This is a genomic window from Moorena sp. SIO4A5 (assembly GCF_010672005.1).
GTDB lineage: Bacteria > Cyanobacteriota > Cyanobacteriia > Cyanobacteriales > Coleofasciculaceae > Moorena.
This window is the reverse complement of the sequence record NZ_JAAHHZ010000058.1, coordinates 1-42,611: the sequence shown is the minus strand read 5'-3', so window position 1 is coordinate 42,611 and position 42,611 is coordinate 1. Positions and strand designations below refer to the sequence as shown.

Sequence of the window (42,611 nt, the reverse complement as noted above, 5' to 3'; positions counted from 1 at the left end):
GTTGGTCGGTCGGTATCAAGGCTCGTCGCAAGGTCAAGGTTTGCCAACCCAACCAGCCTACCAACGATACACCCGCTATTTGACCGATTAAGACGCCGCCAGTAATGCGTCCAGCACAAATCCATAACACTAGAGCGTAGAATAATCCCACTCCACTCCAGATAAAGTCATATTTACGATGGACCTCTGGTAAAAAGAAGGCAGCTAGGTAAAAGACTAAGCTACCAAGAGCAATAACCAACGCCAAGAGGTATGCCAGCATTTTCGGAGTACTCCTTACGTGCTTCTTTACTCATCATGAAGCAAAATGTTGCCTCATATACAAATTATCTATCACTTAATCACTCATGTAAGCTTCACCACACTCACTTTACCCAGTATATTCTGGGGTTTGAGTACTCCTACTTTAAAGAATTGCGATTAGTACCGAATACGGGGGTCAATCAAAGCATTAACAATATCAATGGCAATACTTGCAATTACCACAATAGTGGCGAAGAATACCATAATCCCTTGCACCGTCGGGTAATCCCGTCCAGAAATTGCCTCATACAACCGATTCCCTAACCCTGGCCAAGAGAACGTCACCTCTGTCAACACTGCTCCACCTAATAAAGCAGCTAAGGTCAACCCGAGCACTGTAATCACAGGAATCATGGCATTTTTCAGGGCATGGGCAAAAACAATCCGCCTTTCGTGAATACCTCTAGCTCTGGCCGCTTCTACATAATCAGCCTTGAGAGTTTGCTTCAAGTTTACCCGCACAATCCGTTCAAAGATGCCACTCAACAGCAGCCCTAAGGTAATACTGGGTAAGGCTAAATAATAGATAGCAGTGAAAAACTGAACTAAATTACCACTAAAGAGACTATCTATTGTATATAGACCAGTAAATCCTTCTGGTGTTGCTAAGCTAATGGGATAGCGAGTACCGATGGGAAACCAACCCAGCTGAACAGAGAAAATTAACTGCACCACCATCCCCATCCAAAACAGAGGGATGGAGTAAGTAATAATGCCAAATAATCTACCCCCTACATCCCAAACTGTTCCGCTGCGGGATGCCGCTAAAGTACCTACTCCTATACCAACTAAGAATGCTATGGCCATGCCGCATACTGATAGTTCAACAGTGGCGGGGAAATGTTGTTGAATAATCTCCCAGACTTTTTGACCTTGGCTGGTGATTGAGGTACCTAGGTCTAAACGTAGCAAGGATCCTAAGTAGCGAATATACTGCAACCACAACGGGTCGGCTAATCCTAATTGTTGTCGGTATTCTTCCTTAACGCTATCTGGAGCACGATTCCCTAATACAGCATCCACGGGATCTCCTGGGGTAGCTCTGAGCAGAAGAAACACTAGGGTGGTAATGGTCCATAGCATCAGGGGCGCTAGGAGAAGACGGATTATTATGTAGTATTTTAGGGCTTTGGCACGGGACATAAGGAAACAGGAAACAGGGAATCGGGAATCGGGAATCGGGAATCGGGAATCGGGAATCGGGAATCGGGAACTTTGGATAAAGTAGTTTTCGATTAAGTTAGTCTATTTCAAGACATTTTTGATTAACAAAAAGCTGTTTTGATGAAAATTGCTTTTTTATTTATAATCCTTGTTTAACCAGGCTTGTATAGATGATTTGATGGTAATTTATCACAACTAATCTGGGATAGTCATAATTTTTTTATAAATTCTAAATTCTAAATTCTAAATTCTAAATTCTAAATTCTAAATTCTAAATTCTAAATTCTAAATTCTAAATTCTAAATTCTAAATTCTAAATCCCTTTCTTTCGCAAAATTGATGACTCTTGCAATAGATATAATTAACAATTATCCCAAGCAACGGTATAAATGTTCTTTCCATCGGGGTGCATCGATAGACCAGATTACAGTCATGTTTGGTGTTTGGTTGAGTACTCCCAGCTCATCCACTACAGTTTGACCACGGGTGAGTTCGCTTACTGTTTCTACCTCCACGTAGTATTTACCTTGCCTGGTTACGATGGCTGGGTCGAGAGCCACTGCCATCGCGACAGGATCAGCAAGGGTTAAGCCAGGGGAATCTTGAATCTTAACACTGGCTTCTAAGGCGCTAGTATTGCAGTCTACAGCAAAACGTGCTAAGTCTGTGCCTAAGTTTTTGATTTGTGCGATCTCAGCGGGGAGCAATGCTGCTTCACCACGGCTTAATTCCCAACCGACCATTTCCATGGGCATGCCACTGTGAAAGACAATTTTAGCGGCATCTGGGTCTACCCAAATGTTATATTCCGCAGCTGGGGTGACGTTGCCCACCACATTAGCGGCTCCACCCATGATTACGCAACGCTTTACTAGGTAGGCTATTTCTGGGGCACGAAGTAATGCGATCGCAATATTAGTCAGTGGTGCTAGAGTAACTAAGGTGATTTGCCCGGGATTGCTCTTAATAGTATCAATGATGACATCCACACCATGAGCTAGCTGGGGTTTAGCCTGGGGATCAGGGTAGTGCATGTTACCCATACCATCTTCACCATGGAATCGGTAAGCATATTTGCATGGGCGGAGCATCGGTTTAGGGCAGCCAAGGTAGACAGGGGTGGATGCGCCGCACATCTCGAGGGTATAGAGGGCGTTTTTTGCTCCCTGTTCCACAGGCACATTTCCACTAACTATAGTGATCGCTTCAACCTGGACATCCGGCCAACTATGTGCCATCAGGAGTGCAACCGCATCATCGGAAGCCGTATCCGTGTCAATCAGGAATTTCCGCATATCTGAATCTAGCATTTCTCAATGGTATTACTACCAGAACTCTTAATGTCTTCTTTAGGCAACAACCCAAAATATCGGGCTAACCTGGGAGTAAATCCACCCTAGACAACTACTACAGCAAAACTGGCGGAGATTTTTATGACACAACGGACCTTTGGGGTAATTGGTTTGGCTGTAATGGGGGAAAACCTCGCGCTTAATGTAGAAAGTCGTGGTTTCCCAATCGCAGTATACAATCGGACTGCTGCCAAAACCGAGAAATTTATGGCTGAGCGAGCTCAGGGCAAGGATGTGAAAGCCGCTTATTCCTTGGAAGAGTTTGTTCAAGCTCTAGAGCGACCCCGCAAAATCCTAGTGATGGTGAAAGCAGGGAAGCCAGTTGATGCAGTTATTGAGCAACTCAAACCTCTCCTAGAGCCAGGAGATATGATCATTGATGGTGGCAATTCTCTGTACCAAGATACCGAGCGGCGGACCAAGGATTTAGAAGCCACAGGATTGGGATTTGTTGGCATGGGCGTCAGTGGTGGTGAAGAAGGAGCGCTCAATGGTCCGAGTTTAATGCCTGGTGGTACTTCATCGGCATACCAGGATTTAGAACCAATTTTGACCAAAATTGCGGCTCAGGTTGATGATGGTCCCTGTGTGACCTACATTGGTCCGGGTGGTGCTGGTCACTACGTTAAGATGGCACACAATGGCATTGAGTATGGCGACATGCAACTAATTGCTGAAGCCTACGATGTACTGAAAAATGCTTTGGGATTAGATCACAAGCAGCTACATGAGGTATTTGCTGAATGGAACACCACTGATGAGCTAAATTCCTTTTTGATTGAAATTACAGCGGATATCTTCAAATACATTGATCCAGAAACGAATGGACCGTTAGTGGAGATGATTCTTGATGCTGCTGGACAAAAGGGCACTGGACGGTGGACTGTAGTTAGTTCCCTAGAACTAGGGGTGTCAATTCCTACCATCTACGCTGCAGTCAATGCTCGTGTCATTTCCTCTTTTAAGGATCAGCGGGTAGCAGCAGCTAAGGAAATCACTGGTCCTGTGGGCAAGTATGATGGCGATGTCAAAGCATTTATTACCAAAGTCCGCGATGCTCTCTATTGCTCTAAGATGTGTTCCTATGCTCAGGGCATGGCACTCTTGAGTCGGGCATCGGAAGAGTTTAACTATAATCTGAACTTGAGTGAAGTTGCCCGGATTTGGAAAGGAGGTTGTATCATTCGAGCTGGCTTCTTGGATAAGATTAAGAATGCCTTCAACCAAAATCCCCAACTCCCCAATCTGTTGTTAGCTCCTGAATTTAAGCAAACAATTTTGGATCGTCAGGATGGTTGGCGAGAAGTGCTAGCGGTATCAAACAAATTAGGGATTCCAGTCCCTGCTTTTAGTGCATCCCTAGATTATTTCGACAGTTACCGACGCGATCGCTTACCCCAAAACCTGACCCAAGCACAGCGCGACTACTTTGGTGCTCATACCTACGAGCGCCTGGATAAACCCAGGGGTGAGTTCTTCCACACCGATTGGATGGGATTGAGTTCATAAGGGTAGTATAGCGTTTTTAAGTTTTGTGAGGTACAGATTTCCTGGTTTTAGGGAACAGGGAAAAAATTCTGTGTAGCTCATTAGGCTAAAAACCGCTAAAAAACCTTATTAATGATTGAGGGGCAAAGCATTTGGGCGACCATGATTTCTTTTGATTTTATTAGATCATAGACCCGATGCTTTGCCCTTGCAACTAGAGGAAAGATAACAGGGAGCAGGGAACAGCGGATCATCGGAACAGGGAACAAAAATTATCACAATTCCTACAGAAATTTCTCTAATCAAAAAATAGTTTATTAGAGCAGTATTGATAGGGCGACATCGCTTCATTACTTTACTTTAATTTAAAAATACCATTACATCCATTCCAACAGAAAAAAAATATACAATTTTTCAATCTAATCTAATTTAGATCCGTTTACCCTGATTACCAATCATTAATCTATCCCTCTTCTGTCACTCTCCGGAATCAATGAGTAACAAATAAGCCATATTATCCAGAATACAAAAAGGTTTGACATTGATTAATTTCCCTAATGAGCTGATTTAATCCCAGCAATAACTTGGTATTAGGTAAAATATCTAACCATGGAAAAATGACCCATAACATCATAATTGGTTGAATTAGTAAACGCAAATTGTTTAAGACATTCTTCCATCCATCTTCATGATTCCATTGTTGATGATTACTAACCTCCACATCATCAGTGTCTGTGGCCTCATTTTCTACTTCTGGAGATTTATTTAAAGATAAAAAAGCTGGAGATTTTAGACTAATCATTGTATATACACAAAAGATTATTTCCCACCACTTCTGTATCTCTTTAAATTTAGTAAAGCGATAATCTGTCCATCCCAACTCCTGTTTGCACTGGCGAAAACCATATTCTACCCATGTTCTTAACCCATACAAATTCCCTAAAGTTTTCTTGAGATTACCGGTTAGGTTTGTCATCACAAAGGAAGTGGAATTTTCTGGCATTGTTTCTGGGTCTGTGGTTATTTCCCAGTAAGTTACTGCTCTCCTTTTTCCATAGACTATTTCCCTAATGTATCTAATTTCTGATTTTTGATTACTAAATGTTCTGGTAAATTTACACCACCTGTTCGCTCTAACCGTCTGTTCGGATGGCATCCAAACCCCATGATTACTCCTAATTGCTACTACATAAGACAGTCTACATTCCTCTAATTTCCTAATAAACTTACTACTCTCACCATACAAACTATCTGCTAATACTAGTTCAATATTTAATCCTTCATCTACTAGCTCTTCGATTATTTCTGAGGCTAAATCTATTTTGGTTTTGTACTTATCTTCTTGTTTTAGTGTTCCTCTTGGTTTAAAGATTTTAACGACTAAGGGAAACGTTATATTTTTATACAATCCGTAGGCATTCACTGATACTATGCCATTATCTATTTTCCCGACACTTCCTAAATATTGTCTGGCTACATAGTCGGTCTTATTGCCCTTTTTTCTATCTCCGGTTTCGTCAATTATTAATTTGATCGCTCCTCCCTTTAATTTACTTTTTATTTCCTTGATTCTTCGCTTTTTAAGTTCTTCTACTGACCAAGGAGAATTGGCGATAAAGTGATGTAGTGATTGGGCCGATTTCATCCCTACTACTTTGGCTATTTCTGGTAATGATTTTCTTTTTATTGGTGAGATTATTCCTAAGTGTAAATACTTGAAACACTCATAATTTCTTACTTCTTTAAATAAATCTTTGTAGGTCTGACAATAAGAGTCTATTACCGATACTGTCAGCTGGGGGTCTCTTGGTAAATGTTTGAGAACTTGTAGCTCTACATCCATTGCTGTGTCTACCTTGTACAGTTTGATTTTTTTCTTTCTCTATTCATTATACTCGGAAAGTGACAGAAGAGGACTATAGCAATTATCATAGCTATGAGGTACAAAATTTCTGGATTTTAGGGAACAGGGAACAGGGAACAGGGAACAGGGAAGAGAGAATAGGGAATAGGGAATAGGGAATAGCGATGCCCTGCATCAACACAGGGAATCAACGTCAAAGAAGACTGTACCTCATAACTGCGAGAAACGCTATATATTATTAACTAGCTATGTATCAACGTTTTCAAGGATATATAGAAAATATTTTTTTAGGGATTGTAGGTGGTCTTTTAACTACTGTTATTTTAGCTTTAGTAACTCACTATTTTGTGATCGATAAAATAGCAGTTAAGCAATATAAGGCTATTATCGAATTGTTTCTTTATTAATTAATTAGTGATTTTGTATTTATTTAATAAATTAAATATAAATTTGAAAGCAAGATCATTAATTAGCTTTATAGTGATAGTTATGCTGCTATAAGCAATTTTATTTTCTGTTATTCCAACCAAAGAAATAACGATAAATAGTTCTGGCCTTAATTATCTTAGCAAAGATTTTTTTAAAGGGGAAAAACTAAAAAATACTGATTACAATAAAGTTGGGATAGATGAATCAAAGGTTGGGTTTATAAAAAGCTCAGTGGATCTGAATGAATTACATATATTACTCAAAGACGTAAAATGGATAAAAAGGGAAAAAATAATAGGCTTGCAAAGAACTTATAGAGGTCGTATTTATTATCGTATTTATTATAAAATTAATTATATTAATAATCCTAATCAATCTTTAAAAAACTTTCAAAATGAAATAACAATGAATTCTGAAATCATCAGTTACTCATTTAAACCTGGACAGGGTATTCTATCTTTCATTATCGGATTTGTGGATACAGCCTATCTAATCAACGCAAAGGATGATTTTACCAGTGATATAGAAGAGATTGTTAGGAAGAATAAAATTGTAGAGCACATAGAGCAATTTAAAACGAAAATTATTCTATATTTTGAGCTTGATTCGCAAGAATCAAGCTAACTAGAAGCACTGGTATAAAAACGCAGGGCAAACTGCCAAAAGATCCCAGAAGCAAACAGCAATCCTAGGGCTAGAATACCGGAACCTACTACCCAAAAGGTATCACTGCGATTCAACATCACTTCTGCTGGGACTGTAGTCAGGAACGCCACTGGCACTACAAAGGTAAAGAAGAACCGATAGCTAGCCGGATAAGCTACAATGGGATACCGACCAGCTTCTAGCATACTGCGCAGAACAGCGGTGACATTGTAGATTTTGACAAACCAAATGCTCGTTGCTCCTAGCATAAACCAGATGCTGTAGAGGCTAGTCAACCCAAAACACAATGGCACTACACTTAACAGATAGTTGCTGATATCTAAGTCTAGGCGTGTACCAGCGTAGCCTATTACTATAATTGAGAAGATTAAGTCTGGTAACCCCCAAGGGCTGACACTTCGCCAAGACAGCCAGAACTGAGAACTAATGGGCTTGAGTAGGATAAAATCAAGGGTTCCTTGCTGGACGTGATCCACAATCCGATTGAGATTCGGAATCAGGAATGTGCCAGAAAATCCCTGCAGTAATGTGAATATGCCTAGTATGACCAGCGCTTCTTCCCAATTCCAGCCAGAAAAGGTGTAGCCAGTGCGGTAAAACAAGAATAGACCAAATAGGCTACCAGCCAGGTTTCCTAGGCTGCTCAAGGTAGCGATCGCAAAATTTAGCCGATATTCCAGTTCAGCAGTGAGGGCCGTACTCCAGAACAACTGGAGTACACTAACATATCGTTTCATGTATATCTTTTCATTTGGTTGGGCTGTCGATCAAACTTGGGCTACACCCAATAGTATCCCATGGGGCTAATGTACCAACTATGCCGTATAATTGGATTTTATTATAAGGTTCTGATAAGATATAAGTTTTAACAGTTAGGTTCAACAGGATAATAATGAATAAAATCTTGGTAATTGAGGACGAGATTTTTATTCGAGAAAATCTGATCGAACTCCTTGAAATTGAAGGGTTTGACGCTTTGGGTGCTGAAAATGGTGTTGAAGGTGTACAGTTGGTTCAAAAAGAACCGCCAGATTTGATTCTGTGTGATGTAATGATGCCTGAACTAGATGGATATGGGGTATTGGAGGCACTACGACAAGATCCAGCCACAGCCAAAATTCCTTTTATGTTTCTTACAGCTAGTGCAGATCGCAGCAATATTCAGAAGATCAGAGAACTAGGCATTCATGACTATATTCTGAAGCCATTTAATGTGGATAAATTCCTGGATGTGATCTCAAATCGGCTAGCGGAAAACAAGCAAACCTAGTGGTAATCATGGCAAGTAACAACAAACAGTTGACCACAGACCATTGACTAGCACGTTCTAATCAATAATTCTGTATAAAGTTTCCGGAAAGTCTTGGAAGTATCTGGTATAATTGCCCTAACAGCCATTCAAGCTATTGATTGGGAGTCTGTGATCAAGACTCCAGAAACAATAATTTAGCTTTGATGCATTGAAGTATCAAACAACGGTTAAGTTGTTCTGTAGTAAATGCCTTGGTTGTTAAGTAAAAGCGCTTTTAGGATTTTCCGTCAAAGCAAAGAGAGATACCTCCTCATCAATTAACAATTGGCGTGCCATACACGGCTGACCGCTATGGGGCGGAAATACTGGGTTAAATGTATCTGATGAGTTCTAAGCCATTAATCCAAGATTCAGAACCCTTGGAAAGTCGATTAAAAGAAATTCCCCTAGAACCAGGGATTTATTTAATGCGTGACCATAGCGCTAGTATTATTTACATCGGCAAATCCCGAAAATTGCGTACGCGAGTCCGTTCCTATTTCCGTGACTCCCAACCCTTGAGTCCTCGCATTGCAATGATGGTGGCACAGGTTACTGATATTGAATTCATCGTAACCGATACGGAAGCGGAAGCCCTAGCGCTGGAAGCGAATCTGATTAAGCAGCACCAACCTTACTACAACGTACTGCTCAAGGATGATAAGAAGTATCCCTATGTTGTCATTACTTGGTCAGAGGATTATCCCCGTATCTTCATTACCCGTAAGCGGCGCATGGGGAATAAACAGGATAAATACTATGGTCCCTATGTCGATGTCAAGTTATTGCGCAATACTTTAGCTCTGGTCAAACAGCTTTTCCCCATCCGGCAACGCCCTAAACCTCTGTTTAAAGACCGTCCTTGCCTTAACTATGATTTAGGTCGTTGTCCTGGTGTGTGTCAAAAACTAATCACACCGGAAGAGTACCGTCAAACCATCCAGAAAATCGCGATGGTTTTTCAAGGGCGTACTGGGGAACTAATTGAGATGCTGACGGCCAATATGGAACAAGCAGCAGAATCCCTTAACTTTGAGCTAGCAGCGCGGATTAGGGATCAGATTACTGGACTTAAGTCCCTGAGTACAGACCAAAAAGTAGCCTTACCTGACGATACTGTATCACGAGATGCGATCGCACTAGCGGCTGATCCCAAACATGCTTGCATCCAACTATTTCAGATCCGTGCTGGTCACTTAGTCGGGCGCTTGGGATTTTTTGCCGATGTAGCCCCTCAAGGGAATGGGCCAATAGAACTCGGAGCCATTTTACAACGGGTTTTAGAAGAGCATTACCAAACTGCTGATGCTGTAGAAATCCCTACAGAAATTTTGGTGCAACACCCGTTACCCGATGGGGAGATGTTGGCTGACTATTTGAGCGTGCGCAAAGGTCGAAATGTGACTATACTCACCCCCCAACGGCAAACCAAAGCTGAACTGATTGAAATGGTCAAGCGCAATGCTAACTATGAACTGGAACGCACCCAGCGATTGGTTGACCGCAACACCAAAGCCATGGAGGATTTAGCTAACATTCTTGACTTACCGGATTTACCACGGCGCATAGAAGGGTATGACATTTCCCACATCCAGGGCAGCAATGCAGTGGCTTCTCAGGTAGTATTTCTAGATGGCACACCAGCCAAGCAGCACTACCGTCACTACAAGATCAAAAATCCTAATATCACTGTCGGTCATTCCGATGATTTTGCTAGCCTTGCTGAGGTGATTCGCCGTCGCTTCAAAAAAAGTCAACTCGAACCAGAACTAGCAGATAGTATTAGCTCAACAATCAACAATCAACACTCAACAATTAACAATCAACAATCAACACTCAGAAAAGATTGGCCTGATTTGGTAATGATTGATGGCGGAAAAGGACAGCTGTCAGCAGTTGTAGCAGTATTGCAAGAGCTAAATTTACAAGAAGAAGTGCCTGTGGTAAGCTTAGCAAAACAGTACGAAGAACTATTTTTACCAGGAGAGCCATTGCCCCTAGCCACTGATCCCGAGCAACCAGGGGTGCAACTTTTGCGCAGGGTTAGAGATGAGGCTCATCGCTTTGCGGTTAATTTTCATCGGAAACAAAGAAGTAGTCAGTTACATCGTTCCCGTTTAGATGAGATTCCTGGATTAGGATTTCAGCGGCAAAAACAGCTATTGGCTCACTTTAACTCCATTGATTATATTCGCAACGCATCGGTTAAACAGCTTGCAGAAGTACCAGGCATTGGTTTGCGTTTATCTCAGGAAATTTATCACTACTTCCACCCATAAATAGACCAGACCTCTTGAGAAAGTCTATTTTATCACCACTGCTAGACTTTGAGAGGTCAGCAAACAGAGGAAAATGTTAGACAAAAACTGAGGCAACAACTCAAACAAAAACTGAAACAATCTAGTCTAATCTGTCAATTAGCCCGAAGATATAAACCTTGCGGTATCAATCTCTAAGTAGGTTGACTCTGTAATTAGTTTGAATCAAGGGACTTGCAGATTTTGCGTTCCCGTAGCGGCTCCAAGGGAGCACCGTTTTCTGTGGACTTTCTTTATGTGGGGATACTCTTAAACCGTCATTAATCGGGATAAACCCGTACAAAACGGTCAAGGTGCATTTTATTGTGGTCTAAGTGAGGAATGGTCATACAGCAATTGGAGTTAAGCCTGCCATTCATCTATTTAGACGTTCCTGGCATCCCGACCAGGAGTTGCTTGAAAGCCTGAGCAAAGCTCATGTTTGGAGTCAAGCCAACCAAGCTCAACTGCATCTAGCAGACTCAGCCCCATTCCTTCCAAGAAACGCGCGGTACGGCGCAACAATACTGCCTGCACCTCGGTCTTGTTCATGTACCGGGTTATTTCCTTATCCGTACCTCTGTTAAGGATATTTTTGGCAGCATTGTGGTCAGACTGTAACACGACCCCATTAAACCTGGTGAAATTGTCCCCGTTTCTTTTGCCCAATAGGGTTCCAGTCACGGAGTCAACTTGCGACGTGTAACTAGGCTGAACTTCTGTTACAACCGACCCAGTCCAATTAGCCCATTTTTCTAAGGAGTCCCGCATTTGACCCTTCATCCAGCTATTAAGCTTGCGAGACATGGCTTTTGACTGGCGTTTATTTCGGATTGGTTGTGTTAAATCTTCTGCAAAGACTTTTAGTGCTTCTCCCTTGAAAAGAGACTTTGAAGCCGCTCCTATAATTGCCGTTAGTTCTGATTGATTTTTTCTGTAACGGCGATTTTCTGTTTTTCTGGTTAGGTTATTTTTGAATATTCGAGCCGACTTAGCTGGGTCTAATTTTTCTAGTTTTCTATGGAGCGCCCAAAGCTTGCCCCTGTTCCGGTTCTTTGCACATATACGATCAGATTTTTTAGTGGTTACTTTTCCTAGTTCTTTTCCGTGAGCCTGACCGTCTGAGTCATAGAAAGCTTCAGTATATCCCTTGTCTACCCCAATGGCTCGGCGGTCGGGAGGAATCTCTACAGTCCCATAGTCTACTAGGAAATAAATCTCAATTTTTTTCAGAATTTGATTGTATATCAGTCTAATCTGGCCTTTTATTTTCCGATTAGATCTAACAACTATTTTGTTCCTTTTTCCTCTTTTTAAACCAGCTAACTCCAATTGATAGGTATTGCGGGAGAGCCTTTTGCATTTATATCCTCCCTGTTGATAAATTATCTGATTTTTGACCCAAGAATGTCCCCGCTGAAACTCTTTTCTGATCAGTCGGTGAAGGAGTGGACTGTCCAGGAAGGCTAAGGTCTTAAGCTGTTTACAAAGTTCTTTTCTGGTCTTTTGGTTTTCTTTCCCGGGAAACCTTTTGTAAATCTTTTTGACTACCGCCTCAGTACAGGCCGCTTGGCTCGCTGTAATGGCCTTAGCTACATCGCTGACAGCCCATTCCATTAATTTAGAAGGTAGTCCTAAGGATTCAGGAGTCCTAAAACTCCTAACTTCTGGGTAAGCTTTTTTCCAATCAAGTCCCCAATGACTGATACTGCCTAGCTTATTGTAGGATTCAGACCTGACGATGCCCAATTTCTTCATCGTGGACAACAACTCAAGTTCAACCGACTCAGTCATCCCCACTACAGGAACAATCTGGGTTGATATTTTCTTGGTCACTCCTACTTTTTTGGGCATCGTCAAATCTGAGTCAATTACTTTAAGGATACTCTAGCGCTAGCAAAATGTCAATGTCCATTTTATGATATTAAATACCGATTTATACCTATTTTTAGGGGTTTAATTGCTGGGCTGAATCGGTGACTAAATTATCTGATTATCTATTATACATCTTATTTTATTAAAAATCAAACATGGATAGACAGTATCAGCTCAGGTCCTAATACTTTTTTAGTTAACAATTTTTAAGTTATATTAAGAATGAAGCCACAAAAATTATCCTTCTGCAACAAAACTACCCAACACTACCAGTAACAGGGGAATAACCATGACCCGAAACACTTTAGATGAACACAGATCTCAGCGGAATGGCTCTGGCACTATCACTGAGCCTAATCACCAACAGAGATCTCAGCGGAATGGCTCTGGCACTATCAGTCAGCCAGATCAGCAACCTAATCACCAAGCTAATCACCAACAGGAGGATTCAGCCTCATCATTACCCAGATCCGGGACTAGTCAATCCCAAAACTCCTTGACATTAGGAGCAGGTACTTTAGTGATGGCCATGGGTATAGGCATTATGCTGACCTTGCTAGGAATGCGATTGATCGGGACAGCTCCAAAGGTTCAAAAAACCGATTCCCCTGCTGAAACTGTTCAAACCCCTGGGGCTGTCCCCTCTGCTGAAACCCCTGGGGCTGTCCCCTCTGCTGTACCTGCTCAAACTGTTACGGTGGCAGACGTAAAAACCACCACAGTTAACCGTACCCTAGAAGTTATTGGTAGTGTTGCTGCTTTTGAGGAGATTAGGGTCAAGTCCCAAGCAACGGGTTTACAGATTAAACAGGTACTGGTTAGAGAAGGGGAATTTGTCAAGGCCGGACAAGTAATGGTAAGGCTAGATAATGCTGTGCTTCAGGCACAGTTAGCTCAAGCTCAGGCAGCAGTTGCCCAAGCTGAAGCCCGTTTAGCAGAACTGAAGGCGGGGTCACGCTCAGAAGAAAAATCCCAAGCTAGAGCTCGTCTAGACCAAGCTAGAGCTCGTCTAAGGCAGGCCGAAGCTAGTATTCCTAGACAGATTGACCAAGCAAAAGCCCAAGTGGCATCTGCTGAAGCCCAGTTGAGTCTAGCTAAACGTCGCTTCGAGAGCCAGAAAAAATTGATTGCCGAGGGAGCCATCTCCCAAGACCGCTATAATGAGGTGGAAAGTCAATATTTCAGTGCTCAAGCGAATTTATCTGAAGCCCAACAACGCCTTGAGCAAGCACGAAACACCAACAGCCCAGAAATTGCCCAGTTAGAAGCCGCTGTCGTAGAAGCTCAACAGCAGCTCCAGCAAAGATTGGCTGGTTCCCGTCCAGAAGTAATTGCTCAAGCTCAAGCTCAACTGGCTAGAGAGAAGGCACAAGTCCAGTTAGTGATGGCGCAACTAAAGGATACCCAAGTGGTGGCACCAGTCAGTGGCAAAGTAGCCACTAGAAATGCCCGTGTCGGTGATATTACCTCTTCGTCAGAAACACTCTTTACCATTATCGAAAAGGGGCGTTTGGAATTGTTATTAAGGGTACCCGAAACCCAACTGTCCCAAATTCGGATTGGACAACCAGTAGAAATATCCTCTAGAGGAGATAGCAGCCTGAAGCTTTCTGGAACAGTACGAGAAATTGACCCGATAGTTGATCAGCAGTCTCGTCAGGCTGTGGTCAAAGTAGATTTACCCAATTCCGGTAGCTTGCGACCAGGAATGTTTTTACAAGGCTCTATCACCACCTCATCCACTACCGGTCTAACTATACCATCGAAAGCAGTCTTGCCCCAACCTGACACTAGTGCAATCGTTTACCGACTCGAAGCAGATAACACTGTTAAAGCAAAGCCAGTGGTAATGGGAGAACTCCTCCCTGATGGGCAAGTAGAAATCAAGAGTGGTTTAGCCCCAAGCGATCGCATTGTAGTCAAAGGTGCTGCTTTCCTCAAAGACGGCGATCGCGTCCAAGTCTTAGAAACTCAATAGAAGCCCTCCCATCGCCTTCAAGCCAATAACCTTCAACTATTTATAAGATGTCCTTCCACGTCTCCTCTTGGTCAATTAAAAATCCGGTTGCTACTCTGGTCATGTTCCTGGTTTTAGGAATAGTTGGTCTATTCTCCTTTAACCAGTTGGGAATTGATCAGCTTCCCAATATTGATCTTCCAGCGGTGATGGTTACTGTCACCCAGCCAGGGGCAGGACCGGCAGAACTGGAATTCCAGGTAACCAAAAAAATTGAAGATGCTGTTGCTAGCCTTGGAGATATTGACCAAATCTCCTCCACCGTTACTGATGGCAGCTCCAGCACTATTATTAATTTTGTCCTGGGAACTGATAGCAATCAGGCCACTAATGATGTACGCAATGCGGTAGCTCAAATTCGCCAAAGTTTGCCCCTAGATATCAACGAACCTATTGTCAGGCGGTTAGAATTTGCCGGGGGTTCAGTCATGACCTATGCGGTAGCTTCTGACAAACGCTCGCTGGAGGAGTTGAGTGACCTAGTTGACCGGAAAATTAGCCGTGATCTGGTGAATGTACCGGGAGTTGCCCAAATTGATCGACTCGGAGGAGTTGACCGGGAAATTCGAGTTGACCTTGACCCGGCTAGATTACAAGCCTTTGGTATCACTGCTACCCAAGTTAATGACCAAATTCGGACTTTTAATATTAACTTACCCGGTGGTCGCGGTAACATCGGCGGCGCTGAACAGAATGTCCGGACTCTCGGAAGTGCCAAGACCGTGGAAGAGTTGAAAAACTACCGTATTGTCCTCCCGGATGGCGCAAATGTTACCCTTTCCAGTTTGGGAAAGGTTACAGACGGCTTTGGTGATCTTAGGAAAGCTGCCTATCTCAATGGGGAGTCAGTGGTAGCCTTTTCTGTACTGCGGAGCAGTGGTAGCAGTTTAGTCTCGGTGGAAGAAGGGGTTAGCAAAGCTGTTGAACAACTAAAAACTACCCTCCCAGAGGATATCGAACTGCGCTTGATCTTCACCCGTGCTGATTCAATCCGTGAGTCCTACCAAGCAACCATCGATTCCCTGGTTATCGGTTCACTACTTACCATACTCACCGTGGGGATATTTCTAAGAAATTGGCGGGTAACTCTAATTACAGCAGTAGCTCTACCTTTATCAATTATTCCCACCTTTTTGGTGATGAAATCCCTAAACTATACCCTCAACGGTATGACCCTACTGGGTTTAGCCCTAGCAGTAGGGAACTTGGTCGATGATGCCATTTGCATGATTGAAAATATCGACCAGCACTTGGATATGGGTAAGAAACCCTTGAAAGCAGCTTGGGATGGGGCGCGGGAAATTGGTTTAGCTGTAGTAGCGACCACAGCAACTATTGTCGCGGTATTTATTCCTGTAGCCTTTATGGGGGGTATCCCTGGTCAATTCTTCCAACCCTTTGGAGTAACCGTTGCTGTATCTACTATGTTTTCCACCCTAGTAGCTACAACAATGACACCGATGCTGAGCGCTTATTTGCTCAAGCCAAAATCAAAAGCATTGAAGGTTGACAAGTTGAAGGTTGAAAGTTGGCAAAATAACCATCAACCCAATAACCTTCAACCCAATAACCTTCAACCCAATAACCTTCAACCCAATAACCTTCAACCCAATAACCTTCAACCCAATAACCTTCAACCCAATAACCTTCAACCCAATAACCTTCAACCCAATAACCTTCAACCTGCAACCGAACAACCTGCAACCGAACAACCTGCAACCGAACAACCTGCAACCGAACAACCTGCAACCGATAAGAGCCGGCGCATACAACCTTATCGAGGTCTATTAACCTGGGCGTTGAAGCACCGGATTACCACGATGTTGATAGCTGTAGCTTTTTTCATCGGTAGCTTGCAGCTTGTACAGTTTATTCCCAAGGGTTTGTTTAGTAATGGGGATACTGGAGTCAGTACGATATCCATTGAGCTGCCACCGGGGTCTGAGCTGAATGAAACCATAGAGGTCATTCAAGAAACAAATCGGTTGTTGCAGTCAAACCCAGCTGTGGAAAATGTTCTGGCCAGTGCTGGAGATGATGGTGTAAATTCTGCTATTGTATACGCCAAACTCTTACCCAAAGACCAACGGGAACTCTCTCAAAGAGAATTTGGCCAGGAGATGCGTGAGGATTTCCAGAAAATACCTGGCGCGAGGGTTAGATTCCGTAGTCAAGGGGCTCGAGGCTCTAACCAGGATTTATCAATTATCCTCAAGAGTGAAAATGGTGAACTGCTGTCCCAAACCGCCCAAGCTCTAGAAAAACAGATGCGTCAAATTCCTGGTTTAGTGGAAGTTACCTCTAGTGAAAGTCTAGTTAAACCAGAAATTGTGATTGTACCTAACCCTGCCCGTGCTGCAGATTTAGGAGTGTCTGTTCAAGCGATCGCACGCACTGCCTCTTTAGCCCTAATTGGAGATCTTGAGTCAAATCTGGCTAAATTTGACTTACCTGACCGACAAATTCCGATTCGTGTTCAACTTGACCCAGCATCCAGGGATGACATCGAAACCCTTAAAAATCTGCGGGTTCCCAGTCAAAATGGTACTTTAGTACCGATTGCTGCCGTAGCTGATATCCGTTTAGGGAGTGGACCTGCCCAGATTGACCGCTTTAATCGTTCTCGTCAGGTGTCTTTGGGAGGCAACTTGCAAGGGATTTCTCTAGGAGATGCGATCGCAAAAGTTAAATCCCTACCTGCCATGAATCCCCTACCCCCTGGAGTTTCCGAGGAACCCGCTGGGGATGCCAAGATTATGCGAGACATATTCAGTCGATTTTTCAGCGCCTTAGGGCTAGCAGTGCTGTCGATTTATGCCATTCTGGTGCTGTTGTACAACAGTTTTCTTTATCCCTTTGGGATTTTGGTGGCTTTACCCCTATCCATCGGTGGAGCCTTAATGGGACTGTTGATAGGCCAGAAGGAATTGGGACTGTTTGCCCTGATCGGAATAGTATTACTAATGGGATTGGTGACCAAAAATGCCATTCTTTTGGTAGACTTTGCCTTAGCCCATCAGCAAGAAGGGATGCCCCAGTTTAAAGCAGTGATTCAAGCTGGAGTCAGTCGCTTGCGACCGATTTTGATGACCTCCGTCTCCACCGTTGCTGGCATGATTCCCATTGCCTTGGAATGGGGAGCAGCCGGTGAAGTTCGTAGTCCGATGGCTATTGCCGTGATTGGAGGATTTACCACTTCTACTCTGCTAACCTTGGTGGTGGTGCCGGTGTTATTTACCTATGTCGATAACTTAGTTCGTTGGACAAGAAAGACCCTATTTGGAAGTAACACTCAAGATTCCCAAGACCTAGTAGAGGTTGAGGTAGAGCCTGAGCAGTATTTGAGCAATGGTACTTCTGTTGCTGCTAGTAATGGTAAATTCTAGTCTCTCGACAAATGTCTAGGTAAGCGAACAGCGATTAGCGCTACGCGCACGCTACGCGAACAGCCGTCAGCTATCAGCCCTTGGCTGATAGCTGACGGCTGAATCCTTATGCCTAGGGTGAATAACAATTAACTATACAAAGTTGATTGTTGGTATTTTATTAATATAATGCAGATGTCAATTACCTATTGATTGTATTAACCAAAACCAATCAATCCTTCCCCTGATCAACCCATAAGTTACCCATAAGTTACCCATAAGTTATATCCCTTCCCTGATTACGAGTTTGGTTGGTGTAGTGATAGGTTGGATAGTATTCGCACCAGTCTGATGATGGTAAGATTTGAGCAAGGGGGGTGTTTGATCAATCGCGAAAATGCCAAGCACGCCAATAAAGGAAGTAAACAAGGGAGGCGGATTGTTTTAACCAATTAATATTACAAGTAAGTAATATGACAATTTCGGCACTTCGCTAAATTTAGTAACTGACTAATAATTATGACCTGTGACTATCTTGCTTGATAAATTCAAATTTATCAAGTTAACTGTCCTAAGGTGGTGGTATTAATTAGCAATTAAATAGCGATTAAGTAGGGATTAACTAAGTTATGATTACTTGAGGTGATTGGTGTAGGTTATTGGTTGAGTGGGAGCATATAATCGTGAAAGCTGTTGGGTGGCATAGTAACTGGTTGTGGAAAATTTTTTCTCTAGTTGGAGAAATTTATTTAGGTATAGCAATACTATATCCTGTCCATGTTGCTAAGGCTGATTCTATTATACCAGCCGCAGATGGAACGGGCACTAGTATTACAATTGATGGCAATGATTTGACGGTTGACGGCGGTACATTTTCCGGAGATGGATCAAATTTATTCCATAGTTTTGAAAAACTTGGTCTGAATGCAGAACAGACAGTTACGTTTCTGTCTAATCCCCAAATTCGTAATATTGTGGGTCGGGTGATTGGAGGTGAAGCGTCAATTGTTGACGGGTTAATTCGGGTAGTTGGAGGTAACTCAAATTTATTTTTAATGAATCCAGCGGGATGGGTGTTTGGTGCTAATGCTCGGTTGAATGTCCCAGGTGATTTGACCGTAACAACAGCGAATCGGATTGGGTTTGGTGAAGACAATTGGTTCACTAGCTTTGGGTCAAATGACTATCAAACTTTAATCGGTAATCCGAAGACTTTGGCCTTTGACTCGAATCAACCAGGGAGTATTATTAATGCTGGTAAGCTGGAAGTACTAGAGGGGAATAATTTAACCGTAATCGGCGGTAGTGTGATTACTACTGGAAACGTAAGTGCTCCCAACGGAACGGTTACTCTGGCTGCTGTAGATGGTGCTAATTTAGTTAGGATTAGCCAACCAGGACACCTATTAAGTATAGAAATTGAATTACCAACGGATGCTGATGGGGAGCAGCTACCATTTACACCTCAGGATTTACCAACCTTGTTGACCGCGGGAGTTGAAGGGTTACAGACACCGATTGTGGTGAAGCCAGATGGGAAAGTAGAGCTTGCGGATTCTGGTTTACCAATAGAAAGGGGTGATGTGGTGGCTCGGGAGGTAAACGCTAAGACTGCTACACTCTCAGCTGCTAATAATCTGACTTTAGTCGAAAGCCAGCTATTTACTACTGGGGATTTGAATCTGTTGGCTGGCAATACAGTGCGATCGCATGATACTCTAGCGCGCCCCTTTATTGCTGAAGCCCTCGGCAATTTATCCATCCAGGGGAATCAAGCCATCGAGATTTCAACCTTCAATAATCAGGCTAGCGGTTTCTTCTCTGGTGGAAACATGGTACTGCGTTCCGCTAATCCCATACAAGGAAGTACTCGCTATCAAACAGGGGCTAGTTTTCGGATCGAGCAATTAGATGGTAGTCCAGGGAATTGGATTAGTCCTGATGATTCCATCATTCTAGCAAATGGTGATGTCAGTCTAGGCAACTACCAAGGCGCTTCCTTACATATTTTAGCAGGGGGTAGTGTTACCTTAGGCGAGATTGCGATTAATCCTAGTGATGACCCTAATCCTAAGATTAGTCCCACCAACTCCGATCCTTTTCTGGCTAATCTCGCTAATGTCACTGTCTCTGACCAAAGCAATTTGGTGATTGATGGTGCTAATCAGCCCACCTTAGATATTAGAGCTGGGATTGATTGGACACAACTAGGAGGAATTCCAGGAAACACCTCAGGTAATCTTGTTCCTGATTTTAGTAATACTGTTATCAGTAATTTCACCAGTGCAGATATCAAAGTTAGCGATATTACCGTAGCTCGGGATGGATTGGTCAGGTTAACCAATCAGTATCTGCCTAATACTGCATTAACCACTGGTGCAATTCAAGTTGACACCATTAAGACCGGTGGTTTAAGTAATAGTAATGATAATCCTAATTCCCCACAAATCCTGATTGACTCTCGCAGCACTATCGAAGTCACTAAGAATAATCGCTTGGATACTTCCAGCAATAATACTGGTAGCGGAGGGGATATTACCCTGATTGCTGATGGCAATAGTAAATTACCTACAAATCAACCTACTATTCAAATTCCTAGCATCGATTCATTGGGTGGGGAGAGTGCTGGTAATGTTACTTTAATTACCAGAGGTGGTGATACCTTCATCAATAGTGGGGGTAGCGGTATCAATGCTGATTCCGCATCGGGCAATGGGGGAGCGATCGCAATCACAGCTACTAACGGTAACATTACTATCAAAAATCCCATCAACAGCCCCAGCACTCTAGTTATTGATACCGATGGTCAAGTCAGTCTCGGCAATCCCGACCAACCCTTACAAGTCAGTAAAATTAAAGATGTTTTGATTACCGCTGGCGGGATTGAAGTGATTTCCCAGTTGATGGCTGAAAGCATCACTATCCAACCAAAAGACCCTAATACTACTTTGGGCATAGGGAAAGATGCTGGTGGCACCTTCCAAATCACCACAGCGAATTTGCTCAATAATCTCGCTCTAGGCACTTCCGGTACCTTAACCATTGGCAATCCTGAATTTACCGGTGATGTAAGAATCCGCAACTTTGACCTGAGTCAGGCCAATCTCAATGTTATTGTCAGAGGCGGGGATATTCACTTTCTCAGCACTGACACCAATCCTGCTGTCCAACTCGCTAATAATCAGACAGCTCAATTTATCTCTGCTGGTACCATCTTTGATAATCTGGGGACTGAAGTAACCATTGATGGGGAACAAGGGGCAGTTTTATTCGATGCTGAAAATGGATTTAGCTACGCCGATGCTAATGGTATAGATGTTCAAGTCAAAAATATTGCTGCTATTACCCGCAACAGTGGCGATATTATCCTTAACCTCCAACACCCCAATGCTGTGATTACTACCGTGGCTGGTGTGAATGGGATTAGCGCTGCTAATAATGGCAACATTAGTCTCGGACAAGATATACCTGGTGCTATCACTATTGATCAACCCATCCGTGCTCAGGGCTCAGGCAATATCTCAATTGGGGAATTCAACACTAATCAAATCAATCTCAATAGCAGTGTGACATCTGGCAGTGGTAACATTAGTTTCCTCAAACCCCTTAATCTTGGTAATACTAGTGCTAATATTAGCGCTATCATCAGCAGCACTAGCGGTAACATCACTTTTGATGGCACTGTTGACGGTAATCAAGACCTGAGTGTTAATGCTGGCACTGGCACCATTGAGTTGAATCAGGCAGTGGGCAGCACTATTCCCCTAGGAGATATTACCCTAACTGCTGATGAAATTAACCTTAACGGTACAGTCCAAGGGAATGCCACCATTACGTTAGAACCATTCAGCGCTGATCAAGCGATCGCAATTGGTGGCAGTGATACCGGCAATTCATCAACCTTAGCACTAACTTCCCAAGAAATCAACCTCCTGCAAGATGGCTTTACTGCTATCACTATCGGTAATCCTAACAGTAGCGCTAACATCACCATTGCTGAAACTGGGGTCACTTTCCAAGACCCAGTAACCATTCAAGCCCCAGCCGGGTCAGGTGCCATCATTGGCAATGGCACAATTCAAGGCATAGACAATGCTTCCATTACTCTAGAGGCCAATCAAAGCATTGCAGTTGGGAACATTATCACCAATGGCTCCGATATTAAGCTTACCGCTAGCAATGGAGAGGTATTCACCGACAACCTAAACACTTTTGGTATTAGTGGGGGTGATCTGGTTATCAATGCCTTTACTACCATCAAGACTGGCGTAATTAATACTAGCGGTAGTTTTGGGGATGGCGGAAATGTGCTAATCGACCCGATTGGGGATGTGGAAGTTAGTGCGATTAATGCTCAAGGGGGAGAAAACGGTAGTGGTGGTGATGTGGATATTACCGCTGGTCGATTTTTCCGAGCTACCGATACTTTTAGCGATCGCAATCAGACCACAGCTAGTATTTCCACTAGCGGCGGAGTGGCAGGAGGGTCGGTCATCATCCGACATAATGGCGGAGCTAGTTCCATACCCTTTACCGTAGGGGATGCTACCCTCAATGGTACTGCTGGAGCCATTACCACTGGCATCGACAATGCTATTTTGCCAACGCAACGGTTTCTGGAGTCCTATACTCAGGGGAATTTTCCCAGTCAGATTCAACTGATTACTCAGCTAATTACTCAGTCATCTCCTAATACTAGTAATAATACTAGTAATACTGAAGTAACCAATAGTGAGCCAGATTTACCTGAGTTACCACAGGAAATACTCCCAACAGTGATGATAGAAGAAACTGAAGCATTGTCCAAAGAAATGCTAGTCTATCAACTAGAGGATTATTTTACCAGTCAAGTCACCGGTCAAGCCACCAGTCAAGCCACCGAAGCCACCGGTCAAGGGGAGTCATCTGTTCCTGAAATTAAAACAGCAAAAGACATTCAAACAGAACTCAAGGAAATTGAACAAGTTACCGATGCTAGACCGGCACTGATCTATGTCTTTTTTCGGAATTATGGAAATTTACCAGGACGAGACGTTGTCTTGAAAACCGAATTCCTCAACATCAATCCCAATGTAATTGTAGAGCCAAAGCCTAATGCTCCGTTGGAACTGGTATTGGTAACTAGCCAAGGCAACATGATCTACAAACGGATTGCTAATACCAGCCGGGAGCAAGTGTTAGCCTTAGCTGAATCATTCCGGGATAGTGTAGCATCTCCCAGAGCAGGGGTGTTTCGACCAGAAGACTTAGCTAAATCTCAACAACTCTATCAATTACTGATTAAACCCCTCCAGAAGACATTAGATGAACAAAACATCAATAACTTGGTGTTTGTGATGGATAAAAGCTTGCAGTCTCTCCCCTTAGCAGCACTCCATGATGGCAAAAGCTTTATTGTGGAAAAATACAGTGTTGGTTTAGTCCCTAGTTTGAGCTTGACCGATACCCACTATACCGATGTCAGAAATGCGCCAGTGCTGGCGATGGGTACAGCAAAATTTGACCAGCATCGAGACTTACCCTATGTGCCCAAACTAATCCAGCATCTTGTGGATACTTGGTCAGCTAAAGCCCTAGAAAACGACAACTTTACCGTGGCTAATCTTCAGGATGAAATTAATCATAAATCTTTTAATATCCTTCATTTAGGAACCCATGGTAAATTTCGGTCTAATGCTAGTGATTCCTACATTCAGTTCGGAAAAAAACGGTTAGGATTAGGAAAATTTGAGACCCTGGGATTAGAGCAACCACCGGTAAATTTATTGGTTTTAAGTGCTTGTGATACCGCCCTTGGCAATGAACAGTATGAATTAGGATTTGCTGGATTTGCCTATCAAGCCAAAGTGCAATCGGTTTTAGCTAGTTTGTTAGCCGTGCCTCAAAATGGAACGTTTAAACTCCTGAAGTCATTTTATGACCATTTAAATATAGTTCCTAGAAAAGCAGAAGCCTTAAGACTAGCTCAAGTCGAGATGCTTAAGGATAACAGTAATAAGAAACTATCCCATCCTTACTATTGGGCATGGTTTACTATTGTGGGGAATCCTTGGTAGTTTTAGAAGGGAGTAGGGAGTAGGGAGTAGGGAGTAGGGAGTAGGGAGTAGGGAATCGGGAATCGGGAATCGGGAGTAGGGAGTGGAGAATAGTTGAAGAAGCGATCGCGCCCCGCGTGACCATTCGCGTAGCGTGGCCTTTTGGCCAAGGTCAATCGCATTTATCCTCCCTATCTCCCTATCTCCCTATCTCCCCATCTCCCTATCTCCCCATCTCCCCATCTCCCCACACTCCCCCAAATCAGACCTAAAGCTTCTTCTTCACAGCTGACGTAGCAGTTAAGGCACCTACAGCTAATAGACCTAATACAGTTGTTGGTTCAGGAACGGTAGCCGAGGCTCCGTCATAAAACACGGTAATGTCAAAGGTCACATTTTGATCAGCTTCTCGAAAAGCAAGAACTGCCTCACCAGGAGCAACACTTCCTGAGGTTAGCAACAGTTTTTTCATATCCTTAGAGAAGATGAGTTCGCTGAAAATATCAGAAATACTTTCCTTACTCCAGGCTGCATCTTCTTCGGCAGGAATTGTGTAGAGTATACTGGTTAAGGTCTTGTCGATGTTATTTTCAATTACTACTCTACGCCCAACATCTGTGGTAATGGAATCCCCAGTTTCACAAAAAGGAAGACAAAGTTGGGCAGTAGGTTCCTCACCAACGGGGGGCTTAACAACTACATTTTTAACTAGTGTAATTGCCTGGGCTGCACTAGACATTGCCACAGTCATCAATGCTGCTGATGCTGTAGTCATAGCTAATTTTTGAGCCATCCCTTTGGTGACAGCTAATGATGATGATAATTCAGCCATCTAAATCCCTGATTAATTTTCCTATGTCATACTACCAAACAATCTGGACATTTTTTATAAATTTTTGATAAACTTATCATGAAGCTTATCTTCAAGATTGTGAAGGCTTTTAATAATTGAGCTTGTAGGAATTCAGCTCAGAAGCGAACGCACCCCGCGTGACCATTCGCGTAGCGTGGCCTTTTGGCCAAGGTCAATCCCATTAATCTCGCCCCGACTCCCGACTCCCGACTCCCGATTCCCTACTCTCTACTCCCTACTCCCTACTTATGGATACAAACGCCGCTGAATTACAAGAAAAAATTCGCCAACAATTTGATTTTGGCCCCTATCCCAGAATTCCCATCGACCGCTCCCCAAAAAAGCAGCTAAGCTTACTTTATTTCCATAATTTAATTACTCCCTATTATTTAAGAAATCACCAAGTCATTAATCCAGACCAGAAAGTTATATTAGATGCTGGCTGTGGCACGGGATACGGCACATTAACCTTAGCAGAAGCTAATCCCGGAGCCAAAATTATTGGGATTGATATCTCGGATCAGTCTCTGGATTTAGCCCGTAAACGCTTAAGCCATTATGGATTTGAAGAGGCAGAATTTCATCAGCTTTCTATTTATGACTTACCTAGCAATGGTTGGGAATTTGATTATATTAATTGCGACGAGCTACTGTATTTATTTCCTGATCCAGCCGTTGCCCTGAAAGCCATGAAAGCGGTTTTGAAGCCTGAGGGAATTATTCGCAGCAATCTACACAGTAAGCATCAGCGTCATTTGTATTTTCGAGCCCAAGAAGTCTTCCATCTGATGGGATTATTTGATGACAATCCTGAAGATATGGAAATTGAAATTGCTTTAGATACGATGAAAGCGTTAAAAAATAATGTTGATCTAAAAGCTCAAACCTGGAATCATAAATATGAGGGAGAAGACGGAAAAGAGAGAGTTTTAATGAACTATCTTTTCCAAGGGGATAAAGGCTACACTATTCCTGATTTATTCGCTGGCTTAAGAGAGGCTAATCTAGAATTTATCAGTATGGTTCATTGGCGACAATGGGATTTAATGAGTCTATTCAAAGAACCAGATAATTTGCCAGTGTTTTTAGCGATGAGCTTGCCAGATATTTCTGTGGAAGACCGACTGCATTTGTTTGAGCTATTACATCCTGTTCATCGGCTCCTGGATTTCTGGTGTGGACACCCGGACCAAGGCCAATCCTTTACCCCAATTTCCGAGTGGACAATGTCCGATTGGCAGAAGGCTAAAGTACATCTCCATCCTCAGCTGAATATACTAGACGTTAAACAAGACATGCTCAAAGCTATTACTGAATTACAGCCTTTTGAAATCAGTAGGTATCTGCCAGTGAGTGGAGTTCAATCTCTGGTAGACAGTGCCGTTGCCTCTTGTCTATTACCCCTATTCGATTCCCCTCAGTCGATGCCATCTTTAGTAGAACGATGGCAGAGATTGCGCCCAGTGGATCCGGTAACACTGGAGTCCATATCTGATCAGAAGGCGTTTGATACGGTGAAAGAGGCATTGATGGGATTGGAGAATTATGGATACGTATTGGTTGAAGGTTAGGAGGTTGAAGGTTGAAGGTTTGTAGGTTGAAGGTTGGTAGGTTGAAGGTTGAAGGTTAGGAGGTTGAAGGTTAGTTTGTTGAAGGTTGAAGGTTGGTAGGTTGAAGGTTGAAGGTTCCCGATTCCCGATTCCCGATTCCCGATTCCCGATTCCCGATTCCCGATTCCCGATTCCCTACTCCCTACTCCCTACTCCCTACTCCCTACTCCCTACTCCCTACTCCCTACTCCCTACTCCCTACTCCCTACTCCCTACTCCAAAAGTCCCGCATCGATTCCTAATGCCTGAAGTTGTTCCGGACTAAGAGCCTTTAATTGTGCTACCAACTGTTGCCGCTTTTGTTGCTCCTGCTGGACTTGAGCCTCCGCATACGCTGCTCGCTCCTGGCCAGTCAATAGTAGATTTCCCTCTCGATCCCACCATCGCAACCAAGGTTGTTCCGCTAGACCGAGATACGTGCCTCGCCACACCCCTAGTTCTACATTCATTCTATTAATGGGATAGTGGTTGCGCTCGTTAGGACTCAGGCGCTCGTAGGTGCCATCTTCCCAGTGGTACACTTCCAACTCCCCGGTATTGATCATAAATATACCGTAATAGGGAATGCGAATAATTTTCTCGTATACCCAGAATTTACCTGGTTTTTGAACCTTGCCATCTACTGCTTGCAACGGTGTTTGATCCCGTTCTTCCGCCCCTGTACCCGATGCAAACTCTAGGGCAATCAAAGGTGTTATATATTCCCGCCACAGTACATAAGAGCGTCTAATCTGGCCATCCAGTCGGGGCGGCACGTCAGGCACATAAAACCAATCCGGGGCTTCTGCACCTTTTTCGGGGGGGTTAGTCTCCCGCCAGTAAATCCCACAATCTTGACCGATGGCATAGCGATTGTCTGGGTGAAGCTCTTGCAAGACTGGCTCTATGGAGTCAGTCAGAAGAATGCTTTGGGGATGTTTCTGAAAGTTGTTGACAAAAGTTCCATCAGATTCTGGCAATTGGGTATGGTCTGGAAAAGGGCGCAGTTGTTCGTCAATGGTGGTGTTGGACTGAACCATAGCTCGAAGGTGTTGAGAGAGGATCCCCCCTAACCCCCCTTAACAAGGGCAGGGCTGTTTCATTCTCGCAAAAAATAGATGGGGAGATGGGGAGATGGGGAGATGGGGAGAATTTTGGACTAATACTCGGGATTTTGGGCAAATTTATCGTTCCCTTACACCAAGGCCGTTAACAAATTGTTAGTGATTTGAGTTGATTGAAGGCGGTTAATTCGTAAGATTTTAATGACTAAATTTGGGCATTTTTAGGTAAATTTTAGTTTATTTCCCTATCCCCCTATCCCCCTATCCCCCTATCTCCAATAATCGTTAACTTACTAAAGTTTGAAACAGCCCTGCCTTAACAAGGGGGCTAGCTGCTGTTGGTTATTTTATACAAAAACATTGCAATATCTACAAAGATGAGTTAGACTTTAAGCATAGATTTAATTCCATTAAAGATACTTTGTAACTTAAATTAAAGCCGATAACCAAGGTTTTGGTAGTTACGTTAATTGTCCAGAGTGGAGTTTCATTTATGCGCTAAGCCGGGCTTTGTCTGGGTTTAGCCTTGGGAGATACCCCCTGGCTGCTTTGGCAGCTTGCAAAGCGTGAGCCAAGCTCTTCGTTTTGTAGATTTTGGTAGCTAAAAAGTATCGGGAACCATCGCTCCTCTTTATCATCTCTAGCTTCCCCCTTATTAAGGGGGACGGGAGGGGGATCCCCACAACTGAAGGTTAGCAGGTTGACGGCTTAATTATAGCGCTATCTTTCATCAACCTGGTTTATTTGAGATTTGCGATCGTGAAGCGTAACCAAAGGTTAGTGGACAGTAGGCAAAAGTATCACAAAGGTTGCCAAAGCCTCAAGTAATTTGCTATACTTTAACTATAATATTAGTGCCACGACCTTGTCTTAATTAAAATTTCCCGAAAACCAAGGGTTTTGTAGTGACATTGGATCTGGTTCTAGAAATTTAATGGCGCACGAGGAATATTTCTTTGTGCTTTGGGAGATACCCCCTGGCGTTCGAATCAGCTTGCATTGGCGGGCTAAAGTTTATATTGGTAGACTTTGGTAGCTAAAAAGTATCGGTCAATCGGATTAATCTAGCTTGTAGGGTGGGCAAAAACACTTTGGTGCTCTGGAGAAATCTAGATCATCGAAATTTTGCCCACCATTACCGTTTGATGTCAGATATGCGTTCGCGTTCGCGCAGCGGAGGCCGTAGGCCAAAGCGTGGCCTTTTGGCCAAGGTCAATCCCATTCATCTTTTCGTGGGCAGCAGTGGTGGGCAGTGCTTACTTTAACTATGGCTTGCTGATATTATATTGCTGATGCACTGCCCACCCTACATCTATATCTACATCTACTCTCCCGACTCCCGATTCCCGACTCCCGACTCCCGACTCCCCACACCTCAAAAAATTTTTTCCCCTAGATGATATGAAAATTGAAACAAGTGGGTAAGTTAAGTCTAGAAGAAAACAATTCATAAGCATTCAGCTATCAGCGGTCAGCGATTAGCGCTACGCGCACGCTACGCGAACAGCTTTCAGCTTATGGGTGATCACAGGCTGGAAGCCTGTGCCACATTACTTGACTTTTGAATAAAATAAGCTGACCACTGACCACTGACCACTGACCGCTGAATACTTACAACAAATCAGCATCCCACACCTCCAGAAAGACTTATGAAAACTGATCTAAAAGTTAAACTGCTACAGCACCTGACCCAGAAAAAGCAAGACGAAGGTTTTACCCTAATTGAACTACTGGTTGTAATCATCATTATTGGAATTCTATCCGCCATTGCTCTGCCTTCTTTCTTGAACCAAGCTAATAAGGCGAGGCAGTCGGAAGCTAAAACCTATGTAGGTTCTATGAATCGAGCTCAGCAAGCATACTACCTGGAAAACAGTAAATTTGTAGTTAAAGAGACTGATTTTAGTGAGTTAGGTCTTGGCATTGCCACAGAGACTGATAACTACTTGTATGGGCTAAGAAGCGACGATGAGAACAGCAACGTCTCTAATTATGCAGACCCAAATAAGGATGGAGCTATTGACACAGAGTCTGCGCTTAAGGCATATTATGGCATCACAAGCGTAGGTGAGACAGAGACCAGTGAGACAACCACGTTGGCTGTATTATGTGAAGCAAAAAAAGTTAGTCGGTTTGATGGTCAAGTGGGATCTGAGGGGGCGATCAACGTTGATGCGAAGGGTGTTCCTAGCTGCCCGGAAGCCGACTGGAAACCGTTATAAGGTGATTAATACTTAGGTAAAACCTTGGTGAGGAAAGTTTTAATCACCACAAATTACGTATTTGGTTAGAGTGGGTAGAGGGTTCTACCCACTTTAGTTTTATGGAAATACTTTAAGTGGACAATTACGCTCATCACGTTTTGAATGGTATTAGAAAATGGGGTGATATCTTTAATTTAAATACCACAAAAGTATGACTAACTGGCAGCAACAAGCGGAGCACTATCTAATTCAGGGAAACTACAGTCAAGCCGCAAGTTTATACGAACAGGCGATTGAAGCAGAACCGGATGTGATCGCCTACTACTGGCATTTAGGGTTACTGTTCCTCTTGCAGGGTCAAGAGACAGAAGCCCAAACCACATGGCTGCTGGTGATGGCGGAAGCGGAGTCAGACCAAGTGGAGAGTTGGACTGAGGAACTGCTCCAGGTGTTGCAAACGGAAGCTGAGCGCAGGCAGGAGTTAGGGGATGATGCCCTAGCCTGGGCAATCCGCCAGCATATGCGGGAAATTTGCCCCACGAACCTGACTAATCTCTTGGAAATTATTGCCCTAAGCATCAAGCTAGAAACCTTTAGGGGTGATGACTTGACGGAGCTGGGGGTGATTGAACTGCTACAAACCCAGCCAACAGTAGAATGCAATCAGCAGTTATTAAAAGAGGTTTTAGAGCAGATACTAGAAGCCGAACCATTGCATCCAGCCTCCCTAGCATTCACCGAAGCTTGCTTAGCTTACCTGCCTAATCCTGAGTTTTGGTTTTGGCCGTTGCTGTCAGCCTGTATGAAAATTGGTCATACTTTAAAGCAACCGACCATTGCTGCTAGTTTTCTGGAACGTTATCGCTCCTTAAATCTTCAGAATCCTCATAATATAGAAATATTACGACATCTGGCTACCTTTTATCAAGATGCTCGTAATTATGACCAGGGCATAGAAACCGCTAAGTTGTGCTATTCCTTATCGGAATCCTTACCAGACCAAATATCTGGAATTAACCTGGTATTGCGGGGGATAATGAATGCGGGGGGCTATTGGCAGGAGGTTTCTGCGGCTTGCCAGACCCTAGAATCACTGCTGGTTTCACTAATTAAGGAACAACCAGCCAACTTGTCTGATGTTGAGACTCTGCGTCTGCTTACCCCATTCTTTCCTCTGGTTCATTTTAAGGACGAGCCTAGCCATTTTAGACCAATTTTGAATCAAATCGCTGAGGTGTTTCAGAGGAATATTCGGGTTTATGCCAAGGAAAGAGCGGAGTGGTATGGATCCCCCCTAACCCCCCTTAATAAGGGGGGAATTGAGCACGGGGGAATTGAGCAGGGAGTAAAAACTACTAGACCCTTAAAAGTCGGATACCTGTGTCATTGCTTAAGACGGCATTCTGTGGGGTGGCTAGCTCGTTGGCTGTTTGAGCATCATGACCGGGAGCGGTTTCAACTTTATGGCTATTTCCTAGACTACAAGCTGGTAAACGATAACGTCCAAGAGTGGTATGTCAATCAAGTAGACCATCCTCACAAATTAGGGATTCATGTTCTAGAGGTGGCTGAGCAGGTTTATCAGGATCAACTGGATATTTTAATTGACCTGGATAGCATCACCCTGGATATCAGCTGTGCAGTCATGGCTCTGAAACTGGCACCAGTACAAGTCACTTGGCTAGGGTGGGATGCTTCAGGATTACCTGCCATTGATTACGTGATTGCTGACCCCTACGTATTACCGGATTCCGCTCAGGAGTACTATTCCGAGAAAATCTGGCGCTTACCCCAAACCTATATTGCTGTGGATGGGTTTGAAGTGGGTGTACCTAGCTTACGTCGGGACCACCTGGATATTCCCAACGATGCCACCATTTATCTCAGTAGTCAGAAGGGATACAAGCGCAATCCCGATACCACAAGGCTGCAAATGAAAATTATCAAAGCGGTCCCCAATAGCTACTTTTTGATTAAAGGCAAATCTGACCAAGACTCGATCAAACGGTTCTTTAACCAGATTGCGGAAGAAGAAGGGGTAGAGTGCGATCGCTTACGGTTTCTACCAGAAGTACCTACGGAAGCTGTTCATCGTGCCAACTTAGGGATTGCCGATGTGGTACTAGATACCTATCCCTACAATGGAGCCACCACTACCCTGGAAACCCTCTGGATGGGTATTCCCCTAGTCACCCGAGTGGGAGAACAGTTTGTTGCTCGCAACAGTTACACCATGATGATGAATGCGGGAATAACGGAAGGCATTGCTTGGACAGATGATGAGTATATCGAGTGGGGGATTCGCTTAGGTAAAGACCCTGCTCTGAGACAACAAATTTCCTGGAAACTGCGACAATCTCGACAAACTGCCCCCTTGTGGAATGGTAAGGAATTTACTCGGGAAATGGAAAAGGCTTATTTGGAAATGTTAGGGAGATAGGGAGTAGGGAGTAGGGAGTAGGGAGTAGGGAGTAGGGAGTAGGGAGTAGGGAGTGTGGGGAGTGTGGGGTGTGGGGTGTGTGGGAGATAGAGCTTGTAGGGTGGGCAAAAAGCGATGCAGCGCGGTCTTGGGGGTTTCCCCCATGAGCGACTGCATCAAGACACAGTTTCGTTCAAATGAGTCTTCTAGATAATATTACTTTGCCCACCCTACTTGAATTGGTATTTTTTTTACACGCAAGTCCCTTATCTTTCACCCCTGATCTGTCTCCATTGTTCCTGAAACGTTGAAGTAGGACTATTTCCCTTTATTTGTTCAACAACTCTATCAGTTTCCATGGTGTGACGGTCAATGTCTTCCTGATACTCATCATATACCAATCCTAAATGAATTGTGATAATTTTTGTTCCCTTTTCCCTACTCCCTACTCCCTACTCCCTGTTCCCTGTTCCCTGTTCCCTGTTCCCTTTGGTATAGTATGCCATTGCCCCATGAACCTGGGCTAAGGACAGATCATACTTGTGAGCAATTTCTTCTAAAGATTCTTTCATCTCCAAATACATTTCAGCAATAGCAGCAACAGGCATTCTTGTCCCAGCGATGCGGGGTTTACCATAACAATAGTCAGGATCTATGGCAATATATTCGGTAGTTATTTGTTGGATAGACATTTGTCTGATTTTGATTAAAAGATAACCGTATTAATTATAAGCAAAAGGCAATAGGCATGCTAGCAAAAGGCAATAGGCATGCTAGCAATAGGCATGCTAGCAAAACTGATCTGACTCCCATCTCCCCATCTCCCCATCTCCCCATCTCCCCATCTCCCCATCTCCCCATCTCCCCATCTCCCCACACCCCATACCCCACACCCTACTCCCTAAAGAATTTGTTACAAAAATTTTTTAAATATGTTATAATATAGCGTTTTTTATGTTATACTATAAAAGTGGATGAAAAACGTCCATGGGAAGAGCCAGCCTACTGACAGTCCAAAATCTCTAGGCTGGCTCTAGATCGCCCCATAAAAGGAGACAACCCAATTATGACTTACTATCACCGCCTACACCCGTGGGCCATCGTTCGCCTGTTACCAAAGATGCAGCGAGTTGTTGTTGGTCGCTTTCGCAATCGTTCTGATGCGGAAGGGCATTTAAAGGCTCTGAAACGATTAATGCCTGATGCTGAATTCATCATTGTTTTTGATGTAGGCGATCTTCCTAGGGATGAAATGTAGAATTAAGAATGTAGAATTAAGAATGTAGAATGTAGAATTAAGAATTAAGAATGTAGAATTAAGAATTGAGAATTAAGAATGTAGAATTAAGAATTGAGAATTAAGAGGTTGTCTGAGAAGTCTCATTTGCTACATCTAAGCCCCCGTTGGTCCCCCAATTTTGGGGGCTTTTACCAGCAAATTGATTCTTTTTCCCCCCAGAATTGGGGGGCTAGGGGGGCAAAATTCAGTATCAAAAAACTTTTCAGATCTCCTCTAAGAACGCAGAAGGCAGAAGGGAGAAGGCAGAAGGCAGAATTTCCAATTCACCATTCATTCTTCATTCTTCATTCTCCATTCTACTTGGTGGTGCGTTACGGGGCGGGCTATTCCAATACTGGCCCTCGAAGTTAAAAATGAGGGCAAGCCCGCCCCTAACGCACCCTACATTCTTCATTCTTCATTCTCCATTCTAAATTCTTCATTCTAAATTCTAAATTCTCAAAGGAAAGCACTATGCTATTAAAAGATAAAAAACGCTACTACACAGCAGACGAGTATTTAGAACTAGAAGAAGCTGCTGATTATAAAAGTGAATATCGGGATGGAGAAATTTTACCGATGGCTGGAGGCACTACAAATCATAATAAAATTGCTCTGAATTTTGCAGCTCACTTGAAGTTTGCCTTAAAAGGACAAGCATACGATATCTATATCGGTGATGTACGATTGTGGATACCTGATTATAGCCAGTATACCTATCCTGATACTATGGTAATTCAGGGGAAACCCATCTATACCGGCAAAGGTAAGACGACTGTCATGAATCCCTTGCTAATTGTTGAAGTATTATCCAAATCTACTAGAAACTATGACCAAGGAGAGAAGTTTCTCTACTATCGCTCAATTCCCAAATTTAAGGAATATATATTGATAGATCAGGCCAGATATCATGTGATTCAACATACCAAAACCAGTGAAGGACAATGGTTACTTACTGAGCAAACTTCAGAAGCAGCAATTCTGGAATTAAGTACTATCGACTTTAAACTTAACTTTAGTGATATTTACGAAGGGGTTAATTTTGAAGAGGATGATGAAACTTGTCAAGTTTAAGGTTAAAAAGTTGAAAGTTGAAAGTTGAAGGTTTAAGGGTTTAACTTTTTCTGTTCCCTATTCCCTGTTCCCTGTTCCCTGTTCCCGATTCCCGATTCCCGATTCCCGATTCCCGATTCCCTAAAAAGCGTTATCGTAGTTTTGGTTAAGGCAAAAGAAGCTTCTCTGACTGGTATGTATCTCACCCATTTCGGCGCAAACAGCTGGCTACTGGAACTCCCAGAGCAACGAATTCTGATTGACCCCTGGTTAGTGGGTTCATTGGTCTTTGGCAACCAACCTTGGTTCTTTAAAGGGGACAAACCGGAAGCACTTAATAGCATTCCGGATAAAATTGACCTAATTTTGCTCTCCCAAGGCTTAGAGGACCACGCCCATACGCCAACCTTGGAAAAATTAGACAAAACTATTCCAGTGGTTGCCTCTACTAGTGCAACAAAGGTAGTCAAACAGCTAGGTTATACCCAGGTAACCACCCTTACTGCTGGTGAAACCGTTGCGTTAGGAGATCACATAGAAATCCGAGCCTTGCCAGGAGCACCCATTGGTCCATTCCAGCAGGAAAATGCCTATCTGATCAAGCAGTTGGATAGTGGTAAAAGTCTTTACTACGAACCTCATGGCTATCCCCCTGCTGAAGTCAAGGATTATGCCCCAGTTGATATCGTGATTAGCCCAGCGGTGACCTTAGAATTACCGTTACTAGGGCCAGTCATTCAAGGCCATAAAACAGCACTGCAGTTGGCGCAATGGTTACAACCCCAAGTCTTTCTGCCCACAGCAGCCGATGAAATTGTAGAGTATCAAGGGGTTTTGGCTTCTGTGCTGCGGGAAGTGGGGAGTCTCGAAGAATTGCGATCGCAACTCCTCCAGCAGAACCTGCCTACCAAAGTCATCACTCCCAAACTAGGGGTTTCCTTGGAGGTATAGCGCTACGCGCAAGGGAACAGGGAACAGGCAACAGGGAATAGGGAACAGGGAATAGTGAAAAAATCCTGTGTACCTGATTAGATTAGAAAGCGCTATACTTTCCTGATCTCCCACACTCCACATCTCCACATCTCCCCATCTCCCCATCTCCCCATCTCCCCATCTCCCCACCTCCCCACCTCCCCTTGCCTCTCCATGGGAAAACGCTACAGTATCATAGTGTCCCACATCAACAGCTAGGAGATCCAAAATGCTGGAGTTGTATCAATTTGAATTGTCCCAATACTCAGAGAAAGTACGACTGATTCTGGATTACAAAGAGCTGGACTATCGCAAAATTGAGGTAACCCCAGGAGTAGGACAGTTAGAACTATTCCAACTGTCTGGTCAAAGTAAGGTACCAGTGCTAAAAGATGGGGATACCGTGATTAGCGATTCCACTGCGATCGCAATGTATTTGGATCGCAAATATCCCGACAAACCCATCATCCCCAGCGATCCCAAAGAACGAGGACTCTGCTTACTGATCGAAGAATGGGCAGATGAATCCATTGGTACCAAGAGCCGGAAAGTGGTCTATGGCGCATTGAGTCAAAATCCCGACTTCCGCAAATCGGTCTTACCGAACCAAACCCCGGATGTGCTCAAAACAGTAGTTGGTTCCGTACCCTCGGAATTTTTAGATATTCTAGGGTTTGGTGTCGGTTGTGGCACTGATGCCGTCAAGGAAGCCAAAGATGGTCTCAAGCAAGACCTAGAAGCCTTGAGTCTATTGCTCCTGGATAGTCCTTATCTAGTCAGCAACTCCCCTTGCTTAGCAGATTTTGCCGTAGCTGGTTTAAGTCTGCTCCTGAAATTCCCCGATGGGAATTATCTCGATATCCCCCAGCAATATAAAGGTCAAGGGATTCCTGGCTTTGCCGATAGTAACCTCTATGAAACCTTTTTTGCTTGGCGCGATCGCATTTATGCTGATTATCGCAAACCCTTAGTTTCCGATAGTCCCAGTGATTCTCAACCCACATCAATTGATATCGAGTAATCAGATTTACCGTCAGCGGTCAGCGGTCAGCGGTCAGCCGTCAGCGGTCAGTGGTCAGTTTGACCCGATGGTGCGTTACGGGGCGGACTAGCTTGCTAGCTTGCCTATTGCCTAGAAAAGTGGTGCGTTACGGGGCTACTGGCGCTGGACCTTGAATATGATGGCAATCCCACCCCTAACGCACCCTACTCCCTACTCCCTACTCCCTACTCCCTACTCCCTACTCCCTACTCCCTACTCCCTACTCCCTACTCCCTACTCCCTACTCCCTACTCCCTATAACCCAAATGATTTAGGATTGCAATAGTCCTAGAATTATGGTAATGGATTTAAGTCAACCTTTAGGTTCAGTTATTCAAGGCTCTCTGTCTGCTGGATTGGAAGTGCGATTACACCCCGATGTCTCCGTAGAAGATATGCGGGTGGGGAAATTTCTGGTGGTTCAGGGAATGCGATCGCGTTTCTTCTGTATGCTCACCGATGTGTCTTTAGGAACCTCCAGTCAGCGGATTCTGGTTAATCCTCCTAATCCCAATGATGACTTTCTAAGGGATGTACTCGCAGGTAGTGGCACCTACGGTACGATTAATTTAACCCCGATGCTAATGTTTACGCCACAAAAGTCCCAATCACAACCGCCAGTGGAACTAAATGGAAAAAGTCCCTTAGGCTCCTTTCAAGCTCAAAGTAGCGAAGAGATGGAATTGTTACCAGTAAAAACAATTCCCAGCCACTTTTCTCAAGTATTCGATGCTAGTGAACGGGATTTTCGGGCAGTCTTTGGCTCAGAAGATGACCCCCATCGCCGGAATTTTTCCATTGGTCAACCCCTTGACATGGAAGTCCCCATATGCATTGACTTAGATCGGTTTGTGGAACGCAGTAACGGGGTTTTTGGTAAATCTGGCACCGGTAAATCCTTTCTAACTCGGCTACTGCTATCTGGGATTATCCGTAGGCAAGCAGCAGTAAATTTAATTTTTGATATGCACTCGGAATATGGCTGGGAAGCCGTATCGGAAGGGAAACAATTTAGTACAGTCAAAGGATTGCGTCAGCTTTTTCCATCCCAGGTACAAGTTTATACCCTCGACCCAGAATCCACCAGACGACGAGGGATTCGGGATGCCCAAGAGCTTTATCTGAGTTATGACCAGATTGAAGTAGAAGATATCAACCTAGTCCGAGGAGAGTTAAATCTTTCTGAAGCTAGTCTAGAAAATGCCATTATTTTACGCAATGAATTTGGCAAATCCTGGATTGTGCAACTGCTCTCCATGACCAATGAAGAAATCCAGGAATTTTGCGAAGTAAAACGAGGCAACAAGTCCTCAATTATGGCATTACAGCGCAAATTAAGCCGATTGGATGAATTAAAATATATCCGCAGTGCTTGTCCCCATAATTATGTCAAGCGAATTTTAGAATCTCTCGATGCCGGGAAGCATGTTGTCGTAGAATTCGGTTCCCAATCCAACATGCTTTCCTATATGTTAGCTACTAATTTAATTACCCGTCGTATTCATAGCAGTTATGTCAGAAAAGCCGAGATATTTTTGCAGTCCAAAAATGCCAGCGATCGCCCCCGTCCCCTAGTGATTACCATTGAAGAAGCCCACCGTTTCCTAGATCCAGCCACAGTAAGGCAAACAATTTTTGGGATTATTGCCCGTGAAATGCGCAAGTATTTTGTGACCTTGTTAGTCGTAGACCAGCGTCCTTCTGGAATTGATAACGAAGTCATGTCTCAAATTGGAACTCGGATTACCTGTTTGCTAAATGATGATAAAGATATTGAAGCAATTTTTACTGGGGTGTCTGGTGGCCAAAGTTTGCGTTCGGTATTGGCCAAGCTCGATTCTAAACAACAAGCCTTAATTTTAGGACATGCCGTACCAATGCCAGTGGTAGTCAAGACTCGTGCTTACGATCAACAATTTTATCAGGAAATTGGGGAGCTAGATTGGCAACAAAAGTCCGATCAAGAAGTATTTTTAGCAGCCCAATTAGCTAGGGAAGATATAGGGTTTTGAGATCAGCCGTCAGTGGTCAGCGGTCAGCGGTCAGCTATCAGTGGTCAGCCCTCAGTGGTCAGTGGTCAGCGGTCAGCCGTTGGCCTTTGGCACCTCAACTAGCGTGGCACCTCAACTAGCGTGGCACCTCAACTAGCGTGGCACAGGCTTCTAGCCTGTGTGACCCATAAGCTGTTCGGTGTAGCGTGGGCGTAGCCCATAAGCTGATAGCTAATATAGCAATCCGTGTAGGAATTGCTGAGAATTTTGTTCCCTACTCCCTACTCCCTACTCCCTACTCCCTGTTCCCAGATCCGCTGTTCCCTGTTCCCTTTGCTATAGCTGATAGCTGATAGACGAACTTTTCTAGTATGCTGAAGATATGATCCCATAAGGGTTACGAGACGTGGCAAATGCCCGATCTGGTAACATCAGGGCTTAATTCCCCTGTGATTCATCCGGGGGATAATTTAAAAGGAGATTAAAACTTGAGGAACCAAAATCCACAAAATTGGCAATCTTTAGTGGGGGGGATTATCGCAGCATTAGTTATTCTCCTCACCTTTAATTGTTTTGTAATTATCAATCCCGGTCAGGCTGGAGTCCTTAGTATTTTGGGTAAAGCTAGAGATGGCGCTCTGCTTGAGGGTCTCCACTTCAAACTGCCCTTCGTCTCTATAGTCGATGTGTATGATGTCACCGTACAGAAGTTTGAAGTCCCAGCCCAGAGTTCCACTAAAGATCTTCAGGATTTGACCGCTCGATTTGCCATCAACTTCCGCCTCGATCCCAATCAGGTGGTTAGTATCAGACGAAAACAAGGAACTCTACAGAATCTAGTGGCGACAATTATTGCCCCTCAGACTCAAGAGTCATTTAAAATTGCTGCCGCACTTCGTACTGCTGAAGAATCGATTACCCAACGGAGTCAGTTAAAGGAAGATTTTGATAAGGCTTTGGGCGAAAGGTTAGCCAAGTATGATGTCCAAGTATTGGATACTAGTGTCATTGACCTGAATTTTTCTAGGGAATTTGCCAAGGCAGTTGAAGAAAAACAGGTAGCTGAACAACAAGCCCAACGAGCTGTCTATATAGCACAGCAGGCTGAGCAAGAAGCTCAAGCAGAAATTAATCGCGCTCAGGGTAAAGCAGAAGCTCAACGACTTTTGGCCGAAACCCTCAAAGCTCAAGGGGGTGAACTGGTGCTCCAGAAAGAAGCGATCGCAGCTTGGCGAGAAGGTGGGGCTCAGATGCCTAAAGTTCTCGTTATTGGTGGTGATAGGAATAGCAGTGTTCCCTTTATCTTTGACCTAAACAACGTACCTCAATAGCATCAAAATGTCAATAAAATTATCAAAAACTCTTTAATTTAATGCTAGTTACTAGTGAGACGTTTGATAGTTTGCAGTTGAGTATTAGTAGTTAAATTACAACTACAAAAACCCGTTTTCTATATAGAAAACGGGTTTTTTAAAAATAAATTGATAGCAATCGAAGTAAAGCTTAATATCATGTCAGGATAATTACCCTTAATAAAAACCTCGCCCATCTCCCCATCTCCCCATCTCCCCATCTCCCCATCTCCCCGCGCCCCCGCCCCTTAATTATGGTATTCAACCAGACTTGATATAAGACATATTTCTGTTCCCTACTCCCTACTCCCTATTCCCTACTCCCTACTTCCTACTCTCTACTCCCTATTCCCTTTCCTATAAAGTTTCCATGAGTATTTTCACCCTACAATCCGTTCGCAAAGACTTTGGGATTAAAGAAATCCTGAAAGAAGCTAGCTTTAGTCTAGATCCTATGGATAAAGTTGGTCTAATTGGCACTAATGGTTCAGGTAAATCCACCCTATTAAAAATAATTGCTGGTCTTGAGCCCATTGATGCTGGTCAACTCTCCATTAATCCCAAAACTAAAATTGTTTACTTACCCCAACAACCAGACTTAGATGACAATAACACCGTTTTAGAGCAAGTATTTGCTGATAGTGGTCAGCAGATGACTCTGATTCGTGAGTATGAAGAACTTTCCCAGAAATTGGCTCACAATCCCGAGGATAACCAACTGCTAGCACAGCTCTCAAGTGTAACCCAGCAGATGGATGCCACAGGAGCTTGGGAACTGGAAACAAAAGCAAAAATTATTCTAAGTAAATTAGGAATAGTTGATTTTGATGCTCCCATTGGTCAGTTGTCTGGTGGCTATCGTAAACGGATTGCATTAGCAGCCGCCTTGCTAGCGGAACCAGAAGTATTGTTAATGGATGAGCCCACAAACCATCTCGATGCTATGTCCGTAGAGTGGTTACAGAGTTACCTAAATAGTTATCGTGGAGCAATATTACTGATTACTCACGACCGCTATTTTCTAGACCAGGTCACCAACCGCATTATCGAAATTGACCGGGGAGACCTGTATACTTACTCTGGCAACTATTCCTACTATTTAGAGAAAAAAGCCTTAGCTGAAGAATCAGCCATCAGTACTCAACGGAAACATCAAGGGGTATTGCGCCGAGAGTTAGAATGGCTCAAACGGGGTCCAAAGGCTCGCAGTACCAAGCAAAAAGCTCGAATTGACCGTATTCACGACATGCAAGCCAAAGAGTTTAAACAAGCTCAGGGTAAAGTAGAAATTTCTACCCCTGGTCGTCGAATTGGCAAGAAAGTAATTGAGTTAGACAATGTTTCTAAAGGCTATGACGGTAGAATTATGGTCAAAGATTTTACCTACGAATTTAGTCCCGATGACCGAGTTGGCATCATAGGTGGGAATGGGGTAGGGAAATCTACCCTAATGGATATTATTACTGCACGCATTCAGCCCGATTCTGGTAACGTTGAAATTGGGTCTACCATTTATATCGGTTACTTTGACCAGCATTCAGAAGATTTGCTCGAAGCTCTTAATCAAAATCAGCGAGTAATTGATTACCTAAAAGACGTAGCAGAGTATGTCACAACCGCTGATGGTACATTAATTACTGCCTCACAGATGCTGGAGCGTTTCTTATTTCCTCCCAACCAACAGTATGCACCAATTCATAAGCTTTCCGGAGGAGAGAAACGTCGCTTGTTTCTGTTACAAGTACTGATGAGTTCTCCCAATGTACTTATTCTTGACGAGCCCACCAATGATTTAGATGTACAAACTCTAGCTGTACTGGAGGAGTATCTAGAAGGGTTTAATGGTTGTGTGATTATTGTCTCCCACGACCGCTATTTCCTAGACCGCACCGTCGATAAAATCTTTGCCTTTGAATCTGAGGGTAACATACGTCAGTATCCTGGTAATTATTCCCTTTATATCGATAAAAAGCGAGAAGAAGAGGCAAAACTAGCCCAACAGATGGCTCAGACTCAAAGTAAAAAGCCTGAATCCTCTAAGGTCGAGGCCTCCACAAAAAAATCATCCAGTAATAACAAACCCCGTCGGCTGTCTAATTGGGAAAGGCGGGAATTCGAGAAACTCGAAAGTCAGATTCCCCAACTGGAAGCTCAGAAAGCTGAGTTGGAGAAAACCCTATATCAATCCCCTCCCAAAAATACCAGTGAAGTCCAGAAACTTTATCAGACCTTAGAGGCGTTGACTCAAGAAATTGATACAGCAACTGAGCGTTGGATGGAGTTGGCCGAACGGGAATCTTAGTTGATACTCCCCGGTCATTAGACGCGGGGATTCTGCTGACAGAGTAGATTAATGTTCCCGGTTACCCGAGCTGAAGTTCCCTATTCCCTTGACTTTCGGGTACTACCAGACATGATTAATTTTTGTTACGATAACCGAAAACATCCTGGATCGTAAACTCTATCACTAGACTTATTGCATCAATCATCCTTTTGCCCCCCTAGCTCCCCAAGTCTGGGCAGGGGATAATCGGGGCTTGGCACCATTGATGCAAGAGGTCTACTGTAGGTGGCGGTTTCCAGGGATAATCTGCTGTAGATGGGAAAACTGAGAAGGACTAATGGTCAAAGGAACAGGGGAATCCCT

36 protein-coding genes are annotated in these 42,611 nt (G+C 43.7%); 22 read left to right on the top strand and 14 right to left on the bottom strand.

The genetic code is table 11. The features are described 5' to 3' along the window. The 3 genes from F6K57_RS18870 to F6K57_RS18860 form a co-directional block, all read right to left on the bottom strand. Positions 1-262 (bottom strand): Ycf66 family protein (locus F6K57_RS18870; protein ID WP_293069888.1); only part of this gene is annotated, 262 nt, incomplete at its 3' end. A 158-nt stretch (positions 263-420) separates the two neighbouring features. Then, positions 421-1,446, bottom strand: a complete 1,026-nt coding sequence (locus F6K57_RS18865) for an ABC transporter permease (RefSeq protein WP_070393866.1) — start codon at positions 1,444-1,446, stop codon at positions 421-423. A 389-nt stretch (positions 1,447-1,835) separates the two neighbouring features. Next, entirely contained in the window at positions 1,836-2,777 is a 942-nt protein-coding gene (locus tag F6K57_RS18860) for a nucleoside hydrolase (RefSeq protein ID WP_293069885.1), read from the bottom strand. Positions 2,778-2,900: 123 nt separating this feature from the next. On the opposite strand from F6K57_RS18860, the gene gnd reads away from it, so the two are divergent. Further along, positions 2,901-4,328 (top strand): decarboxylating NADP(+)-dependent phosphogluconate dehydrogenase, encoded by a 1,428-nt coding sequence (gene gnd, locus F6K57_RS18855; protein ID WP_293069883.1) that lies wholly within the window; start codon positions 2,901-2,903, stop codon positions 4,326-4,328. Between the two features lie 165 nt (positions 4,329-4,493). Here the strand turns inward: gnd and F6K57_RS18850 are convergent, their stop codons facing one another. Beyond that, positions 4,494-4,658, bottom strand: coding sequence for a hypothetical protein (locus F6K57_RS18850; protein ID WP_293019167.1), 165 nt, complete (start codon positions 4,656-4,658; stop codon positions 4,494-4,496). A gap of 163 nt (positions 4,659-4,821) precedes the next feature. Then, positions 4,822-6,150 carry an IS701 family transposase gene (locus F6K57_RS18845; protein WP_293069881.1) on the bottom strand — a complete coding sequence of 443 codons (1,329 nt, stop codon included), beginning with the start codon at positions 6,148-6,150 and terminating at the stop codon, positions 4,822-4,824. 269 nt (positions 6,151-6,419) lie between these two features. On the opposite strand from F6K57_RS18845, the gene F6K57_RS18840 reads away from it, so the two are divergent. Together F6K57_RS18840 and F6K57_RS18835 are read left to right on the top strand one after the other, a co-directional pair. Then, entirely contained in the window at positions 6,420-6,578 is a 159-nt protein-coding gene (locus F6K57_RS18840; protein ID WP_293019168.1) for a hypothetical protein, read from the top strand. Positions 6,579-6,831: 253 nt separating this feature from the next. Beyond that, positions 6,832-7,224 (top strand): hypothetical protein, encoded by a 393-nt coding sequence (locus tag F6K57_RS18835; protein WP_293069879.1) that lies wholly within the window; start codon positions 6,832-6,834, stop codon positions 7,222-7,224. Here F6K57_RS18835 and F6K57_RS18830 read toward each other — a convergent pair. Beyond that, complete coding sequence (locus tag F6K57_RS18830) at positions 7,221-8,003, bottom strand: ABC transporter permease (protein ID WP_293069877.1); 783 nt, start codon at positions 8,001-8,003, stop codon at positions 7,221-7,223. The genes F6K57_RS18835 and F6K57_RS18830 overlap by 4 nt on opposite strands. A gap of 155 nt (positions 8,004-8,158) precedes the next feature. On the opposite strand from F6K57_RS18830, the gene F6K57_RS18825 reads away from it, so the two are divergent. Together F6K57_RS18825 and uvrC are read left to right on the top strand one after the other, a co-directional pair. Continuing rightward, positions 8,159-8,536 (top strand): response regulator, encoded by a 378-nt coding sequence (locus tag F6K57_RS18825; protein ID WP_293019174.1) that lies wholly within the window; start codon positions 8,159-8,161, stop codon positions 8,534-8,536. A gap of 365 nt (positions 8,537-8,901) precedes the next feature. Next, on the top strand, positions 8,902-10,836 hold the full coding sequence (gene uvrC, locus F6K57_RS18820) for an excinuclease ABC subunit UvrC (RefSeq protein WP_293019176.1): 1,935 nt from the start codon (positions 8,902-8,904) through the stop codon (positions 10,834-10,836). Between the two features lie 402 nt (positions 10,837-11,238). Here uvrC and F6K57_RS18815 read toward each other — a convergent pair whose 3' ends face one another. Further along, the gene (locus tag F6K57_RS18815; protein WP_293019177.1) at positions 11,239-12,708 is read right to left on the bottom strand and encodes a transposase; all 1,470 of its coding nucleotides are present in this window, start codon (positions 12,706-12,708) and stop codon (positions 11,239-11,241) included. A gap of 310 nt (positions 12,709-13,018) precedes the next feature. Here F6K57_RS18815 and F6K57_RS18810 point away from each other — a divergent pair, with 310 nt between their 5' ends. From F6K57_RS18810 to F6K57_RS18800, 3 genes are all read left to right on the top strand, one after another. Then, the gene (locus tag F6K57_RS18810; protein WP_293069874.1) at positions 13,019-14,707 is read left to right on the top strand and encodes an efflux RND transporter periplasmic adaptor subunit; all 1,689 of its coding nucleotides are present in this window, start codon (positions 13,019-13,021) and stop codon (positions 14,705-14,707) included. Positions 14,708-14,754: 47 nt separating this feature from the next. Further along, positions 14,755-18,132, top strand: a complete 3,378-nt coding sequence (locus tag F6K57_RS18805) for an efflux RND transporter permease subunit (RefSeq protein ID WP_293069872.1) — start codon at positions 14,755-14,757, stop codon at positions 18,130-18,132. A 662-nt stretch (positions 18,133-18,794) separates the two neighbouring features. After that, positions 18,795-24,167, top strand: a complete 5,373-nt coding sequence (locus F6K57_RS18800; protein ID WP_293069870.1) for a CHAT domain-containing protein — start codon at positions 18,795-18,797, stop codon at positions 24,165-24,167. A 2-nt stretch (positions 24,168-24,169) separates the two neighbouring features. Here the strand turns inward: F6K57_RS18800 and F6K57_RS18795 are convergent, their stop codons facing one another. Beyond that, on the bottom strand, positions 24,170-24,328 hold the full coding sequence (locus tag F6K57_RS18795) for a hypothetical protein (protein ID WP_293017694.1): 159 nt from the start codon (positions 24,326-24,328) through the stop codon (positions 24,170-24,172). Between the two features lie 86 nt (positions 24,329-24,414). Next, positions 24,415-24,978, bottom strand: a complete 564-nt coding sequence (locus F6K57_RS18790; protein WP_293017692.1) for a PEP-CTERM sorting domain-containing protein — start codon at positions 24,976-24,978, stop codon at positions 24,415-24,417. Between the two features lie 269 nt (positions 24,979-25,247). Between F6K57_RS18790 and F6K57_RS18785 the strand changes: the two genes are divergently transcribed. Together F6K57_RS18785 and F6K57_RS18780 are read left to right on the top strand one after the other, a co-directional pair. Beyond that, positions 25,248-26,570, top strand: a complete 1,323-nt coding sequence (locus tag F6K57_RS18785) for a class I SAM-dependent methyltransferase (protein WP_293069868.1) — start codon at positions 25,248-25,250, stop codon at positions 26,568-26,570. Positions 26,571-26,677: 107 nt separating this feature from the next. Next, positions 26,678-26,851: a hypothetical protein gene (locus F6K57_RS18780; protein ID WP_293069866.1), complete on the top strand. Its 174-nt coding sequence runs from the start codon at positions 26,678-26,680 to the stop codon at positions 26,849-26,851. On the opposite strand, the gene F6K57_RS18775 is transcribed toward F6K57_RS18780, so the two are convergent. Continuing rightward, complete coding sequence (locus F6K57_RS18775; protein ID WP_293069864.1) at positions 26,822-27,628, bottom strand: Uma2 family endonuclease; 807 nt, start codon at positions 27,626-27,628, stop codon at positions 26,822-26,824. The genes F6K57_RS18780 and F6K57_RS18775 overlap by 30 nt on opposite strands. A 1,673-nt stretch (positions 27,629-29,301) precedes the next feature. On the opposite strand from F6K57_RS18775, the gene F6K57_RS18770 reads away from it, so the two are divergent. Continuing rightward, on the top strand, positions 29,302-29,874 hold the full coding sequence (locus F6K57_RS18770; protein ID WP_293069863.1) for a type IV pilin-like G/H family protein: 573 nt from the start codon (positions 29,302-29,304) through the stop codon (positions 29,872-29,874). A gap of 193 nt (positions 29,875-30,067) precedes the next feature. Further along, the gene (locus F6K57_RS18765; RefSeq protein ID WP_293069862.1) at positions 30,068-32,296 is read left to right on the top strand and encodes an O-linked N-acetylglucosamine transferase, SPINDLY family protein; all 2,229 of its coding nucleotides are present in this window, start codon (positions 30,068-30,070) and stop codon (positions 32,294-32,296) included. Here the strand turns inward: F6K57_RS18765 and F6K57_RS18760 are convergent. The 3 genes from F6K57_RS18760 to F6K57_RS18750 all read right to left on the bottom strand — a co-directional run bounded on the left by F6K57_RS18760 (position 32,285) and on the right by F6K57_RS18750 (position 33,136). Next, positions 32,285-32,452, bottom strand: a complete 168-nt coding sequence (locus F6K57_RS18760) for a hypothetical protein (protein ID WP_293069861.1) — start codon at positions 32,450-32,452, stop codon at positions 32,285-32,287. The genes F6K57_RS18765 and F6K57_RS18760 overlap by 12 nt on opposite strands. Before the next feature lie 275 nt (positions 32,453-32,727). After that, a complete protein-coding gene (locus F6K57_RS18755; RefSeq protein ID WP_293069860.1) occupies positions 32,728-32,967 on the bottom strand; it encodes a DUF433 domain-containing protein in 240 nt (79 codons plus the stop codon). Positions 32,968-33,001: 34 nt separating this feature from the next. Continuing rightward, entirely contained in the window at positions 33,002-33,136 is a 135-nt protein-coding gene (locus tag F6K57_RS18750; protein ID WP_293017677.1) for a hypothetical protein, read from the bottom strand. 205 nt (positions 33,137-33,341) lie between these two features. Between F6K57_RS18750 and F6K57_RS18745 the strand changes: the two genes are divergently transcribed. From F6K57_RS18745 to F6K57_RS18735, 3 genes are all read left to right on the top strand, one after another. Then, positions 33,342-33,533: a hypothetical protein gene (locus F6K57_RS18745; protein WP_293069858.1), complete on the top strand. Its 192-nt coding sequence runs from the start codon at positions 33,342-33,344 to the stop codon at positions 33,531-33,533. A 495-nt stretch (positions 33,534-34,028) separates the two neighbouring features. Next, positions 34,029-34,628 carry a Uma2 family endonuclease gene (locus F6K57_RS18740; RefSeq protein ID WP_293069856.1) on the top strand — a complete coding sequence of 200 codons (600 nt, stop codon included), beginning with the start codon at positions 34,029-34,031 and terminating at the stop codon, positions 34,626-34,628. Between the two features lie 174 nt (positions 34,629-34,802). Then, positions 34,803-35,558 carry an MBL fold metallo-hydrolase gene (locus F6K57_RS18735; RefSeq protein ID WP_293069892.1) on the top strand — a complete coding sequence of 252 codons (756 nt, stop codon included), beginning with the start codon at positions 34,803-34,805 and terminating at the stop codon, positions 35,556-35,558. Here F6K57_RS18735 and F6K57_RS18730 read toward each other — a convergent pair. Next, positions 35,535-35,807: a hypothetical protein gene (locus F6K57_RS18730; protein ID WP_293069855.1), complete on the bottom strand. Its 273-nt coding sequence runs from the start codon at positions 35,805-35,807 to the stop codon at positions 35,535-35,537. The two genes, F6K57_RS18735 and F6K57_RS18730, sit on opposite strands and share 24 nt — an antisense overlap. 1 nt (position 35,808) lies before the next feature. On the opposite strand from F6K57_RS18730, the gene F6K57_RS18725 reads away from it, so the two are divergent. From F6K57_RS18725 to F6K57_RS18695, 7 genes are all read left to right on the top strand, one after another. After that, the gene (locus tag F6K57_RS18725) at positions 35,809-36,600 is read left to right on the top strand and encodes a glutathione S-transferase family protein (protein WP_293045416.1); all 792 of its coding nucleotides are present in this window, start codon (positions 35,809-35,811) and stop codon (positions 36,598-36,600) included. 157 nt (positions 36,601-36,757) lie between these two features. Then, positions 36,758-36,907: a hypothetical protein gene (locus tag F6K57_RS18720; protein ID WP_293069854.1), complete on the top strand. Its 150-nt coding sequence runs from the start codon at positions 36,758-36,760 to the stop codon at positions 36,905-36,907. Between the two features lie 16 nt (positions 36,908-36,923). Continuing rightward, the gene (locus F6K57_RS18715; protein WP_293069890.1) at positions 36,924-38,633 is read left to right on the top strand and encodes an ATP-binding protein; all 1,710 of its coding nucleotides are present in this window, start codon (positions 36,924-36,926) and stop codon (positions 38,631-38,633) included. Further along, positions 38,630-38,752, top strand: coding sequence for a hypothetical protein (locus F6K57_RS18710; RefSeq protein WP_293069853.1), 123 nt, complete (start codon positions 38,630-38,632; stop codon positions 38,750-38,752). Before F6K57_RS18715 ends, F6K57_RS18710 begins: the two co-directional genes overlap by 4 nt. Positions 38,753-38,818: 66 nt before the next feature. Continuing rightward, entirely contained in the window at positions 38,819-38,965 is a 147-nt protein-coding gene (locus F6K57_RS18705; RefSeq protein ID WP_293017662.1) for a hypothetical protein, read from the top strand. 135 nt (positions 38,966-39,100) lie between these two features. Next, complete coding sequence (locus tag F6K57_RS18700) at positions 39,101-39,943, top strand: prohibitin family protein (protein ID WP_293069852.1); 843 nt, start codon at positions 39,101-39,103, stop codon at positions 39,941-39,943. Positions 39,944-40,334: 391 nt separating this feature from the next. Then, the gene (locus F6K57_RS18695; protein WP_293069851.1) at positions 40,335-42,266 is read left to right on the top strand and encodes an ABC-F family ATP-binding cassette domain-containing protein; all 1,932 of its coding nucleotides are present in this window, start codon (positions 40,335-40,337) and stop codon (positions 42,264-42,266) included. Positions 42,267-42,611 lie beyond the last annotated feature (345 nt).

What these genes read in the sequence shown, in the direction of transcription:
- F6K57_RS18755 (WP_293069860.1), bottom strand. Translation starts at nt 32,967, where the DNA reads ATGTCTATCCAACAAATAACTACCGAATATATTGCCATAGATCCTGAC.
- F6K57_RS18715 (WP_293069890.1), top strand. Translation starts at nt 36,924, where the DNA reads ATGGATTTAAGTCAACCTTTAGGTTCAGTTATTCAAGGCTCTCTGTCT.
- F6K57_RS18740 (WP_293069856.1), top strand. Translation starts at nt 34,029, where the DNA reads ATGCTATTAAAAGATAAAAAACGCTACTACACAGCAGACGAGTATTTA.
- F6K57_RS18775 (WP_293069864.1), bottom strand. Translation starts at nt 27,628, where the DNA reads ATGGTTCAGTCCAACACCACCATTGACGAACAACTGCGCCCTTTTCCA.
- F6K57_RS18720 (WP_293069854.1), top strand. Translation starts at nt 36,758, where the DNA reads ATGATGGCAATCCCACCCCTAACGCACCCTACTCCCTACTCCCTACTC.
- F6K57_RS18810 (WP_293069874.1), top strand. Translation starts at nt 13,019, where the DNA reads ATGACCCGAAACACTTTAGATGAACACAGATCTCAGCGGAATGGCTCT.
- F6K57_RS18745 (WP_293069858.1), top strand. Translation starts at nt 33,342, where the DNA reads ATGACTTACTATCACCGCCTACACCCGTGGGCCATCGTTCGCCTGTTA.
- F6K57_RS18845 (WP_293069881.1), bottom strand. Translation starts at nt 6,150, where the DNA reads ATGGATGTAGAGCTACAAGTTCTCAAACATTTACCAAGAGACCCCCAG.
- F6K57_RS18860 (WP_293069885.1), bottom strand. Translation starts at nt 2,777, where the DNA reads ATGCTAGATTCAGATATGCGGAAATTCCTGATTGACACGGATACGGCT.
- F6K57_RS18790 (WP_293017692.1), bottom strand. Translation starts at nt 24,978, where the DNA reads ATGGCTGAATTATCATCATCATTAGCTGTCACCAAAGGGATGGCTCAA.
- F6K57_RS18770 (WP_293069863.1), top strand. Translation starts at nt 29,302, where the DNA reads ATGAAAACTGATCTAAAAGTTAAACTGCTACAGCACCTGACCCAGAAA.
- F6K57_RS18695 (WP_293069851.1), top strand. Translation starts at nt 40,335, where the DNA reads ATGAGTATTTTCACCCTACAATCCGTTCGCAAAGACTTTGGGATTAAA.
- F6K57_RS18850 (WP_293019167.1), bottom strand. Translation starts at nt 4,658, where the DNA reads ATGAAGCGATGTCGCCCTATCAATACTGCTCTAATAAACTATTTTTTG.
- F6K57_RS18825 (WP_293019174.1), top strand. Translation starts at nt 8,159, where the DNA reads ATGAATAAAATCTTGGTAATTGAGGACGAGATTTTTATTCGAGAAAAT.
- gnd (WP_293069883.1), top strand. Translation starts at nt 2,901, where the DNA reads ATGACACAACGGACCTTTGGGGTAATTGGTTTGGCTGTAATGGGGGAA.
- F6K57_RS18865 (WP_070393866.1), bottom strand. Translation starts at nt 1,446, where the DNA reads ATGTCCCGTGCCAAAGCCCTAAAATACTACATAATAATCCGTCTTCTC.
- F6K57_RS18735 (WP_293069892.1), top strand. Translation starts at nt 34,803, where the DNA reads ATGTATCTCACCCATTTCGGCGCAAACAGCTGGCTACTGGAACTCCCA.
- F6K57_RS18840 (WP_293019168.1), top strand. Translation starts at nt 6,420, where the DNA reads ATGTATCAACGTTTTCAAGGATATATAGAAAATATTTTTTTAGGGATT.
- F6K57_RS18830 (WP_293069877.1), bottom strand. Translation starts at nt 8,003, where the DNA reads ATGAAACGATATGTTAGTGTACTCCAGTTGTTCTGGAGTACGGCCCTC.
- F6K57_RS18750 (WP_293017677.1), bottom strand. Translation starts at nt 33,136, where the DNA reads ATGGGGAGATGGGGAGATGGGGAGATGGGGAGATGGGGAGATGGGGAG.
- F6K57_RS18795 (WP_293017694.1), bottom strand. Translation starts at nt 24,328, where the DNA reads ATGCGATTGACCTTGGCCAAAAGGCCACGCTACGCGAATGGTCACGCG.
- F6K57_RS18760 (WP_293069861.1), bottom strand. Translation starts at nt 32,452, where the DNA reads ATGCAGTCGCTCATGGGGGAAACCCCCAAGACCGCGCTGCATCGCTTT.
- F6K57_RS18805 (WP_293069872.1), top strand. Translation starts at nt 14,755, where the DNA reads ATGTCCTTCCACGTCTCCTCTTGGTCAATTAAAAATCCGGTTGCTACT.
- uvrC (WP_293019176.1), top strand. Translation starts at nt 8,902, where the DNA reads ATGAGTTCTAAGCCATTAATCCAAGATTCAGAACCCTTGGAAAGTCGA.
- F6K57_RS18815 (WP_293019177.1), bottom strand. Translation starts at nt 12,708, where the DNA reads ATGCCCAAAAAAGTAGGAGTGACCAAGAAAATATCAACCCAGATTGTT.
- F6K57_RS18765 (WP_293069862.1), top strand. Translation starts at nt 30,068, where the DNA reads ATGACTAACTGGCAGCAACAAGCGGAGCACTATCTAATTCAGGGAAAC.
- F6K57_RS18785 (WP_293069868.1), top strand. Translation starts at nt 25,248, where the DNA reads ATGGATACAAACGCCGCTGAATTACAAGAAAAAATTCGCCAACAATTT.
- F6K57_RS18725 (WP_293045416.1), top strand. Translation starts at nt 35,809, where the DNA reads ATGCTGGAGTTGTATCAATTTGAATTGTCCCAATACTCAGAGAAAGTA.